We start from the raw sequence: 53,099 nt of genomic DNA, 5'->3' as shown, positions 1-53,099 counted from the left end.
GTCAAGCTCAGCCGGCGGGCAGCTTGCGCCGGATCGCGCCGACCAGGCTGTAGGCGTAGGCCGCCGCCACGCCGCAGAAGTCGGCGACGAGGTCGCCCCACGACATGTCGCGGCCGGTGAAGTGCTGCACGATCTCGATCAGCCCGCCGAAGGCCACCAGCACGAGGCCGATCCGCCACAGCCGGCTCTTGGGCAGGGCCAGGCAGCCCAGCACCGCCAGCACGTAGAAGACGATGAAGTGCTTGGCCTTGTCCCACGGGATCAGGCCGACAGTGTCGTCGCCCGGCGTGATCGCCTTCCAGAACGCATAAGCCGCGGCCGCGGCGAACACGGCGAAGGCCAGCCAGTTGATCTTGCGCTTGAAGCTGCGGGACATCTGGGCTCCTGGACGAGGCGAGCCCCTGCCCTAGCCGCTCACCTGGGGCGTGAAAATGGCCCCGCGGTCATTCGGGGCCATTCTTGTTCCGCTCTGCACCGGAACTGCAACCGCATGACGCCCATGCGGCGGAAACCTCGCCCTTCGACAGGCTCAGGGTGAGGTTTCTCTATCGCGGAGGCCAGGCATGATCCTCATCCTGAGCTTGTCGAAGGACGAGGATCACGCAGGGCCGCTCAGCCTTAGAAGGTCAGCGCGCGAGCTTCCTTCACGTGCGGCAGGGCCTGGATCTTGGCCAGCAGCTCTTCGCTCGGGGCCTGGTCGACGCCGACCAGGGCGATGGCGTCTTCGTCAGCCGAGACGCGGCCCAGGTTGAAGGTGGCGATGTTGACGCCCGCCTCGCCCAGCAGCATGCCCAGGGCGCCGATGAAGCCCGGCTTGTCGAGGTTGTTGATGTAGAGCATGGCCGGCGAGAAGCCCGCGTCCAGCTCCATGCCCTTGACCTCGATGACGCGCGGGGCGCCGGCGATCACCGTGCCGGCGAAGGCGCGCTTGCCCTTCTCGGTGGTGATGGTCACGCGCAGCAGCGAGTCGTAGGTCGGGCTCTTTTCCTGGCGGCTTTCCGAGACGGTCACGCCGCGCTCCTTGGCCACGGCCGGAGCCGAAACCATGTTGATCTCGGCCAGCATCGGCTTGAGCACGCCGGCCAGAGCGGCCGAGGTCAGCGGCTTGACGTTCAGGGCGGCGACTTCACCTTCGAAGGCGATGTCGATGGCCTTGATGCCGAAGTCGACCATCTGGCCGGCCAGGGCGCCGATCTTCTCGGCCAGGGCCACGAACGGCTTCAGCTTGGGGGCCTCTTCGGCGCTGACCGAGGGGCTGTTGAGCGCGTTGGTCACGGCGCCGGTCAGCAGGTAGTCGCTGACCTGCTCGGCGACCTGCAGGGCCACGTTCTCCTGGGCTTCCGAGGTCGAGGCGCCCAGGTGCGGGGTGGCCACCACCTTGTCCGAACCGAACAGCGGGTTTTCCTTGGCCGGTTCGGTGACGAACACGTCGAAGCCGGCGCCGGCCACGTGGCCTTCGTCCAGCAGCTTGCGCAGGGCGACTTCATCGACCAGGCCGCCGCGGGCGCAGTTGACGATCAGCACGCCCTTCTTGGTCTTGGCCAGGTTCTCGGCCGACAGGATGTTGCGGGTCTTGTCGGTCAGCGGGGTGTGCAGGGTGATGACGTCGGCGCGGGCCAGCAGCTCTTCCAGCTCGACCTTCTCGACGCCCATCTCGATGGCGCGCTCGGGGCTCAGGAAGGGGTCGTAGGCCACGACCTTCATCTTCAGGCCCAGGGCGCGGTCGGCGACGATGCCGCCGATGTTGCCGGCGCCGATCAGGCCCAGGGTCTTGGCGTAGAGCTCCACGCCCATGAAGCGGTTCTTTTCCCACTTGCCGGCTTGCGTCGAGGCGTCGGCCGCCGGGATCTGGCGAGCCAGGGCGAACATCATGGCGATGGCGTGCTCGGCCGTGGTGATCGAGTTGCCGAACGGGGTGTTCATCACCACCACGCCCTTGGCCGTGGCGGCCGGGATGTCGACGTTGTCGACGCCGATCGCGGCTCGAGCGCAAGGCCGTAGAACTGAAGCAGCGGCACGCCGATGGCGCCCCCGGAGGTGAAGGTCTCGACCAGCCACCCGGCGTCGCCCTTGTAGCCTTCCGGATGGAAGACCACGCCGGGGTCGAGCTCCAGGTGGGTCAGGGCGGCCCACGACCAGGCCAGGGTGGCCATCTCCTCGCCGTCGGTGGGTTCGAGCCGTTCGGCCTTGCGGCCTTCGGGCTCGGTGACGGCGATKTGGCCGGCCTCGTGCAGGATGTCGCCGGGATGGGCGAGGCGCTGCTCGTCGATCACCAGCCCCCCGAAGCGGATGTCCACTCCGGGCAGGAAGGTGTCGTCGGGCAGCTCGCCCGCCGTGACGTCGATGCCGAGGCCGATGACGAAGTCGGCCAGGCGCTGCGTCAGGGGATCGGCGAACACCGGCTTCAGGCCGCCTGGAGCGTGGCCGCCTTGGTCTCGGCGAAGGCCCAGTCGAGCCACGGCGTCAGGGCCTCCAGGTCCGAGGCCTCCACCGTCGCGCCGCACCAGATGCGCAGGCCGGCCGGAGCGTCGCGATAGCCGCCGATGTCGAGGGCCGCGCCCTCCTTCTCGAGCAGGCTGGCCAGCTTCTTGGCGAAGTCGGCCTGGGCGTCGGCCGGCAGGGCGGCGATCTGGGCGTCCACCACCTTCAGGCACACCGAGGTGTTGGAGCGGATTTCCGGCGAGGCGGCCAGGAAGTCGACCCAGTCGGTCTTCTCGACCCAGTCGGCCAGCACTTTCAGGTTCTGGTCGGCGCGGCCCTGCATGGCTTCCAGGCCGCCGATCGAGGCGCCCCATTGCAGGGCGTCCAGCGCGTCTTCCACGCACAGCATCGACGGGGTGTTGATCGTCGCGCCCTCGAACAGGTCGAGCGTGACCTTGCCGTTCTTGGTCATGCGGAACAGCTTCGGCATCGGCCAGGCCGGGACGTAGCTTTCCAGGCGGGCCACGGCGCGCGGCGACAGGATCAGGATCCCGTGCGCGCCCTCGCCGCCCAGCGCCTTCTGCCAGGAGAAGGTCACGACATCGAGCTTGGTCCAGTCCAGGTCCTGGGCGAAGGCGGCGCTGGTGGCGTCGCAGATGGTGATGCCTTCACGGTCGGCCGAGATGAAGTCGGCGTTGGGCACGCGCACGCCCGAGGTCGTGCCGTTCCAGGTGAAGACCAGATCCTTGGCCGGGTCGACCTTGGCGGTGTCGGGCAGCTCGCCGTACGGGGCGCTCAGCACCTCGACGTCCGGCAGCTTCAGTTGCTTGGTGACGTCCGTGACCCAGTCCTTGCCGAAGGACTCGAAGGCCATCAGTTGCACGGGGCGGGCGCCCAGCATCGACCACATCGCCATTTCGACGGCGCCGGTGTCCGAACCGGGGACGATGCCGATCAGGAACTCGGCGGGCACTTCGAGCACTTCGCGCGTCTGGTCGATAGCGGCCTTCAGGCGCGCCTTGCCCAGCTTGGAGCGGTGCGAACGGCCAAGGACCGCGTTCCTCAGATTTTCGGGGGACCAGCCGGGGCGCTTGGCGCAGGGGCCGGAAGAGAACTCGGGACGAGCCGGACGGATTGCCGGCTTGGCGAGGGTAGTCATAGCGATGTCTCCCATCCTTACAGATGGACTGCGCCCCGTTGGGGGGGCGTGGCCCGCCGGCGAGAAACCGCGTTTCCGCCGCGAAGGCAAGACCGAAATTTTGAAAATTTATTCCAACAGCCGCGACCGATCGTCCGGCGGCGGCAATTATTTTGCGGCGCGGGCGTTGCGACGCCAGGCCAGCAGCGTGCCGACCAGCACCGCCAGCAGGACGCCGATGGTGTTGATGTTGTTGACGCTTCTGTAGAGGTAGTCGTGCGGCTTCTCGACCACCAGATAGTAGGCGTGCAGGCTGAACTGGACGGCCTGCAGAAGCATCGCCACGCCCAGCCACTGGCTGACGAAACGCATCGCCAGCATCAGGAAGGCCACGGCCAGCGCCGCGTCGATGACCAGCAGCACGACGGCCTGCGCGCCTTCCGGCATCAGCTTGTGGGTGAGCATCACGGCCAGCGCGCCGAGCAGGACGGCCAGCGAGCCCATGCGCTCGGGACGGCTTCCCTTCAGCCATGCGAACGCCACCAGCGAGACGATCGCAATCCAGATCGCGGCGGAGATGGCGCTAGCAAGCATGCGAAAGGCCCCTAACGCAAATTAGGGGCCCTGCTAAGTTAAAGTCTTGCAACTTTGCCGTCAGGCGACGGTGCGAAGACCTTCGGCGTGACCGGTCGGGGTGCCAAGATCACCCGACTTGTCTTCCACACCCGCCAGCTTCGTGCGGATGCCCATGCGCAGCTTCACTTCGTTCAGCTGGCCATGCATGTCGACCATGGCGCTGCGGGCTTCTCCCAGCGCGGCCAGGGCCTCGACCAGCTTCGCGCTGGCCTTGTCGCCGACGACCGCCRACAGGCCGAGGTCCTTACGGGCCTTCAGCATGTCCGCCATCAGTTCGGCGGCTTCCATCATCGCCGTATCCACGGCGTTCTCGGTCGCGAACAGCTTATTGGCGACCCGTTGAGCTACGAAAACTTTTTCCACACCCGACTCCTCCAGAGAACCGAGTGAATAGGTAAACGAATCATTAACGCCGTCGCAATCGAAAATGCGCCCTAGCGTTGTTTTGTCGCGACTGCACCTGGGGGCGGAAGCGAGTCGTTAGGAACCTTGCGGCAAAATGGCCATGTTTGACCTGCGGAAGGGCCATGGACGACACGCGCCGCAATTCGGAAGCCGCCGCTCACGCGCCCTTGCAGGCGCGAATCGCCGGCGTGGCGCTGGGCACCACGGTCGCCGCGCTCACCGCCGCATGCCTGTGCTTCATGCTCCAGCAATGGAGCGTGGCGCGGCAGGAAGCCCGCGAGAACCACCGCGTCCTGGCCGAGATGGTGGCCGCCGGCGCCGCCCCGGCCCTGGCCGACCACAACGCCGTCGGCGCCAGCCGGGCGCTGGACGCCGTCATCCGCGCGCCGCACGTGGCCGGCGCCCGCCTCGTCGACCTGTCGGGCCAGACCGTCGCCCGCATCGGCGTCGAGAACGAGGCCAATGTCGAAACCCTGACCCGTCCGGTCGTGCTGCAGGGCCGCAAGGTCGGCGAACTGGCCCTGGTGGCCCGCCAGCCCAGCCTGGTCGAGATCCTGGCCCGCGACCTGGCCCTGACCGGCGCGCTGTTCTTCGGCGCCGCGGGCCTGGCGATCCTGCTGGCCAACAGCCTGGCCCGGCGGATGACCAAGCCGATGCAGCGGCTGTCCGACGCCATGCACGACATGGCCCAGGGCGGCCGCTACAGCCCCGTGCAGCAGGCCAGCGACGACGACGTCTTCCACAGCCTGACCGACAGCTTCAACCATCTGGTCTCGCGCCTCGAGGCCAACGACCACGACCTGCGCTCGGCCATGGGCGAGCTGGTCAAGGCCCGCGACGACGCCAACGCCGCCAACGTCCTGAAGTCGCACTTCCTGGCCAATATGAGCCACGAGATCCGCACGCCCCTGAACGGCGTGCTGGCCATGACCGAGGTGATGGCCATGGACGAGCTTTCGGCCCGCCAGCGCGAGCGCCTGTCGGTGATCCGCGAATCCGGCGGCCTGCTGCTGGCCGTGCTGAACGACGTGCTCGACCTGTCGAAGATCGAGGCCGGCCGCCTGGAGCTGGTCGAGCGCGACTTCGACCTGTCCTCCCTGGCCGCCTCGCTGCGCGAGACCTTCGTCGACCAGGCCCGCGACAAGGGCCTGGAATTCGGCGTCATGGTCGCCCCCGAGGCCCTGGGCGGCTGGCATGGCGACGCCGATCGCCTGCGCCAGATCCTCAACAACCTGGTGTCCAACGCCCTGAAGTTCACGCTGGAAGGCGCGGTCTCGGTGCGCTTCGCCTCGGCCGAGGACGGCTCGGGCCTGCGCATCGACGTCACCGACACCGGCATCGGCATCGCCGCCGACACCGTGCCGCGCCTGTTCGACAAGTTCGTCCAGGCCGACAGCTCGACCACGCGCCGCTTCGGCGGCTCGGGCCTTGGCCTGTCGATCTGCCGCGAACTGGCCGCCGTCATGGGCGGGGGCATCCACGTCCAGAGCCGCGAGGGCCAGGGCTCGACCTTCACCGTCGTCGTGGCCATGCCGCGTGGTCGCGGCGAAATCGCCGCCGCCCCGCCCGTCGCGGCCGAACCGGTCGACGAGGCCGCCTCGCGTCGCCTGCGCGTGCTGGCCGCCGACGACAACCTGACCAACCAGAAGGTCATCGCCGCCGTGCTCGCCCCCCTGGGGGCCGAGGTGGCGCTGGTCGCCGACGGCGCGGCCTGCGTCGAGGCCTGGCGCGCCGGCGGCTACGACGTGATCCTGATGGACATCCACATGCCGGTGATGGACGGCGTCGAGGCCGCCCGCACCATCCGCTCGCTGGAAAAGGCCGAAGGCCGCCCGCGCACCCCGATCGTGGCGGTCACCGCCAACGCCCTGGTCCACCAGGTCGAGGGCTATCTGGCCGCCGGCATGGACGGCCACGTGGCCAAGCCGATCGAGGTCACCAAGCTCTACACCGCCATCGAGGACGCCGTGGCCGCCGCCGCGCGCCTGGCCGCGGCCGAGGCGGCCGCCGCCTGATCTCAATTGTTCCGCCCACGACCGGGCGTTTTCAGACGCCAATGACCCTGTCATCCCGGCCGTAGCGCAGCGGAACGCCGGGATGACAAGTATCCTGAAGCTTTCAATTGAGTACGCCCCAGGACCTGACCCGCGACGCTCGCTCCGCGCTCATGACAACGACTTCAGGTAGATGAACCCAACATAACGACGGGCTCAGAACCGCTTCAGGCGGCACGTGGTTTCTTGTCTTCAACGTCGTCGCGACCGGCGACGGACCAGTTGAAAGGAACCGAACCGATGAAGAAGATCATTCTGCCGATCGTTGCGGTCTCGGCCCTGGCGGCCGCCACCGTCCCCGCCGCGGCCATGGCCCAGCCCATCAACCAGCGCCAGGCGCAGCTCGAACAGCGGATCGACCGCGGCGTGCGCACCGGCGACCTGACCCGCCACGAGGCCCGCCGCCTGCAGGGCGAGCTGCGCGAAGTCTCGCGCCTCGAGTACCGCTACCGCGCCGGCGGCCTGAACGGCTGGGAACGCGCCGACCTCGACCGTCGCCTGGACCGCATCAGCGCCCAGATCCGCTACGAGCGTAACGACCGCGACTACGGCCACGGCTACGGCCGCGGCGCTCCCAACCGCTGGTAACGGCGACTAGTAGGCCGGCTCCACCCGGAGCCGGCTGTCCACCACAGTGAGGCCGCGGCCGCGCAGGATCACGCGCGCGCCGCGGCTTTCGCATGACAGGTCCCCGCCCCGGCCGGGATAGGCCTGGTGGAACTCCAGCGCCGTCCTGCCCAGCTTGTCGCCATAGAGCGGCATCAGGATGCAGTGGGCCGACCCGGTGGTCGGATCCTCGGGGATCCCGGCCGCCGGCGCGAAGAACCGGCTGACCACCGCATAGGATCGCCCCGCATCCGCCATCGCCACCGCGATCACCTGGCCCTTGCCGTCGGTCGCGTCGCTGTCGACGCGGTTCAGCGCGGCCAGATCGGGCGCAAGCGCCCGCACCGCGGCCTCGTCCTCCAGCACCGCCACCAGATAGGCCCCGGCCCAGGCCTCGACCACCTTGGCGCCCAGGGCCTCGGCGAGCCCCTCGGGCGCCTCGACCCGGCGCGGCGGATTGGCCGGAAAGTCCATCTCCAGCCGCTCGCCATCGCGCCGCACCCGCAGCTCGCCCGACAGGGTGTCGAAGGCCAGCGTCTCGACCGCCACGTCCAGTTCGGCGAACAGGGCGTGCGCCGCCGCCAGGGTCGCGTGGCCGCACAGGGGCGCCTCCCGGGCCGGCGTGAACCAGCGCAGGCCGTAGCGGGCCGGGTCGGCGGTCTTCAGCAGGAAGGCCGTCTCGGCCTGGTTGTTCTCGGCCGCCAGGGCCTGCATCCAGGCGTCGGACGGCCAGCGGTCGAACGGCTCGACCACGCAGGCCGGGTTGCCCTTGAAGGGGGCGGACGCGAAGGCGTCGATGGTCCACTGGCGCATGAAAGGCTCCTCGAACTCAGGCGGCGGCGCTGGCGGCCGGTAGATGGGGCGTGATCGCGGCCAGGGCGCGGGCGACATACGTCTCCTTCTCCCCCACCGGCGCGACGTAGTGGATGGCGGCCTTGGCCTCTTCCAGGCCCGCCAGGCGCGCGATGGTCCAGGCGGCCAGGTACTGCGAGGCCAGACAGCCGCCGGCGGTGGCGACGTTGCCGTGGGCGACGAACGGGGCGTCCAGCACCTGCACCCCGGCCTCGACCACCCAGGGCTTCGTCGTCAGGTCGGTGCAGGCCGGCAGCTCGCCGATCAGGCCCAGCCTGGCCAGCAGCAGGGTTCCCGAGCATTGCGCGCCGATCAGCTGGCGCGACGGGTCCAGCGCGATGCGCGACAGCAATTCGGCGTCGGCCGCGATCTGGCGCGTCTTCGAACCGCTGCCGATCAGCACGGCGTCGGCCTGCGCGGCGAACTCCAGCGGCTGCTGGCGCTGCACGGTCACCCCGTTCAGCGAGGTCACCTGCGCCGTCGGGGCGGTGATGTAGGCCGCCCAGCCGTGGCCCTTCATGCGATTGAGGATCGCCGAGGCGATGAACGAGTCCAGCTCGTTGTAGCCGTCGAACGTCAGAACCGCGATCCGCACCGGAGCCTCCTCTTGCAGCGGGCTCCAGAGGTAGCGGGCAATGCCTCATGAGGCAAAAGGAGTATTGTCATGGTGACAATACTCCCGGAACGGCGCTTTCGGCAACCTTCGGCAAACCGGCGCGGTAGACGAAGTCGCGCAGCGTCGCCTGGCCGGTCCCGGCCGCATAGATCCCGATCTTCAGGCTGATGAAGCCGCCGAACACGTTGTGGTGCATGCCCGACACCTCCATGCGCGTGCCGTGGCGGGTCCAGGTCGCGCCGTCGTCGTACGAGTACCAGTAGGTCACCACGTGCTCGTCGTTGCGGATCTTCAGGCGAACCTTCCGGCGCTGGTGGGCGATTCGCGCCCAGGCCAGCTCCTCGGCGTACTGGAAGGTCTTCAGCGCGCTTGGCGTGACCCCCAGGCCCACGAAGGCCTTGTGATTGTAGAACAGCAGGATCCCCGCCTCGGCCTCGCCCGTCAGTTCCAGCGAGATCTCGGCCTCGTACGAGCGGTCGCCGACGATGCAGGTCAGCGGTGCGCTGTCGATCGGCGAGGCTCCCCTGCCCTTCAGCGTCAGCGCCCTGTCGCCATAGGTCGCGCGGGCGGCCTCGTCGGGTCCCGGCTCGTGGAAGGCCCACTGCACGCCCATGCGGTCGGCCGAGAAGTCGTCGCTCAGCGACAGCCCCGAAGGCCCGGCCTTGCCGCCGCGCGGCTTTCTGATGGGCTTGGAGAGATCCCCGCCCAGCGGCCGGAACCAGCCGTCGGCGGTCCATTCGATCGGCTCCAGCAGGGTCTGGCGGCCCAGCGTCCAGTAGCCGTTCTCGTAGCCGTGATAGACCATCCACCAGTCGCCGGCCGGCCCCTCGACGAGGCTGGCGTGGCCGCGCGACCACCACGGCTCGTCCTTGCTGCGCGTGCGCACCAGCGGATTGTGCGGGCAGTGCTCCCACGGGCCGTGCACCGAGCGCGAGCGGGCGGCGATGACCATGTGGCCGGTCACCGGCCCGGCCGTGCCGCCCACGGCCGTGATCAGGTAGAACCAGCCGCCGTGGCGCAGCAGCTTGGGGCCTTCGGGGGCGAAGTTCTCGACGATCCAGTCGTCGGGATAGCGCCAGGGGTCGTAGGCCTTCTCCAGCGGGCCGTCGGTCGCCAGGCCGTCGTCGGTCAGGCGGATCTTGCGCACGCCGTTGACGAAGAGATAGCGCCGCCCGTCCTCGCCGACGACGTGGCCAGGATCGATGCAGCCGCTGATCTTCAGATCGACCGGCTCGCTCCACGGCCCCTCGATGCTGTCGGCCCAGATGACGAAGATCGACCAGCCCTGTCCGGTCGGATCGGCCGGGATGTAGATGAAGTAGCGGCCCTCGTGCTTGACGAGGTCAACGGCCCAGATCGTGCCCAGCGGCGCCTTCAGCGCCGGACCGACCGGCGCCCAGTTCACCAGGTCGGTCGACTTCCAGATCACCAGTCCCGGATAGGCCAGGAACGATGAGAAGGTCATGTAGTAGACCTCGCCGTCCTTGAGGATCGTCGGGTCGGGATGGTCGCCGGCGATGATCGGGTTCAGGTAGGTCCCGTCGCCGCGGTCGGCGATGCGGCGGCCGTCGGGGCCCTTGCCCCAGGCCGGCGCGGCCTTGTCGATAGGCCCGGCCTGCGCCGCCAGGGCCGGCGCTGCGGCGGCGCCCGCCAGGAGGCCTTTGAACAGGGTGCGGCGCGGCAGGGCCATGGATCGCTCACGAAAATGATAGCGCTATCAAGTTTCGTAGAGCGGCCCGCCCGAAGCGTCCAGAGCGCTCAGCCCTCGACGCTGATCTCCGGCCAGCGGGCCTTGGCCGAGCCGGTGGTGCGCGCCCAGCCGCCCGCGCCCTTCACCCGCAGGGGATTGGGCCGCAGGCGCATGGCGAACAGGTCGTCCAGGCCGAACGGCGCCCAGACCCGCAGGGTCTCGTCCGCCTCCAGCCGCACGCCCACGCAGAACGCCGTGGCAACGAACCGCTCCAGGGCCTCGGCGCTGGAGCGCAGGGCCGGATAGGGCTCGTCGGCGCCGAACTTCTTCTCGAACCACAGGTGCACCCGGGCCTGGTTGCGCACCTCGACCAGTTCGCGCAGCGGCGGCTCGAAGGCGGCGGCGACGCGCTGGATCACGACGTCCTCGGCCTCGTAGGAGGTGTCGCGATCGTCGTGATAGGCGACGTCGTAGTCCTTGATGCCGTAGTCCAGCGGCCGGCCGGTCAGGCTGTTGAACACTGGCTGGTAGACCGCCCCGGAAAAGATCATCCAGTCGGGCAGGTCGAGATCACGGATGGTGCGCAGCACCTGCATGGTCGTCGGCGTGGCGCGGACGATCTCGATCAGGCGGGCTTCGAGGTCGCTCATCAGCGCACCGGCCAGGCGTGGTCCAGCGGGCCGTGGCCCTTGCCCAGCCCCGGGGCGCGCAGCATGGCTTCGTGCACGTAGTTCCAGGCCCGGGCGACGGCCTGGGTCAGCGGCAGGCCTTGCGACAGGCCAGCGGCGATCGCGCTGGCCAGGGTGCAGCCGGTGCCGTGGGTGTGGCGGGTGTCGATCCGCTCGCCCTCGAAGCTGGTCTCGCCCTGCGGGGTGATCAGGAGGTCGACGACCCGCTCGATTCCCTTTTCGCTCTTGTTGGCAACATGGCCGCCCTTCATCAGCACGGCCTTGGCGCCCAGGGCCAGCAGGGCCTCGCCGGCGCGGCGCTGGTCGTCGAGGGTCTCGACGGCCAGGCCCGTCAGGGCGCTGGCCTCGGGGGCGTTGGGGGTCAGCAGGGCAGCGCGGGGGATCATCAGCGCCTTGACCGCGTCGATCGCGCGCTCGGCCAGCAGCGGCGCACCGCCCTTGGCGATCATCACCGGATCGACGACGGCGGGAACTTCCGGCGCGCTCGCCAGCACGCGGGCCACGGTCTCGACCACGCCGACGTCGCCCAGCATGCCGGTCTTGAAGGCGTCGGCGCCGATGTCGTCGAGCACGGCGCGGGCCTGGGCCTCGATCACCTCGAGCGGGATCGGGTGCACGCCGGTGACGCCCAGGGTGTTCTGCACGGTGACGGCGGTGATCGCCGTGGCCGCATAGCCGCCGAGCGCGGTGATGGTCTTGATGTCGGCCTGGACGCCCGCGCCGCCGCCGGAATCCGATCCGGCCAGGACGAGCACGCGGCCCAGGAAGTGCGAGTCGGAGGATGGCGCTTGAGTCACGCGCCTCTCCTACCCCGCTTTTGAAGTCGGTTGAACCGGCGTCAGGCCGCGCCGAAGGCGGCGGTCAGGCGGTCGAACTGGGCCTGGACGGGGCGCGGGGCCTCGTCGACGGCGGCGGCCTCGACATACATGCGCTGGTCCAGGTGGCGGACGCGCTCGTACAGGCGCTCGGAGCGCTGCAGCAGGCTGACCAGGCCGAAGGGCAGGTCTTCGACGGCGGCCTGCTGCTCGCCGGCCTCCAGGGCCAGGCGATAGTTCTCGGCGCAGGCGGCCTCGGGGGCCATCTCGCCTTCCTTCACCGCGCGCTGCACCAGCAGCCACGAGGCCACCTGCATCAGGCGGGTGGTCAGGCGCATGCTTTCGCTCGCATAGGCCAGGGCGGCGTTGCGCGAGAGGATCTTGCTGTCGTGCCGGCCGGCGCCGTCGAGATAAGCCGCGGTCTCCTCGACCAGCAGCATGCCCTCGTCGAAGGTGCGGTCGAACAATTCCGAGCGGGCGAAGTCCTGGATGACTCCCGCCCGCCAGGGGGCCGTGGACGCGTTCGGATCGGTCATGTCTACTCAATGCCCCAAAGGCCGCGAGGACGTCTCGCTTGTCGGGGAGGACTGCAACCCCCGTGCCAAGTCTTAACGTCCCGTTTCGCGACCGCCCGACTCGGTGCGACCGACAGGCGCACGTCAGCGTCCACTGCTAGCGTAAACCCTTCGTTAGTCTAGGCGACCAAACAGCGCATCGGCCGCCGCGCGTCCCGCTTTCTTCTTGCTGAGTTGGGCCTTGGTGCGGGCGATCTCGGCTTCCAGCGCCTCGATCCGCTCTTCCAGTTCGCGCACGCCGTAGATCTCGAGATCCTCGTGCGTGGCCGTGTTCAGCGCGTCGCCGCGGAACGCGCGCGGCTCGACCGGCTCTTCGATCATGGATGACCTCCCTTTCCGACCGACCATGAGACGCCTACCTAGGGCGCAACGCAAGCGCGACGGAGCGACAGGCCGATGTCCCAGACCATGACCGCGATCGAGATCGAGGGCGGAAAAGGGGCGGCCGACGCCCTGCGTCCGGCAGAGGTGGAACGCCCGACGCCGGGCCCCGGCGAGATCCTGATCCGGGTCCGCGCGGCCGGCGTCAATCGCCCCGATCTGTTGCAACGCCTGGGTTTCTACCCCCCGCCGCCAGGCGCGCCGACCACCCTGGGCCTCGAAGTGGCCGGCGAGGTCGAGGTCGCCGCCGGACGCTGGAAGGTCGGCGACAAGGTCTGCGCCCTGCTGGGCGGCGGCGGCTATGCGCAATACGCCGTGGTCGACGCCCGCCAGGCCCTGCCCGTGCCCGAGGGCTTTGATTTCGTCCATGCCGCCGCCCTGCCCGAGACGGTCTTCACCGTCTTCGCCAACGTGTTCGAACATGGCGCGCTGAAGCCCGGCGAGACCATTTTGATTCATGGTGGCACGTCCGGTATCGGGACAACGGCGATCGCCATGGCCAAGGCGGCCGGCGCGACCGTCATCGCCACCGGCCGCGGGGCCGACAAGAAGGCCAAGGCGCTGGAACTGGGCGCCGATCTGGCCGTCGACGCCAAGACCGAGGACTTCGCGGAGATCGCCAAGGCGGCCGGCGGCGTCGACGTGGTGCTCGACATGGTCGGGGCGGCCTATTTCGRCAAGAACCTCGAGGCCCTGAAGACCGGCGGCCGCATCGTCTACATCGCCGCCCTGGCCGGCGGCGTGCTGGAAGTGCCGGTGATGAAGGTGATGCAGAAGCGCGCGGTGATCACCGGCTCGACCCTGCGCCCCCGCCCCGCCGACGAAAAGGCCCGCCTGGCCGCCGAGGTCGAGCGCGTCGTCTGGCCCTGGATCGCGGCCGGCAAGCTCAAGCCCATCGTCGACGCCGTCTTCCCCCTGGCCGACGCCGCCAAGGCCCACGCTCACCTGGAAGCCGGCGAGCACGTGGGCAAGGTGGCCCTGACCACCTGAGGGTCCTTTCCCGCCGCCCCGCCTTCGCGGGGGAGTTCGGCGGGAAGCGGCCGGGCCGGCTGAATGTCGGCCCGACCTAGTCCACCTGGATCGCGCACAGGCCAAAGCCCAGCGCGCGATCATCGTCGGAAAGCCCGTCGTCGCGCGGCGACACGCAGCGCTCAGTCTCGAACGTCAGCCAGTGCAGGCCCGGATCGAGGCCGGGCGGCAGGTCGGCCGCGACGGTGATCGGCTCCCCGGCCTCCAGCCGCACGCTCATCCAGGCCTCGCCGTTCAGGCGCACGGCCAGGTCGTAGCTCTGGCGGCTGGGCGAGGCGAAGGCCGCCACCGTCAGGCTCAGCCGCCGCCCCTCGTCGCCCGGCGCCAGGCGCAGGCGGGCCTGGCATCGCGGACGGGCCGACCAGGCCCCCCAGGGCTCGACCGCATGAAAGCCGCTGAGCGAAAGCCGATTGCTCGCGCCGGGCCCGCTGGGCTGGCCGGGCGTCAGCGGATCCAGGCCGCGCTCCAGGGCGGCGATCTGCTCAAGCAGGCGCGCCCGCTCGCCGGTCCAGCCGCCGTAATCGCCGCCGGGATCCCAGGCCTGCAGGTGGCGAGCCACGGCGCGCGCCGCCGCTTCGCCTGAGACGGCGGGCTCGTCCGCCCAGGACGCGATCACACGGTCGTAGAGCGCCACGTAGCGCGCGGCCCAGTCGTCCACGCCCGCCTCGGCCCGCACCCGCGCGCCCACGCCGGCGGCGTCCTCGGCGTCATAGGCGTCCAGCGCGGCGGCGACGTTCTCGACGCTGACCGGCCGCGACAGCAGGCGCAGGCCGAAGTTCTCCTGCCGCCAGTCGTCATAGACGCGGCTGTCGACCATGCCGGCGAACCCGCGTCCGTCGCAGACGATCACGGCGCGCCCGCAGGCCATGGCCTCGATCGCGCTCATGGCGCTGGTGAACACCACGTCGTACTGCGGGATCAGCGCCTCGGGCCGGGCCACCAGCCCCCCGCCGAAGCTTCCGACCGTGTCGAGCTCCACGCCCCGGGCCTGGCAGGCGGCCCTGATCGCCTCCAGGTGTCCGAAGTTCTTGGCGAAGGCCAGGGCGCGGCGCGGAGCCGCCGGCAGGGGCGGCCCCGGCTGGAAGCGTCGCAGGTCGACGGCGTTGAGGATCACCTCCACCCGCTCGGGCGCGATCCCGTCCTGAACGGTCAGGCGGTCGCGAAACGCCCGGCTGATCGCCACGTAGGTCACGATGTTCGGCAGCTTGGGCGCGGCGTCGTGCCAGGCGACAAAGTCATGGCAGACGAAGATGGCCGGCGTCCGCGGAAAGCGCGCCGCCGCCGCCGCGGTCTGGGTCAGGTGATGGCCGTGGATCACGTCCGGCGGCTCGGCGATCAGGTCGATGTCGTCGACCACCGGGATCGAGGCGCTTCGCAGTTCCTCGACGATCGGTCCCAGCCGCGGGGAATAGACCATGGGTCGATGCCCGGCCCGCATCAGCGCCAGCGCCAGCTCCCGCGTCAGCACCTCGGTGCCCGAACGGCTGGCCAGGGTCAGATTGGTCAGCAGGACCCTCAGGCCCTCTCTCCTCAGCATGCGTACACCGCCGGCGCGGCGCCCATCCGGTCGGCCAGTGCGGCGACCACCGGCCGCATGTGCGCCCAGGTCAGGGCCTGGTCATAGACGCCGGCTGCGACGCGGGAACGCCCGTGGCTCTCGTACCAGGGCGCGCCGGACGGGATCAGGGCCTCCAGGGGCGGCGGCTGATGCAGGGTTTCGACCTCGATCGCAACGGCGCCGACCGCCTCGACCAGCGCGGCGACGTCGTCGGAAATGTCGGGAAAGCGCGCGATCAGCCCCCGCTTCCAGGCGGCCTCCCGCGCCGCCAGGGCGATGCGCCTGACCTCGGGCCCGGGTTCTGCGTGAGCGTTCGCGCCCAGGACGACCGGATAGTCGAGACAGGCGAGCGGCCGGCCCAGGCGAGCCTCGGCGATCGCCGCGGCCGTTCGCGCCATCAGGTGGGTCAGATCATGCACCGGATTGTAGTTCTGCCAGCCGTCGGTCACCACCAGCCCCACGCCGCGCGCCACGAAGGCCTTGGCGAGGGTCTCGGCCAGGGTCAGGAACGGCTCGACCTGGCCGGCCATGATCCACTGGTACAGCGTCACGTCATGGAAGGCGCCGAACGGCTCGCGCGGCTGGGCCCCGGTCTCGGCGGCCAGCGCGCGGCTAGCGGCCATGCGCCCTTCGTCCAGCCGGCTGCGCGCGCCTTTGGCGACGACGATCAGATCGGGCCGCTCGCGTCTGGACCAGGCGCTCAAGCGAAGCTCGTGCCCGGGGTGCGCAATCACCAATGCCGACCGCAATGGAACTCCTATGTTCGACCTTGGCCCAACGTCGGCGCGCCGCTCGCACGATTCTGGACGAGGGCGGTAATCGTCGCGAGCATAGCAGGAACCAAGCGAGCGAGCGTCGATCCCCGTTCCCTTTCGCTGAGAACCGCATTATAGCTCGGTGTTGAACAACCCCGCCCGGCCGAAAGGTCGGGCGCCGTCATTTCTGGAGGACCGCATGTCCGAGATCCTGATGCCCAAGGCGACCGCCGTCTGGCTCGTGGACAACACCTCGCTGAGCTTCGAGCAGATCGCCGACTTCTGCGGCCTGCACCCGCTGGAAGTCCGCGGCATCGCCGACGGCGAAGTGGCGCGCGACATCCGCGGCGCCGATCCCATCGGCAACGGCCAGCTGACCCGCGAAGAGCTGGACAAGGCCCAGGGCAACCCGAACTACCGCATGAAGGCCCAGGTCAGCCGTCACGCCGAGCTGCTGAAGCCGGCCAAGAAGGCTCCGCGCTACACCCCGGTGTCGCGCCGCCAGGACCGTCCGGACGCCATCGCCTGGTTCATCCGCCACCACCCGGAAGTGACCGACGCCCAGATCTCCAAGATCCTCGGCACGACCAAGGCCACCATCGAGCAGGTGCGCAACCGCACCCACTGGAACGCGGCCAACATCAAGCCGGTCGACCCGGTGACGCTTGGCCTCGTCGGCCAGCTGGAACTCGACGCCCTCGTCAAGAAGGCCGCCGAGAAGAAGGCCAAGGAAGACGCCAAGCGCGGCATCGTCGCCGAAGACCCCACCCTGCGCCCGGCGGCCGAAACCGCCTATCTCACCGAGGAAGAGCAGGAAGAGCGCGACATCCGCGCCTCGCGCGCCGAGCCCAAGGCCGAAGACGTGTTCGGCTCGTTCTCGGGCAATGTCGACGACGAGGACGACGAGGACTGATCCTCGTCTGGTCTCAGACAGCAAAAAGGCCCATCCGACGCTCGGATGGGCCTTTTCTATGCCTTTCGGCCGGAGCGTGGCTCGGCACGCTCCAAATATTCTGTGGGCGAGCCTGCTAATCTGTTTCCCGTGGAAACAGGCAGGCTCTAGTGGAGCCGGGCTCGAAGTCCCTCTATCTCCTCCTTGAGCCTGAGCTTCTGCCGCTTGAGCTCTCGGAGCCTGGTGGCGTCGCTACCCGGACGGTTGGTCTCCTCCTGGATCGTGCGGTCGAGGTTCTCGTGACGGGACCCCAGCTCGCGGATACGGGATTCGATGGCCATCGGTTCGGCCTCCTTTTGGGCTGTTGACCGAAGGAGTGAACACCCGCTGGCCCGGACTGTCAGATCACATATGATTGCAACCAGCAGCGCTTGACGTGGCGTCGCTTAATCCCGTGACGGACGAAAATTCACCATGACGGACGCCGCAACGCCTGCCACCAAGCCTCGCCTGGTCGTCGGAATTTCCGGCGCCTCGGGGGCGCTGTACGGCCTGCGGACCCTGGCCGCCTGCCGCGACCTGGGGGTCGAAAGCCACCTCGTCATGAGCAAGTCGGCGGCACTGACCCTGACCCAGGAGACCGGCCTTGCGGTCGGCGACGTGGCGGCCATGGCCGACGTCGCGCACCGGGTCGGCGACGTCGGCGCCTCGATCGCCTCGGGCTCGTTCCGCACGCTGGGCATGATCGTCGCCCCCTGTTCGGTGCGGACCATGAGCGAGATCGCCACCGGCGTGACCTCGTCCCTGCTGACCCGCGCCGCCGACGTGGCGCTGAAGGAGCGCCGGCCGCTGGTGCTGATGGTGCGCGAAAGCCCGCTGCACCTGGGCCACCTGCGCACCCTGACGCGCCTTGCCGAGATGGGCGCGGTGATCGCCCCGCCGGTTCCGGCCTTCTATGCCAAGCCCGCCTCCATCGAGGAGATGGTCGACCAGTCGGTGGGCCGCGCGCTGGATCTCTTCGGCCTGACCTGGGGCCCGGTGAAGCGCTGGGGCGAGGACCTGCCAACCGTCAATCAAGCGGACGAAAATTAACGGCCATGCGGTTCTGGGACTGGGCGCTCGGCGTCTATGCGCGACAGCCTGTCGCAGCCGCGTGCCTGCACCTACAGGACGCCCACGGCCAGAACGCGCCGTTCCTGCTGTGGGCCGCCTGGGCCGCGCTGGAGGGACGTCCCGTCGACCTGCCGCGCGCCGCCGGCCTGATCCGCGCCTGGGAGGCCGAGGTGGGCGCGCCGCTGCGCGGCGTGCGCCGGGCGCTCAAGCCCTCGCGCCCCGACGTCGAGGACGCCGCCCGCGAGACCTTCCGCGAGCAGGTCAAGGCGGCCGAGCTGGCCGGCGAGAAGCTCTTGATGGAAAGCCTGGAGGCGACCTGCGGCCCCGTCGCCGCCACCCGCGACGTCTATGGCGCCCTGCTGGCGGCCGCCCGGGCCACCGGCGATCCGCCGCCCGAGGCGGCGCTGGCCAGACTTGCCGACGCCCTGGCCTGAACGGCCGTGAGAGCCCTTTACCGCCCGTCAGGCTTTGCTATCTATCACCGCCTTCGGACAGGGGCCCACGGGAGGAACGTCCATGAATGACGACGATCCTTCGGAAGACACCATCATCGCGGTGGAGCGTCGCCTGGCGACGCTGCGCGAGGAGCACCAGGACCTGTCGGACGCCGTCTCGGCCCTGGAGGAACGCCCCCAGCCCGACATGCTGCAGATCGCCCGCCTCAAGCGCCGCAAGCTGGCTTTGAAGGACGAGATCGTGCGCCTGGAAGACCAGGTGACCCCGGACATCATTGCTTAGGCCGTAGGGCCCCCTCCGGCCCTCCGGGCCACCTCCCCCAGAGGGGGAGGATCTAGAGCGCCCAGATGCTCCCCCTTTGGGGGAGCTGTCGGCGAAGCCGACTGAGGGGGCCTGCCCCCTACTCCAGGTCCCCCGGCCCGAACGCTTCGGGCAGCAGGCTCCAGAACGGCGTGCGCACCGTGGTCGCGCCGCCCTGCACCGAGACGATCTCGCAGGTCTTGCTGGCGAACTCGCCGATGCGCTGACGGCACGCGCCGCAGGGCTGGACCACGGCGTCGGAGCCGGCGGCGATGTAGACGCGCTCGATCCGGCGCCCGCCGGCGGTGATCATCGCGCCGATCGCCGCCTGCTCGGCGCAGGTGCCCGACGGATAGGCCGCGTTCTCGACATTGACGCCGAAATGCACGCCGCCCTGGTCGTCGACTACGGCGCTGGCGACGGTGAAGTTCGAATAGCGGGCGTAGGACCGCGCCAGATAGTCCGGCAGCCGCGCGGCGACGGCGGCTTCGTCGGAGCCTGAGATATCGGAAAAAGAACGTGCGGCGCTCATGCCATCCCTCGGATCCCGGCAGGATCGCGCCGGGAACCGAGGCAATCAGTCGCGGGGCGGTTATGCAAGCGCAAACCGCACCTTCCAGTTCAGCTTTCGCCGGGCGCCAGGGCCACGATCGACAGGGCGTGCACGGGGCCGGCCATCTCCTCGCGCAGGGCCTGGAAGATCAGCCGCTGGCGGGCCACGCGCGGCTTGCCCGCAAAGGCCTGGGCCTCGATGGTCAGGTTGAAGTGGCTCTCGCCGCCCTCGCGGTGGCCCGAGTGGCCGCTGTGGCGATCGCTGTCGTCGACCAGTTCCAGCCTGGTGGGCGAAAAAGCGGCGGTGAGCTTGGCTTCGATGGCGTCTGCGACGGCGCCCATGGTGATCTCCGGCATGTCAATCCTTGAACGGAAATAGCCTGCGCTTACTCTAAGCGCCATGAGCCGCGCGTTCGAGTATCGCCCCAAGTTCTTCGACATCCGGGTCCGCCCGCCCAAGCCGGGCGAGGAGGAGGGTCCGCGCGCGGACGACGTCTACAAGCTAAAGCCCGGCCAGAAGCGCTGCGACCACGCCGACTGCCTGCGTCCGGCCGACGCCAAGGCGCCCAAGAGCCGCGACCTGCCCGGCCAGTACTACAACTTCTGCCAGCAGCACGCGGCCGAGTACAACAAGAACTGGAACTTCTACGCCGGCATGAACGAGGGTCAGATTCGCGCCGAGCAGGAACGCGAGAAGATGACCGGCGGCCGCCCCACCTGGAGCATGAAGGCCGACGCCGGCTCGCGCGAGGCCGCCGCCGCCGCCGCCCGCGACGCCCGCAACATGGCCGACCCGTTCGGCCTGTTCCGCGCCCAGCAGCGCCGCGCGGAGTCCGCCGGCACGGGCCGCGCCGTCGGCAAGCTGGAGCGCCAGGCCCTGGCCGACATGGATCTGGACGTCGACGCCGACGCCGCGGCCATCCGCGCCCGCTACAAGGAACTGCTCAAGCGCTGCCACCCCGACATGAACGGCGGCGACCGCAGCGCCGAGCACAAGCTCCAGCGCGTGATCAAGGCCTACAAGACCCTGCAAAAGTCGGGCCTGGCCAAGTAGGCGCCCCCTCCCCGTCCCGCCAAACAGAAAACGGCCCCGCCCGAGGGGGCGAGGCCGCTTGAAACACATCAGTCGAGGCCGAAAAGGCCTCAGTCGTCGCGATGAACGCGTTCACGGCGCTCGTGACGCTCCTGGGCCTCGAGGCTCAGGGTGGCGGTCGGACGGGCGTCGAGACGGGCCAGGCCGATAGGCTCGCCGGTCTCTTCGCAGTAGCCGTAGCTGCCGTCTTCGACGCGGCGCAACGCCTGGTCGATCTTGGAGATCAGTTTCCGTTGCCGATCGCGGGTCCGCAGTTCCAGCGCTCGGTCGGTTTCCGACGACGCCCGGTCAGCGAGGTCGGCATGGTTTTCAGTTTCAGTCTGAAGATGGGACACCGTCTCGCGAGATTCGCGGAGGATCTCTTCTTTCCAGCCGAGCAGCTTCTGCTTGAAATATTCAAGCTGACGCTCGTTCATGAAAGGCTCGTCGTCCGAAGGACGATAGGTGTCCGGTTCTTTAAGAACAGTGGCCGTCTGCATCAACGCCTCACGCCCCGATGAACTCCGCCCTCAGCGGGCGGTGTGCTTATACCAAAACGATAGCCCCGTTCAATGAACGTCGCATGAGCGGCGCATTCAGACGCGCGAGCGCCTGCGAACCGCCCCTGCGGGCGACGGCGACTCACGCATACGGCGAGCTTCGCCGCACCGACCGGGGCTGTAAAATCGCGGGAAAGGGCCAGAGGTTCCATCCCGCTGCTCCTCACGCGCCGCGCATGACGGCCAACTTGGCCTCTTCGACGGCGGCGCGGGTCTCGATCTCGTTGAGCAGGCTCTGCAATTTCGGATCGTCGACGGCTTCGCGATGCTCGCGAACGGCCCGCTTGAGCTTGTCGATGGTGCTGGGCGAGACCTCCCCGTCCAGCACGGCGATCTTCAGGCCGTCGAGGATGTCGAGGATGTCGTCGGCCCGGCGGATCGCCCGGCGCTTGCGCTCGGTCGGATCCATGTTGGCCTGCAGGGCCAGCAGGGCGTCCAGCGAGCCCACGCCCGCCAGGCCGCCGGCCGCCGCGGTTCCGGCCACGCCGCCGGCCGCGCCGACGCTGGGCAGCGAGAAGCTGGACCCGCCGCCTGTCGGCCGCGCGCGTGATGCGCCAGCCGCGCCTACGCCTCCCGTGCTCGAAACCTTCATGACGACCGTCGCTCCACCGCTGGTCTTGTACGCTTACATATAGGGAGTCGCGCCCCCCGATGAGAACTCATATTCGAGAAGCGCGCTTGAGGTATGGTTAATGCCGGGCAGAATCTGCCGGACAGGAATGTCGCAGGCGTTTTTGCCCGCCTTGATCATTGATTTTCCTCACCTTTTCCGCTGGCCCAATTCTGGCATGGGCCGCGACGGAATTGCGTCCTCGGTGTGGAAGTCCATGCGTCGTTCACTTTTCAGCTCCGTTCTCGCCGGCCTGGCCCTCGCGGCCATGACCGTCGTCGCCGCCCCGGCCGTCGCCAAGTCGCGGATCAAGGACATCGTCGCCGTCGAAGGCGTGCGCGATAACCACCTGATCGGCTACGGCATCGTCACCGGCCTGAATGGCACGGGCGACAGCCTGCGCAACGCGCCGATGACCAAGCAGAGCATGGAAGCCCTGCTGGAGCGCCAGGGCGTCAACGTCCGCGACGCCAACCTCAACGCCAAGAACTCGGCGGCCGTCATGGTCACGGCCAAGCTGCCGCCGTTCGCCGCCACCGGCTCGAAGATCGATGTCTCGGTCTCGGCCATGGGCGACGCCAAGAGCCTGCAGGGCGGCACCCTGCTGGTCACCGCGCTGCAGGGCGCCGACGGCCAGACCTACGCCGTCGCCCAAGGCCAGGTGCAGACCGGCGCGGTGTCGGCCGGCGGCGCCTCGGGCAGCTCGATCAGCCGCGGCGTACCGACCGCCGGCCGCATCGCCGCCGGCGCCGACGTCGAGCGCGAGACCGGCTTCCAGATGGTGGCCATGAGCGAGCTGCGCCTGTCGCTGCGCAACCCCGACTTCACCACCTCGCGCCGCATCGCCGACGCCATCAATTCCAAGTACCCGGGCTGCGCCCAGGCCCAGAACCCGACCATCGTCGCCATCCGCTCGCCGGCCGGCATGGACATGATCAGCTTCGTGACCGCCATCGAGAACCTGGAAGTCGAGCCCGACGGCCCGGCGAAGGTGATCATCGACGAGGTCAACGGCGTGGTGGTGATGGGCGACGACGTCCGCATCAGCCAGGTGGCGATCGCCCAGGGCAACCTGACCATCTCGGTCCAGGAGACCCCGGCCGTCAGCCAGCCCGCCCCGTTCAGCCAGGGCCGCACCGCGGTCGTCCCGCAGTCGGCGATCAGCATCGACGAGGAAAAGGGCAAGAAGCTGATCACCCTGGGCGGCGGCGCGTCGCTCAAGAGCCTGGTCGGCGGCCTCAACGCCCTGGGCGTCACCCCGCGCGACATGATCACCATCCTGCAGGCGGTGAAGGCCGCCGGCGCCCTGCAAGCCGACATCGAGGTGATGTGATGAGCGCCTTCGCGATCGCCTCGCCGCCGATCACCGGCCTGACCGCCGGCTCTGCGCCCACCGCCAACTCGGCCGCCGAGCTGCTCAAGCGCGGCAAGATCAAGGAAACGGCGCAGAAGTTCGAGGCCTCGTTCCTGTCGGTGATGATGCAGTCGATGTTCGAGGGCGTGAAGACGCCCGAGCCCTTCGGCGGCGGCCAGGGCGAGGAGATGTTCAAGTCGCTGCTCACCGACGCCATGGCCAAGGAAGTGACCAAGGCCGGCGGCATCGGCGTGGCCTCCACGGTCCAGCGCGAGATGCTGAAGATGCAGGGCCTGCAGGAGGTCGCCCAATGATGAGCTCCGCCCCCCTCTCTCCCTCAGACGAGCGCGTCGAACAGCTGATCGTCCTGACCGAGCGCCTGACCGACCTGATCGCCAAGCAGGCCACCGCCTTCGAGGCCCGCCGCCCGCACGAGGCCGCCCGCCACGTCGAGGAGACGGCCAAGCTGGCCAACGTCTATCGCCACGAGTCGGCGCGGGTGCGCGGCAACGTCGCCCTCGTGCAGGCCGCCCAGCCCGACCGTCGCCGCCGCCTGGTGCGCGCCACCGAGGCCTTCGACGCCGTGCTGGCCCGCCAGTCGCGCGCCATCGCCGCGGCCAAGACCGTCACCGAGGGCCTCGTCCGCGCCGTCGCCAACGAGATCGCCGCCCAACGCCCGCAGGCCGCCGGCTACGGCCCCAGCGCCCACGGCGCCGGCTACGCCAACAACGCCACCGCGATCACCCTGAACCGGAAGGCCTAGGGCCTCCCTCTTGGGACCTCCCCGACAACGAAGAACGCCGCGACAGCCGATCGGCCGTCGCGGCGTTTTTCGTTCGCGCCCCAGGAACCTCCCCCTCTGGGGGAGGCCAAGAAGCCGTGCGTCCTTCGAGGCTCGGCTTCGCCTCGCACCTCAGGATGAGGACTTCAGTGCAAAGGAGAACCTCATCCTGAGGCGCCCGCGCAGCGGGCCTCGAAGGACGCAAGGCGCCAACCGCAGATCCTCCCCCTCTGAGGGAGGCGGCCTCCCCCTACTCCACGCCCGCCACGGCCAGGAGCGCGGCCAGGCCCACCTGCATGCCCTTGATCGTCTCGCCCTTCTCGACGTCGATCCATTCGTCCAGGGCGTGGGCCCGGCCGCCCTTGCCGCCGGCGCCGATGGTGATGGCCGGGACGCCCAGGCTCATGGGCAGGTTGGCGTCGGTCGACGAGGCCTCGTGCTCGGGCTTGAAGCCCAGGGCCGAGATCGCCGCCGCCGTCGCCGTGACGATGGTCGCCTGCGGGTCGGTGCCGCCGGCCGGGCGCTCGCCGATCACCTTGGCGTCGTAGGAAATCACGCCTGGCTTGGTCGAGCGGGCGGCGTTCTCGCCGGCCACGGCCTTGTCGAGGATGCCGATGAAGGTCTGGTCCAGCTTGGCCAGTTCGGCGGCGCTTTCCGAGCGCATGTCGAACTCCAGGAAGATCTGGTTGGGGATCGAGTTCACCGAGGTGCCCCCGCCCACGACGCTGGCCGAATAGGTGGTCTTGGGATCGGCCGGCGGCTTGACCGCATAGAGGTCGACCACCGACTGGGCCATGGCCGCCATCGGGTTGACCACGCCGAACGCGCCGTAGCTGTGGCCGCCCGGGCCCTTGAAGGTGACGCGGTAGCGCTTGGAGCCGACGCCCCGGTCGACGATGCGCGAGGGGTCCGAGCCGTCCATCGAGAAGAAGGCGCTGATCCGGCCCTTGTACTTGCCCCGATTGAAGAGGTGCTTGACCCCGCGCAGGTCGCCCGGCCCCTCCTCGCCCACATTGCCGACGAACAGGATGTCGGCCTTGGTCTTGATCTTGGCCGCGTCCATCGCCCGCACATAGGCCAGCAGCACGGCCAGCGAGCGGGTGTCGTCGCCAATGCCGGGCGCCGACAGCTTGGTGCCCTCGCGCTTGACCTTCACGTCGGTGCCTTCGGGGAAGACGGTGTCGAGGTGGGCGGCGATGACCACGAACGGGCCCTTGCCCTTGGTCGCCGTCCCGGCCCGCACGCCCATGACGTTGCCCTCGGCGTCCATCTCGACGTCGGTCAGGCCCACGGCCTTGAGCATCTCCAGATAGGCCTTGGCGCGCTTTTCTTCCTTGAACGGCGGCGCGGGGATCTCGGTCAGGGTGACGATGTCGGCGACGGTGCGATCGTAGTCGGCGTCCAGCTGCTTCACGGCGGCCTTGAAGCCCGGGCCGCCGACGATCTTCTGCACGGCCTTGACCGAGGTGTCGGTCTTCTCGGCGGCGTCGGCCTCGGGACCATAGAGGGCGCCGGCCGCGAACAGGGAGGCGGCGAACAGCATCGAACGCGACAGGCGGCGCATGGGCGAAGGCTCCGATTCCAGGTGCGCCGACCAGAGCGGGGCGACGGCCGCCTTGGCAATCCCCAAATGTTCGGGACGGCTCCTCTGGACGAACGCCGCTCGCCACCCGACATTGACCCTTCGTAAGCCACCGCCMGGAAGACACGCCATGGCCCACCTGAAAGCCGCCGCCGCGCTCGCGGGCCTTGGCCTGCTGCTGTCCGCCGCCCCCGCCCTGGCTCAGGCTCCCGCCTCGGCCAGCGGCCCGCTGGGCGTGGCCGGCAAATGGACGCTGGATCTGTCGCGCTCGCGCTTCAACGAGCCCCTGACCGGCGCTGCGCCGATCAGCGGCGAGCTCGACATCACCAAGGACGACGGCAAGGCGATCGCCTGGACCCTGGTCGAGGAGGACGACGAGGGCGTGGCCGCCATCCAGTTCGCCGACGCGCCCCTGGACGGCTCGCCCACCCGCGCCGTGGTCAACTTCAACTTCGTGACCTTGAGCGTCGAGCGCACCGGCCAGTCCAGCGTCGCGGTCATGACCCACGGCCAGACCGGCCGCCGCCAGAGCATGCGCGTGGGCGTCACCGCGCCCGACACCATCCTGGTCGAGCAGGACATCGACGGCAAACCCGGCCCGCCGGACCAGAGCCTGGTCTTCGTGCGGAAGAAGTAGGTCCTGCGTCCTTCGAGGCTCGGCTGCGCCTCGCACCTCAGGATGAGGACGTTATCGCACTGACTTCCTCATCCTGAGGCGCCCGCGGAGCGGGCCTCGAAGGACGCACCTCTCAATCCGCGTGCACCCGGTCCACGCGCGGCGCGAACATGTAGCCCGCGTGGCGCACGGTGCGCACCATCTGCGCCCCGCCTTCCGAGCGGCGCAGCTTGCTGCGCAGGCGGCTGATCGTGACGTTGATCTGCTGGGGCGGCGCCTTGCTGCGGGCCTCCGGCGGGCCCTGCTGCAGCTGGTCGCGGGTCAGGATCTGCTGGGGCTTGGCCACCAGGGTCCACAGCACCAGGAACTCGGCCGACGACAGGTTCACCGACTCGCCGCGCGGATCGAACAGCTCGTGGGTGGCCACGTTCAGGCGCCAGCCGCTGAACTGGTAGACCGGCGGGGCGGCCACCGGTTCGGGCGCGCGCCAGGCCTGGCGGCGGCGCACCGCGGCGCGGATGCGGGCGGCGGTCTCGCGCGGGCGGAACGGCTTGGCGATGTAGTCGTCGACGCCCATCTCCAGGCCCACGACCACGTCGCTCTCGTCATCGACGGCGCTGACCACCACCACGCCGGGCGCGGGGTTGAGGCGGCGCAGGCGCGCGCAGACCGACAGGCCGGCCTCGTCGGGCAGCAGGATGTCCATGACGACCAGTTCGATCTGGGTGCGGCCCAGGATCTGGTCCATCTCGCGGGCCGAGGCGGCCTCGAGCACTTCCAGGTCGAACCGGCCCAGCAGCGAGCTGATGGCGGCGCGGGAGTCGACGTCGGGGTCGACGATGAGCAGGCGGGGTCTCACGGGCGTTCTCAGAACATCGCCCGGCCGACGAGCCGGGCCGAATAACGGGTCTGGCGACGCGAGGCCTCGGCCCCGCCCTCCAGGGCGAAATAGGAAAGGTCGGAACCGGCGCGCAGGGCCAGGTTCAGCGTCACCGCGTCGGTGCGCGAGGTGTTGCCCAGGATCGTGAACGGCGTGCCGCCCGAGTACCAGGCCGTGGTGTCGGCGTACTTGCCGGCCAGGGTCCTGCGATAGCCGACGCGGACCTCGGGACGGACCCAGACCTCCTTGCCGAACTCGCGGCCGAAGGCCACGCCGATGTCGCCCGACAGGTTGTCGTACTTGCGCGAGGCCACCGTCTGGTCGAAGCCCTCGCCGCCGCCGTGCTCCTTGCGCTCGCCTTCCCACAGATAGACGTAGTCGAGGCGCGCCTCGGGGCGGATATAGTTGCGGCCGAACCTGTGCTCGTAGCCGATCCCGGCGAAAGCGTTGGCGGTGAAGCCGTTCCAGGCCGCGGTGTTGGTCACCGCCGCGTCGGCCTCGCCGTCGTCGTCGACGTCGGCGCTGATGAAGCTGCGGTCGCCGTTGAAGCGGATGTAGCCGAGGCCGCCGCCGAGGTTGAAGCGCCAGCCGCCGACCGACCGGCGCCAGTAGGTTCCGGCCTGGAACAGCGAGGCCGTGGTCTCCTCGCCGACCTTGGCGGCCGTGTCCTTCTCTTCCAGGCTGACGAAGGCCAGCGTGACGCCCAGCGCGCCGCCGGCGTCGCCCATGGCCTCGTAGCCGGCCACCAGGCCCGTGGCCTTGGTGTCCGAGCCGAGGTTCTCGCCGTCCTCGATCCGCACCAGGCTGTTGACCTCCTGCACCCAGACGCTGTCGGGGCCGTAGCGGTCCTGGCCGTCGGGACGGATGGCGGTCGAGGCCGAGATCTGCTGCTGCACGGCCTGCAGGGTGGTGAACATCCCCTCGCCCGTGCTGGGCAGCATCTGGTTGTAGAGGTTGTAGAAGCCGTCGCTGGTCGACTGGCTGAGGAAGGCGGCGGCGATGTCGTCGTTGGCGCTGAGCGCGGCGAACGTGGCGTCGTAGGCGGAGGCCTGTCCGCTGGTCATGCCGGCCTCGGCGGCCGTGCGCCGGCGCACGTCGATCAGCACGTCGTTGTCCTGGACGTGGGCGCTGGCGACATAGAGGTAGGGCGCGTCGCCCAGCAGGTCCTGGTCGATCTCGCCGGCGGTCAGCGTCCCGGCCGAGATCACCTTGAAGGTGCTGGCGCTGGTCAGCAGGTTGTTGAACACCAGGCCCAGATTGGCGCCGCTGGCGATGGTGGCGGTGTCGACCACCAGCTGGGTCGAGGTCCCGGCGTTGGGGTCGACCGTGAACACCAGCGTGCTGTCCGAGCCCAGGTTCAGGCTGGTGGCCTTGATGGTGTCGGTGTTGGTGATCAGCAGGCCGCCGTTGCCGATGTTGATCGAGAGCTTGCCGTCGCTGTCGTAGAGGCCGCCGATGGCGTAGGCCGTGCCGTCGATGTTCAGCGTGTCGGCGCCGTCGCCGAACGACATGTCGCCGTACAGCGTGCCGTTCAGCAGGTTCAGGGTGTCGTCGCCCGAGCCCAGCAGCACCTGGCCGATGATCGCCGGCTCGTCGGCGTCGTCCACGCCGTCGCCGTCGGTATCGGTGTCGGCCACCCCGTCGTCGCCGTCGTCACCGTCGTCGACCCCGGTCTGGGTGATGGTGACGCCGGTGGTGTTGGCCTTCAGGTTGATGGCGATGGCCTTGCCGGTCACCGTCTCGTCCGAGGCGTCGGTGTTGCTGTCGTCGGTGTCGTAGGCATCGTCGGTGGCCGCCACGTAGGCGGCGATCGTGCCGGTGTTGGTGATGCTGGTCAGCGTGCCGGAATTGTCGACGATGGCGTTGGCGTTCCCGGTCTCGCCCGACAGGGTGGCGATGATGCTGCCGCTGTTGACGACCGAGTTCATGGTCGCCCCGGCGTCGATCAGCAGGGCGTAGGCGTTCGAGCTTCCCTCGGCCTCGACCGAGCCGCTGAGCGCGCCGCTGTTGTTGAGGATCGAGGCGATGGCGCCGGAGGTCAGGTGCAGGCCCATGGCGTCGGCCTCGTAGGCGCTGGCCGAGATCGAGCCTTCCAGGTTGATCCCGTTGGTGACCAGGGTCTCGTATCCAGCCGAGCCGCCGATCTGCACGCCGGTGGCCGTGACGCCGGCATGCACGCCGTAGGCGCCGACCGACCCGCGGATCACCAGGCCGTAGTCGTAGATCCCCTCGCCGGCCGAGCCGAGGGTGACGGCCTGGCTGTCGGAGCCGATCTGGATCGCCGGCGCGCCGCCATAGACATAGACGGCCGCGGTGCCTTCTTCGTCGTCGGCGACACCGTCGCCGTCCTCGTCGTCGGTGGTGTCGTCGTTGGTGTCGGTGGGCGGGGCGTCCAGCACCAGGCCCTTGGACACGTTGCTCGTGATCTTGATCGCCGAGCCGCCCTGCAGCAGGTCGTCGGCGTCCAGCAGCGCCTCGTCGTCCGGGTCGGTGTAGCGGCTGGTGTAGCGATAGCCGGTGGCGGTGATCGTGCCCTGGACGATGACCGAGCCGTCGACCTCGCCATCGACCGCCAGGCCGACGCTGTTTGCGCCCAGCACGCTGATCGAGCCGTCGCTGACGATGTTGCCTGTCACCTTGGCGGTGTTGCGGATCCCGTAGCCGTCGTCGCCGGTGATCGCGATCGAGCCGGAGTTGAGGATGTCGCCGATCACCGACGACTCCAGCATGATCCCGACCGAGCTGTTGCCCTCGATCGTGATGGCCCCGGTGTTCTCGATCGTGCCGGTGTAGTCGCTCGATCCGGTCAGGCGGATGCCGTAGCGGTTGGTCCCCAGCGCGAACTGGCCGTCATAGTCGCCGTCGCTGTCGCTATCGACGTAGTCATAGTCCTCGGTCAGGCTGATCGTGCCGCCGTTGGTCACCGTCGAGGTGAGCCCGCTGTTGATCAGGATGCCCGTCGAGTTGGAGACGTCGGTGCTGGTCAGCGTGCCGTTGTTGGTCAGGGTGTTGTTGCTGTCGACCGTGGCGATCGCACCCTCGGCGCTGAGGGTGATCACGCCGTCGGTGGTGACCTTGACGTCGTCGGCCGCGCCGCTGGCCGCCGTCGAGGTGGCGATCGGCGTCGTGCGGCTGCTGCTGGTGACTTCCGTCTCGGCGGCCGCTTGGGCGGCGTGCAGCAGCATCGGCAGGGCGGCGGCCGAGAGGATCAGAAGCTTACGCGACATGGAGGACCCGCTTGAAGGAACCTCCGAGGCTTAGGGGGCCTGCATGGCCCAGGCGTGTCTCGCAAATTTCCGCGCGGCTACGGCGAGCGCCTCGCCGATACACTTCCGTTTCAAAGCGGCCGGAAGGTTGTCGCCAGCGTTCAGGCTCGCCCGCCAAGTGTTGCGCCCGATGGGCGAAACCGACGATTTAGACGTCGTCGCAAGAATGTTCACGGCGGAGCGGCCGCGTCCAAGCGCCCGATTCCGCGATCGGCGATGATGGCTCCATCGACCAAGGAGCCCCCGCCATGGGCAAGGTGCTGATCCCCGCCTCGTGTCTCGCCTTCAGCGTCTGGCTGCTGGCCGAGCGGCTGCTCTGACAAAGAAAAAGCGCGCGAGGTTTCCCCCGCGCGCTCTTGGTTGATCCCGAAGGATCGGCCTTTCTTACAGCACGCCGTCGACAGCGCGCTTGACGCCCCACGGATTGGCTTCCTTCAGCGCCGCCGGCAGCAGCACGTCGGGCAGGTCCTGGTAGCAGACCGGACGCAGGAAGCGCTCGACGGCGCGGGTGCCGACCGAGGTCGAGCGGCCGTCCGAAGTGGCCGGGAACGGGCCGCCGTGAACCATGGCCGGAGCCACTTCCACGCCGGTCGGCCAGCCGTTGGCCAGGATGCGACCGGCCTTGCGCTCGAGGATCGGCAGCAGGCCGCGGGCCTGCTCGGCGTCTTCCGCGTCGAGGTGCAGGGTGGCGGTCAGCTGGCCTTCCAAGCCTTCCAGCAGGCCGGCCAGGGTGGCGATGTCCGGGCAGCGGACGATCACCGACGACGAGCCGAACACTTCATGGCTGAGGGCCGGGTCGGCGGCGAAGGTTTCGGCCTCGACCACGAACAGGGCGCCCTGGCCCTGGTTGCAGCCTTCGCCGACCAGGCCGCGGGCGGCCACGGTGACGCCGGGGCGCGAGCCCAGCTTCTCGACGCCCTGCTCATAGGCGCCGAAGATGCCCGGGGTCAGCATGACCTGCGGATGGGCGCCGGCCAGGGCCGCCGAGGCCGAGGCCACGAACGTATCGAAGTCCGGACCGGCCAGGGCGAAGATCAGGCCCGGATTGGTGCAGAACTGGCCCGAACCCATCGTCAGCGAGCCGACGAAGGCGGCGCCGAGGGCCTCGGCGCGGGCGGCCAGGGCGTGCGGGAACAGGATCACCGGGTTGACGCTGCTCATCTCGGCATAGACCGGGATCGGCTCGGGGCGTTCGTTCGCGATCTTCATCAGCGCCACGCCGCCGGCGCGCGAGCCGGTGAAGCCCACGGCCTTGATGCGGCTGTCACGGACCAGAGCGCCGCCCAGTTCGTGGGTCTGGCCGGTCAGCAGCGAGAACACGCCGGCCGGCAGGCCCGCCTTCTCGACGGCCTTGCTGATGGCCGCGCCGACCAGGGCGGCGGTGCCGGGGTGGGCCGGGTGGCCCTTGAACACGACCGGGCAACCGGCGGCCAGGGCCGCGGCGGTGTCGCCGCCGGCGGTCGAGAAGGCCAGCGGGAAGTTGCTGGCGCCGAACACGGCGACCGGGCCAAGACCAATGAAGCGCTGGCGCAGGTCGGCGCGCGGCAGCGGCTTGCGCTCGGGCTGGGCCGGGTCGATGCGCGCGCCCAGGAAGTCGCCCTGGCGGACGGTCTTGGCGAACAGGCGCAGCTGGCCGGTCGTGCGGCCGCGCTCGCCTTCCAGGCGCGGACGCGGCAGGCCGGTCTCGGCCATGGCGCGCACGATCAGGTCGTCGCCGATGGCTTCGATCTCGGCGGCGACGCCTTCGAGGAAGGCAGCGCGGGTTTCGAGATCGGTCTCGCGATAGACGTCGAAGGCGGCGTTCGCGGCGGCCAGGGCCGCCTCGATCTGCTCCGCGGTCGGTTCGGGGAAGACCTCGCCGAAGTGCTCGCCGGTGGCGGGATTCAGGCTGCGGAGTTCAGTCATGACGGACGCTCGCGTTCTGGCGGACGGGAATGGCCCCGCATATAGGCCGTTCCGCGTCCGGTTGTCAGTCCAATGTTAGCGCAACCAATGCTTATTTTGCATGGGTATAGGCTATTCGATGAAGGCCGGCGCCGTGACCCGTTCGCCCAGTAGGAAAGCGTCGGCCACGTGGCGCAGCGGGCTGACGTCGACGTCCGAGCCGCCGGCCGCGATCAGGCGGGCGAAGGCGTCGTAGAGGCCCGGATATTCCTCGTCCGGACCTTCGTGCGTCAGCTCACCGTCGACCCACAGGCGCGAACCGCCGTGCGACAGCTTCAGTTCGCCGCCGTCGGTGTCGATGATGATGTCCCAGCTCTGCTCGCCGGTCTGCAGGAAGTCGAAGTCGGCCTGGACCGGCGCGCCGGTCACGGTGCGGAAGGTCAGCTGCGCCTCGACCGGCGACTGGCAGTTCTCCGGCACGTGCAGCGTCGCCTTCTCCAGGAAGAAAGCCGGAAGCACGACGGTGGCGATCGACAGGGCGTTGATGCCCGGATCGAAGACGCCCAGGCCGCCGGCCTGCCAGATCCAGGTCTGGCCCGGATGCCAGACGCGCACGTCTTCCTTCCAGTTGATCTGCACCGACTTGATGGTCTTGCCCGAAAGCCAGGTCTGGGCCGGCGCGACGGCGGTGGCGTAGCGCGAGTGCCAGGTGGTCTGCAGGGTGACGCCCTTGGCCTGGGCGGCGGCCTTGAGGTCCTCGACCTCGCTCAGCGTCGCGCCCGGCGGCTTTTCAAGCATCACGTGCTTGCCCGCGTCGATGGCCTGGCGGGCGATCGTGTGGCGCACCTGCGGCGGGGTGCACAGGGCGACGGCGTCGAACTGCACGTCCGAGGCCAGCAGTTCGGCAAGGTCGGTGAAGTGCGGGACGCCGTCGACGCCGGCGCTGCGGCTGGCCACGGCCGCCAGTTCAAAGCGCCCGTCCTTCTCGATGGCCGGCAGGTGCTGGTCGCGGGCGATCTTGCCCAGGCCGACGATGGCGATGCGGATGGTCATCTGGACGGACACCTGACGATGGTTCGGGCCGCGCCTCGCGGCCTCTGTAAGATTAGTCCGACAAATAGCGCCCTCCCCGGCGCTGTCAAACAGGACCGAGAAATCGGGCCGATAACGCCGCCCGCAAAGCCCGACGACGGCCCGGCCCGACCGGAAAGCCGCTTCCATGCTCGACCTCGACGCGCAATGGTCCTACATATTCCGCGTTGGTCGAACGATGTCGTGGATAGCGCGACAGGACGACCGACGCTAGAATGTGAGCGCTATCATCGGCGTTCGATCGCCTTTTTCACTCTTGCGATCGGGTCGCAAGACCTTGAAGGCATGTGACGTTTCCCCGCCATGGCGGTCGTTGACGCTCCGCCCTCGCCGGTATAGTCAGACAAATAGTATAAACCTCGCCCGGCGAGGCGATCCGGTTGGATCGATCGAGGAAAAACAGGACCGACATGACCACCAAGTCCGCGCCCAGCACCCTTCGTTCGCGGGCCTGGTTCGACAATCCCGACAACGTGGACATGACGGCGCTCTATCTCGAGCGCTATCTGAACTACGGCCTGACGCTGGAAGAGCTGCAGTCGGGCAAGCCGATCATCGGCATCGCCCAGACCGGTTCGGACCTGTCGCCCTGCAACCGTCACCACCTGGTGCTGGCCGAACGCGTGCGTGAAGGCATCCGCACCGCCGGCGGCATCGCCATCGAATTCCCGGTCCACCCGATCCAGGAAACCGGCAAGCGCCCGACCGCGGGCCTCGACCGCAACCTGTCGTACCTGGGCCTGGTCGAGACCCTGTACGGCTACCCGATCGACGGCGTCGTGCTGACCATCGGCTGCGACAAGACCACCCCGGCCTGCCTGATGGCCGCCGCCACGGTCAACATCCCGGCCATCGCCCTGTCGGTCGGCCCGATGCTGAACGGCTGGTACAAGGGTGAGCGCACCGGCTCGGGCACCATCGTCTGGAAGGCCCGCGAGATGCTGGCCGCCGGCGAGATCGACAACGCCGGCTTCATCAAGCTGGTGGCCTCCTCGGCCCCGTCGACCGGCTTCTGCAACACCATGGGCACGGCCACGACGATGAACTCGCTGACCGAGGCGCTGGGCATGTCGCTCACCGGCTCGGCCGCCATCCCGGCCCCCTACCGCGACCGCCAGGAAAACGCCTACCTGACCGGCCTGCGCATCGTCGACATGGTCAAGGAAGACCTCAAGCCGTCGGACATCCTGACCCGCGAGGCGTTCCTCAACGCCATCGTCGTCAACTCGGCCATCGGCGGCTCGACCAACGCTCCAATCCACCTGAACGCCCTGGCCCGCCACATCGGCGTCGAACTGACCGTCGACGACTGGCAGGAGAAGGGCGAGGACGTGCCGCTGCTGGTCAACCTGCAGCCGGCCGGCAAGTATCTGGGCGAGGACTACTACCACGCCGGCGGCGTTCCGGCGGTCACCGCCCAGCTGATCAAGCAGGGCCTGATCCACGAAGACGCCATGACCGTCTCGGGCCAGACCATGGGCGACGCCTGCCGCGACGCGACCATCGAGGACGCCGACGTCATCCGCACCTTCGACAACCCGCTGGTCGAGCGCGCCGGCTTCGTCGTGATGCGCGGCAACCTGTTCAACTCGGCGATCATGAAGACCAGCGTGATCTCGGGCGAGTTCCGCGACCGCTACCTGTCGAACCCCGAAGATCCGGACGCCTTCGTCGGCGACGCCGTGGTGTTCGATGGTCCCGAAGACTATCACCACCGCATCGACGACCCGTCGGTCGGCATCACCGAGAACTCGATCATGTTCATGCGGGGCGCCGGCCCCGTCGGCTACCCCGGCTCGGCCGAGGTGGTGAACATGCGGGCCCCCGACTACCTGATCAAGCGCGGCATCAAGCAGCTGCCCTGCATCGGCGACGGCCGCCAGTCGGGCACCTCGGGCTCGCCGTCGATCCTCAACGCCTCGCCGGAAGCCGCCGTCGGCGGCGGCCTGGCTTTGCTGAAGACCGGGGACCGCGTGCGCTTCGACCTGCGCAAGTCGCGCGTCGACGTGCTGATCAGCCCCGAGGAAGTGGCCGAGCGCCGCAAGGCCCTCGAAGCCGCCGGCGGCTACAAGTATCCGGAAAGCCAGACCCCGTGGCAGGAGATCCAGCGCGCCATCGTCGGCCAGATGGAGACCGGCGCGGTGCTGGAACCGGCCGTGAAGTACCAGCGCATCGCCCAGACCAAGGGCCTGCCGCGCGACAGCCACTAAGGCTTTCGCCAGCACTGAATAAGAAGCCGCCCGGGGAAACCTGGGCGGCTTTTTTCATGCGAGCCTGCTATCAGGGCGGAATGATGGAAGCGCAAGCCAAGGTCGGCAGCGGTGATCGGCTCCTGTCCAAGCTGCTCATCTTCGTGACCCTGGCGGTCGTCGGGGCGGGCGGACTGTGGCTGCTTGAGGTCGTTCCCGCCCAGCGGTTCCTGCAAGACGCCGTCCGCGTCGAGGGGCGCGTGACCGCCACGACCTGCGATAATCGCGGCGCCGTCGACTATGCCTACGAGCTGGAGGGGCGAACCTACTCGGGCACGGACCAGCCCGCCGGCGTCTGCGAGGCCATGAAGGTCGGAGATCCCCTCCCCGTCTGGCGTCTGCCGGACGCGCCCGAACGCAGCGACCTGTCGCCGGGCGAAAACCTGGACGACGCCATCTCCCTGGCCATCGGCGGTCCGATCTTCTTCTCGGCCGTCGCGGTGCTGTTGCTGGCCTGGGACGAGCGTCGCCGCAGGCGAGCCGCTCCGAAGGCCTAGGCCGAAGCGCGGCCGTCCGCCTTCCGCGCCATCCCTTCGGCCGCCAGCATCGCCGCCAGCATGGCCACCGCCAGCACGGCGATGACGACGCCCAGGGCCTCCCAGCCGAACCGGCCGACGACCAGGCCGCCCAGAGGCGGGCCGATCAGCGCGCCGCCGGCTCCGAACTGGGTCAGCAGGCCGTTGGCGGCGGCGATGCGCGGGCCGTCGGTTCCGCCGGCCAGGGCCGGCAGGCGGGCGAAGACCAGAGGCGAGGCGACGCCGCTCAGCAGCACCACCAGGAAGGCGACGGCGGCCACCAGAAGGGCCTTGGCCGACAGGAAGACGAAGGGCGCGACCGCGGCCGTGGCCAGCAGGGCGGGAACCACCACCAGGGTCAGGCGGCGGCGGTCCAACGCGCCGGCGTGCAGGATGCGGATGGCGATCGCCGAGCCCGGCAGGGCGGCCAGCGAGACCAGGCCCGTGGCGATGCTGGCCCCGGCCACGCCCGCGCCGGCCTTCTCGATCAGGAAGCTGGGCAGCAGCATGGTCAGGGCGCAGATGAAGACGGTGTAGAGCCCGAAGCCGAAGGTCAGCACCCAGGCGGCCGGCGGCGGCAGGGCGATGCGGGCGCCGTCCGACAGGCCCTTGGGCTGGCGCAGAGCGACCAGCAGGCCCAGCGCGCACAGCACCGCCCACAGCAGCATGGCGCCGCGCGGACCGCTGACCGCCATGGCGAAACCGGTGACGCCGCTGCCGACGGCGACGCCTACGGCCACGAAGGTGCTCCACAGCGCCAGGGCCGGCCCCCGCGCCTTGTCCGAGGCGATGGCGGCGATCATGGTCGGGGCGGCGATGACCACCAGCAGATAGGCCACGCCCTCCAGCGCCCGGGCGGCGAACAGCACGGCGACATTGGGCGCGAAGGCCTCGACCAGGCTGGCCGCCAGCAGGCCGACGAGGCCCATGGCCATGAAGCGGCGGCCGCCGAACCGGCCGAGAGCCAGGCCCGCGGCGATGCCCAGGGTGGCTCCGCCGATCTCCAGCAGCGACACCAGCAGGCCCGCCTGGGCCAGCGACAGGTCCAGCTGCTGGCGCAGCACCGGAACCAGCACGGCGATCTTGGGAAGCTGGGCGGCGGCCAGCACGCCGATGAGCCACAGGGCGATGATGTTGGACCAGGAACGCAGCATGGCGCCGCCCCTAGACCGATGCGTCCTCGCGCGACACGAAAAACTTATGCGTGGGGGCCACGCGCACGAAGAGCGTCAGTCGATGGTGGTGGTCAGGCGGCCAACGCGGCCGTCGGCGAGCGGGATGGTCTCCCATTGCAGAAGACCCGGCACGACCGGGATCTCGGGGCTGTGGTTGCCGCCGGTCTGGAACCGCACCTGCTGGTAGGGCCGCTCGAACCAGCCCGATCGCGCCAGCCCCGCCTCGGCCGAGGCGATCTCGGGACTGGCGAAGCGCCACAGCGAGTCTCCCAGATAGTCGCTGGCGTCCACCCGCCACGAGGCCAGCCGCGAGGGCGAGGCGGCCAGCAGGCGATGGGTGGCGTCGCAGACCAGGTGCACGGCCTGGGACGAGGTCTCGACCAGCCGCCGGATCGCCGCGTCGCTGTCCTCGCCGGCCTTCGCCGCGATCAGGGCCGCGATCCGCTCGCGATGGGCCTGGTCGGGCTCGTGCTCGCCGCTCTCCCAGCGCGACACCGTACCCTGCGAAACGGCCAGCAGGTCGGCCACGGCGCCCTGCTTGACGGCGTTCAGCCGCCGGAAGCGGCGCAGCGCCAGGCCGATGGGCAGGTCGTGGATCATGAACCCCAGTCTAGCCCAGCCCCAGGGCGTCGGCCATCCGCACCAGATCGGCGAAGGTGCGGGCCGCCATCTTCCGCATCACCGAGCCGCGATGGATCTTCACCGTCACCTCGCTCAGCGACAGGTCGTGGGCGATCTGCTTGTTCATGCGGCCGGTCGTGGCCAGGGCCATGATCTGGCGCTCGCGCGGGCTGAGGCTGGCATAGGCCGCGCGCAGGGCCACCACGTCGGCGTCCCCGGCGCGGCGGGCGGCGTCGCGTTCGAGGGCGGTGTTGACCGCGTCCAGCATGTCCTGCTCGCGGAACGGCTTGGCCAGGAAGTCGACGGCCCCGGCCTTCATGGCCTGCACGCTCATCGGGATGTCGCCGTGGCCGGTCATCAGCACCACCGGCAGGCGCACGCCCAGGGCTTCCAGGCGGGCCTGGAAGTCGAGCCCGCTGAGGCCCGGCAGCCGCACGTCCAGCACCAGGCAGCCCGGCGTGTCGCCGACATCGGCCTCGATGAACTGCTGGGCCGATCCGTAGCCGCGCGCGTCCAGCCCCACCGAGCGGAACAGGCTCTCCAGCCCGCCGCGCAGCGAGGCGTCGTCGTCGATGACGTGGACGGCGGGCAGTCGGCTCATGCGGCCTCCCCGCCCTCGGCCGCCAGGTCCAGCCGGGCGCGGACAGCGGCGTGGACCTCGGCGGTCAGGCCATGGCCGCGCACGACGAAGGCGGCGATCAGCCCCACGACCAGCGGCGCCCAGATGGCCAGGGCTGCGATGGCGGCCAGGGCGGCCGGCGGCTGCACGGCGGCCTTGGCCTGGAAGCCGGCCGCGCCGAGCACGGCGAAGGCCGCCGCCGGCCCGATCACCGCGCCCAGCTTGTTGGAGTTGGCGAACAGGGCCGACAGCAGGCCGGTGTGGTCGACGCCGGTCCGCAGTCGTTCCTCGTCGCCGACATCGGCCAGCATCGAGCGCACCAGCACCGGCCCGGCCGACAGGGTGGCCCCGAACAGCAGCATCAGCGCCGCGCCCGCCGGCAGCGGGCCGAAGGGCGCCAGATGGACCACCGCCAGCAGGGCCGCATAGGCCAGGAAGGCGATCATGGCGGCCTTGTGCTTGCCCAGCGCCCCGCCCAGCCGGCTCCACAGCCACACGCCCGCCAGCGATCCGGCGTTGGTGGCGAACAGCAGCACCGCCGCCTGCGCGGTCGACAGGCCCCGTCCGGCCCCGAAATAGAAGAAGAACATCGCCCCGTTGGTGGCGACCGCCATGCCGATCAGCAGGTCAACGGCCAGCAGCCGCGCGACGCTTGGACGAACCAGCAGCTTCAGATAGGCGGCCAGGGCGACCTTGGGGCGCGGCCCCGACGGCGGCTCGGGCGCCAGCATCAGGGCCAGGATCACGCCCAGGGGTGCGGCGACCAGGATGAACTTGCCCATGGCTGGCACGATGGCGGCCGCATCGCCACGCAGGCCCGGCAGCATCGGCAGGGCCGAGATCACCAGGCTGCCGACCAGATAGGCCGCCTGCCACCAACCGAAGACGCTGTTGCGCTCGGCATAGTCGCCGCTCAGCGCCACGCCCCACCCCAGCTGGGCCACGAAGCAGATCGACCATGCCGCATAAACTCCGACCAGGCTGACGACCAGCCAGGCCATGCCCGCCCCGGCAGGCGGCATGAACAGGCTCCAGACGCTGACCAGCAGCAGCGGCGTTCCCAGCGCCATCCACAGCTTGAAGCGGCCGAAGCGCGAGCGCGTGCGGTCCATGGCCGCGCCGATCAGCGGGTCGAAGCCGATGTCGAGCAGGCGGACGATGGCGAAGGCGGCGCCGACCGCGGCCACCGGCAATCCGCGCTCGCCCACATAGAAGGCCGGCAGGAAGATCAGCAGCGGCAGGCTGATCCCGGCGAAGCCGACGCTGGGCGCGGCATAGGCGGCCTTGGTCAAGATGCGCATGGATCCCCCGCGAGCCGGTCGTCGCCCCCGACGTCTCCGGCGGGGACGGTGAAGCCGACGATCGCCCCGCCGTCTTGTACGTTCCGGGCCTCGATGGACCCGCCGTGCGCCTCGACGATCGAGCGGCAGATCGACAGCCCCATGCCCATGCCCGTGGCCCTGGTGGTGAAGAAGCTGTCGAACAGATGCGGTAGGGCGGCGGCCGGGATCCCCGGTCCGGTGTCCTCGACGTCGACCCGCACCAGCTCCTCGCCCAGCGCGGCGGCGCGCAAGGTCACCTGACGCCGGACGCTGTCGGCGGCGGCCATGGCCTGCAGGGCGTTCATCGCCAGATTGACCACCACCTGCTGCAGCTGGGTGCGGTCGCCGGTCACCACGGGCAGGCCCGGCGGCAGGTCGAGCACCAGGCTAGCACCCCGCCCCTGGATCTCGTGGCCCAGGAACTGGGCGGCTTCCGCGACCAGTTCCGGGATCACGATCGGCTCGCGGCGCGGCTCGCCGCGCTGGGCCATCTGGCGGATGCGGGCGATGATGTCGGCGGCCCGGCGGGCGTCGGCGACCATCCGCGTATTGAGCACCCTGGCCTCGCCGACATCGGGCTCGGCGCGGCCCAGCCAGCGCAGCCCCGCCTCGCCGTTGGTGACGATCGCCGCCAGCGGCTGGTTGACCTCGTGGGCGATCGAGGCGGTCAGCTCGCCCAGCATCGCCACCCGCGCGGCATGAGCCAGGTCCGCCTGGGCCTTCTCCAGCGCGCGGCGGGCGGCGGCCTGCTCGGAAATGTCGATGACCCCGACCAGCACCGTGCCCCGGCCCTTGTTCTGGGTGGGCCAGGCCACGGTCAGCAGAGCCTCCAGCGGGGCCCCGTCGGCGCGCGACAGCACCGTCTCGGCGACGAAGTTGGGGCGATTGGCGATCGCCGCCATCAGGCTGGCGGCGAACACCCCGTGGCTGGCTTCGGGCCAAAACGGTCCGATCGACGCGCCGACCAGGTCCTCGCGCGCCACCCCGAACATCTCCAGGGTCTTGTCGTTGACGTCGACGACGCGGGTGCAGTCGATGGCCGCCCGGAGGAAGTCCGGGTTGGCGGCGAAATAGGCGCGCGGATCGACAGGGCCGGCGTTGAACAGGTCCTCCAGCATCCGCCGCACGCCGCTGAAGTCGAGATCCCAGAACGAGGCGGCCGTGGCGTGGAAGAGGTTGCGATAGCGGTGCTCGGTCTCCTGGGCCTCGCGAACCTCGCGCTCCAGGCCGCCCAGGTCGCGGCCGATCTCGACCACGTCGCGCACGGCCCCGTCGGCGGCGCGCCTCACCCGCCAGCGCACCTGCACCCGCAGCGCCCGGCCGTCGGCGGCGAGGCGGGCGACCTCGCCCTCCCACGCCCCATCGGCCAGCAGCCGCCGCTCGATCTCGGCGACGGTCAGCGGATGGCGGGTGCCGAGCAGGTCATGGATCGAGCGGCCGAGGGCCTCGTCGCGCGCAAAGCCGTACAGGGCCCGCGCCCCGGCGTTCCAGCCGACCACCTGTCCCCGCGCATCGCGCACGACGACGCCGTCTTCGACCATGTCGAGGATCGACGCATCGTCCCTGTCCATCCCGGTCCGCCTCCCCGCGTCCCTCGCCTCACGCCTCACGCCTCACGCCTCACGCCTCACGCCTTACTGACCGGCCCGCCGCGCGCCGGAAACCCCCGTTCGGGTGTCAACGCCCCGCCAGCGCCCTTTCCAGGCAGTCGAGCAGATCGTCGGCCGCGAACGGCTTGCGCAGCACGCACAGCGCCCCGCTCTGCGCCGCCTTGGCCAGCAGCGCCGTCTCGGTGCGCGCGGTGATGATCACGACCGGCGGCCCCATCGCCGCCGCCCGCAGCTGAAGAGCCAGGTCCACGCCGCTGAGGCCGGGCAGGCGGATGTCGGTGATCAGGCAGTCGGCCGCCTGCGCCTCGCCGGACTCCAGAAAGGCCTCTGCCGATCCGTGCCCCGTGCCGACATGGCCGATCGACCGCACCAGCGCGATCAGGGCCTCGCGCAGCGAGGTGTCGTCATCGATGATCGCGATCCGCGCGGGGCTGGCCAAGGCCTGGTCCTTCTTAGGCCCGCGACGCCCGCCGGCCCTCGCCCCTTGTTTCCACGCCCAGGCCCGGCGCGAAATCATACGGAAGTGTTAGGCCCGCGCTAAAGCGGCAGTTGCACCGTGCTCTTGACCTCTTCCAGCACCGCATAGGTGCGGGTCTCGCGCACGCCCGGCATCTTGACCAGGATGTCGCCGAGGAAGCTGCGATAGGCGTCCATGTCGCGCACCCGCGCCTTGATCAGATAGTCGAAGCCGCCGGCCACCATGTGGCACTCCAGCACCTCGGGCGCGCGGCGGATGGCGGCGGCGAAGTCCTCGAACACCTCGCCGGTCGTGCGGTCCAGCACCACCTCGACGAAGATCAGCAGCGCCCGGTCGACCTTGGCCGGATCCAGCAAGGCCGCATAGCCGGTGATGAAGCCGCGCTCGCGCAGGCGCCGCACCCGATCGAAGGTCGCCGCTGGCGACAGATTGCAGCGCTTGGCCAGCTCGGCGTTGGTGATCCGGCCGTCGGCTTGCAGCACGCGCAGGAGCCGGCGATCGGTGTCATCTAGAGCGGACATGGATTTTCGTCACTTTCAGCGAAGATAATTTTGAAAATAGCGATAACAAACAAAGCACCTTCGGAACGAAGAGGCCTACACCCTCAATCGTCCTAGCGAAGCTTCCCCCACGCCGTTCCCCCCAGTCGGCGCGCTTCGCCAAGGACCTCCCGCTCGGCGGGAAAGCTCGCCACGCATCCCCCAGCGTCGGCGACGAGCGGAAGGGACGCGCGAGTCCCCCCGAGACGCGTCCCTTCCAGTGCTCCCCTTCCCTCAGCCCGCCGGCTCCTCGTAACCTGCCGTTCGCCGACCCGCGTCCATGCGCGCCGCGACGCCCTGTCGCGGGGCTTTTCGCGCGTCTGGAGCAGACGACGTTTTTCGACGTTTACGCCGAACAGGATACGGAAGCCAGAGCCAACAAACGAAGCACCTTCGATCATAGCCGGGCTACAGCGACGATAAATCATTAGCGAGGCGCATCATGGCCGATTGGGATTCCCTGGACGACGGCAAGTACCGTGACGAGAAGGCGGTGATCGCCGACCTGCTGGCCGCGGCCCCCTTGTCCAGCGAGGATCGCGCCGCCGTCCGCGCCGAGGCCGAGGCCCTGGTGCGCGGCGCCCGCCGCTCGGTCCGCAAGCAGGGCGTGGTCGAAAGCTTCCTGCAGGAGTTCAGCCTGGGCACCCGCGAGGGCCTGGCCCTGATGTGCCTGGCCGAGGCCCTGCTGCGCACCCCCGACGACGACACCCGCGACCGCCTGATCGCCGAGAAGATCGGCTCGGCCGACTGGGCCAGCCATCTGGGCGGCTCCGACAGCCTGTTCGTCAACGCCTCGACCTGGGGCCTGATGCTGACCGGCAAGATCGTCGAGCCCGACGATGAAGCGCAGAAGGACCTGCCGGCGTTTATCAAGAAGATCGCCGGCCGCCTGGGCGAGCCGGTCATCCGCGCCGCCGTGGGCCAGGCCATCCGGATCATGGGCGAGCAGTTCGTCCTCGGCCGCACCATCGAGGCGGCCATCAAGCGCGCGGCGAACGAAGACACCATGTGCTCGTTCGACATGCTGGGCGAAGGCGCCCGCACCGCCGCCGACGCGGCCCGCTACGAGCGGTCCTACGCCGACGCCATCGAGACGGTCGGCAAGCTGTCGAACAAGGCCGGCCCCGAAGCCGGTCACGGCGTGTCGGTGAAGCTGTCGGCCCTGTGCCCGCGCTACGAGGCCACCCACGAGGATCGCGTGTGGGAGGAGCTCTATCCCCGCACCCTGCGCCTGGCCCTGATCGCCGCCAAGTACGACATCAACTTCACCATCGACGCTGAAGAGGCCGATCGCCTGGCCCTGTCGCTGAAGCTGCTCGACAAGCTGTGCCGCGAACCAGCCCTGGCTGAGTGGAAGGGCCTCGGCCTGGCCGTGCAGGCCTACCAGAAGCGCTGCGGCGAGGTGATCGCCCGGCTGAAGGCGCTGTCAGAAGAGACCGGCCGTCGCCTGATGGTGCGCCTGGTCAAGGGCGCCTATTGGGACAGCGAGATCAAGCGCGCCCAGGTCGCCGGCCGCCCGGACTATCCGGTCTACACGACCAAGCCCGCCACCGACCTGTCGTACCTGGTCAACGCCAAGGCCCTGATCGGGGCCGCGCCGCACCTCTACGCCCAGTTCGCCACCCACAACGCCCACACCCTGGCGGCCGTGGTGCGCATGGCCAAGAACGCCGGCGTCAGGATCGAGCACCAGCGCCTGCACGGCATGGGCGAGGCGCTCTACAAGGCCGCCGACGACCTCTATGACGGCATCACCCTGCGCGCCTACGCCCCCGTCGGCGGGCACGAGGACCTGCTGCCCTACCTGGTTCGCCGCCTGCTGGAGAACGGCGCCAACACCAGCTTCGTCCACGCCCTGCTCGACGAGCGCGTACCGGTCGAGAAGGTGGTCACCGACCCGATCGACGTGGTCGAGGCTCACCCCGACCGCCACGCCAAGATCCCCACCCCGATCGACGTCTATGGCGAAGACCGCAAGAACAGCGCCGGCCTGGACCTGTCGACCCGCGCCGACCGCTATCGCCTGTCGGCGGCCGTGACGGTGCTCGACGCCGCCCCGCTGCAGTCGGGCCCGCTGGTCGGCGGCAAGATGGAAGCCGGCGGCCCGCCGCTGCCGGTGGTCTCGCCGGTCGACGCCGGCCGGGTGGTCGGCGCGGTGTCGGAAGCCCAGCTGCCGCAGATCGACAAGGCCTTCAAGCTGGCCCGCGCCGCCCAACCGGCCTGGGACCAGGCCGGCGGCCCCGCCCGCGCCAAGGTGCTGCGCGCCATGGGCGACGCGCTGGAAGCCAATATCGAGCGCCTGATCGCCATCCTGTCGCGCGAAGCCGGCAAGACGCTGTCGGACGGCATCGCCGAGGTGCGCGAGGCGGTCGACTTCTGCCGCTACTACGCGGTGCTGGCCGAAAAGCAGTTCGGCGAGCCCGAGGTGCTGAAGGGTCCGGTCGGCGAGACCAACACCCTTGGCCTGGCCGGTCGCGGCGTCTTCGTCTGCATCAGCCCGTGGAACTTCCCGCTGGCCATCTTCACCGGCCAGATCGCCGCGGCCCTGGCCGCCGGCAACGCCGTGGTCGCCAAGCCGGCCGAGCAGACGCCGATCATCGCCTACGAGGCCGTGAAGCTGTATCACGCCACGGGCCTGGACCCGCGCCTGCTGGCCCTGCTGCCCGGCCGCGGCGAGACCGTCGGCGCGGCCCTGACCGCGCACGAGGGCCTGGACGGCGTGGCCTTCACCGGCGGCACCGACACGGCCTGGCGGATCAACCAGACGCTCGCGCAGCGGCAAGGCCCGATCGTGCCGTTCATCGCCGAGACCGGCGGCCTGAACGGCATGTTCGTCGACACGACGGCGCAGCGCGAACAGGTGATCGACGACGTGATCGTCTCGGCCTTCGGTTCGGCCGGCCAGCGCTGCTCGGCCCTACGCCTGCTGTTCCTGCCGCACGACACCGCCGACCACATCATCGAGGGCCTGAAGGGCGCCATGGACGCCCTGGTGGTGGCCGACCCGGCCGACGCCTCGACGGACGTCGGCCCGGTGATCGACGCCGACGCCAAGGACGCGCTGGAAAAGCACCTGGCCCGCCTCAAGCACGAGGCCAAGGTGCTGCACGCCCTGGAGACCCCGGCCGGCGGAACGTTCTTCGGTCCGGTGCTGGCCGAGATCCCGGCCGCCGACTTCCTCGAGCGCGAGGTGTTCGGCCCGATCCTGCACGTGGTCCGCTACAAGCCCGAGGACCTGGAGCAGGTGGCCGGCGCCCTGGCGGCCCGCCGCTACGGCCTGACGCTCGGCGTGCACTCGCGCATCCAGGCCTTCGCCGACGAGGTGGTGCGCCTGGTTCCGGCCGGCAACGCCTATGTCAACCGCACCATGACCGGCGCGGTGGTGGGCGTGCAGCCGTTTGGCGGCGAGGGCCTGTCGGGCACCGGCCCCAAGGCCGGCGGCCCCCACGCCCTGCTGCGCTTCGCCGTCGAGCGCGCGCTCAGCGTCAACATCACCGCCCAGGGCGGCGACCCGGCGCTGCTGAACCTCTGACTTGACGTCCCCGGCCATGGGCGAGACTCTTCGCCCATGGCCGACGGCTTCGACATCCATATCGACGAAGAGCAAGCCGCCCGGCTGACGGCTATCGCCGAGCTGCTGGGCGTCTCGCCCTCCGAGTATGCGCGATCCCTGATCGAGGCCGGTCTGGCCGACCTGCCGCCAAGGACGATCGATCCTGACCCCGCGATCGACGAGGCGATCGCCGACGCTGTGGAGGCCGGCGAGGAAGAGACGATCTCTCTAGGGGAATTCCGCGCTCATCTTCTCAGCTTCGGCCGCCGTTGACCTACAAGGTCGCGGTCACCCGTAGAGCAAGCCAGGACGCCGCCCGCCTGGACACGAGGCTCCGGTATCAGGACCCTCGCGCCGCCAACAAGCTGAGCGCCCTGATCAGCAAGGCGGCGACCAGCCTGGAAGAACACCCTCTTCGCGGCCGGACCGTCGGTCCCACCACACATGAAATCAACATCCCCTTCGGCCAAAGCGCCTACATCATGCGCTATCGGGTCAAAGGCCAGAACGTGACCATCACCCGGATCTGGCACGGCCTGGAGCAGCGGTAGACGACCGCTCGCCGGCATGCACAATCTCCGGTGCAGTTTCTCGGGGAGCCTTCGCCATGCGTTTCCTGCCGCCAGCCCTGATCGCCGCCGCGCTGCTGGCGCCCGCCGTCGCCCTCGCCCAGGTCGGGCCGATCGCCGGCGACTGGTACGGCGACCTGCAGGCCGGCCCCAACAAGCTGCCGCTGGTGTTCCACGTCCAGGCCGACGGCGCCGCCAGCGTCGACAGTCCCGCGCAGGGCGCCCTCGGGCTGAAGGCCAAGGCCGCCTTCGCCGACGGCAAGGCGATCCTGACCCTGATCCTGCCGCCCGCCACCTTCGAGGGCCAGCTTTCGGCCGACGGCAAGACGCTGGCCGGCAACTGGCTGCAGAACGGCGCCAGCCTGCCGCTGGCCATGAGCCGCACGCCGCCGGCGGTGGTTCCCGCCAACCGCCCGCAGACGCCCAAGCCGCCCTTCCCCTACCGCGCCGAGGAGGTGTCGTACGCCAATCCGGCCTCGGGCCTGAAGCTGGCCGGGACCCTGACCCTGCCGCCGGGCCAGGGCCCCTTCCCCGTCGCCGTGCTGATCACCGGCTCGGGCTCGCAGGACCGCGACGAGACCCTGTTCGAGCACAAGCCGTTCCTGGTGCTGGCCGACGCCCTGACCCGCAGGGGCGTGGCCGTCCTGCGCGTCGATGATCGCGGCGTGGGCGGCTCGGAGCGCGGCGAGCTCAAGACCGCCACCAGCCTGGACTTCGCCACCGACGTGGCGGCCGGCGTGGCCTTCCTGCGCGGCCGCAAGGACATCGACGCCGACCGCGTCGGCCTGATCGGCCATAGCGAGGGCGGACTGATCGCGCCCATCGTGGCCGCCAAGGATCCGAGGATCGCCTTCGTCGTGCTGCTGGCCGGAACGGGCGTGCCGGGAAGCGAGGTGATGAAGACCCAGTCGCGCGACATCGCCCTGGCCGGCGGCGCGCTCCCCGCCCAGGCCGAAGAGCAGGCCCGGCTGATCGGCGAGGCCAATACCGCGGCGCTGAGCGAACCGGATCTCGGCAAGGTCGGGCCGCGCGTCGTGGCCCTGCTCACGGAGAAGGGCGCGCCGCCCGCCACGGCCGAGGTCCAGGGACGGCTTCTGAGCCTGCCCTGGTACCGCGCCTTCCTGACGCTGGCGCCCGCCGACTACCTGCGTCAGGTCCGGGCCCCGGTGCTGGCCGTCAACGGCGAGAAGGACACCCAGGTCTCGGCCAGCCAGAACCTGCCGGCGATCAAGGCCGCCCTGGCAAGCAACAAGGACGTGACGATCCTGCCGCTGCCGGGCCTGAACCACCTGTTCCAGACCGCCAGGACCGGCGCGCCGAGCGAGTACATGCAGATCGAGGAGACGATCGCGCCGTCGGCCCTGGCCGCCATCGTCGACTGGACCGTGGCCCGCGCCGGCAAGCCGCCCCATCGCCACGCCGATTAACTTCATCAATTTTATTTAATCGCTGGACCGCGCCCGTCCCGCTCCGCTAACGTCCTCGCAAATCACAAGTGGGGAGACACCGGGAATGCTTTCGCGACGCGCGATCCTGGCCGCCGGCGCGGCCGGCCTGACGGCGGGTTCCGCCGCCCTTCCGACCCTGGCCGCGGCGCGCAAGGGCTTCGTGAAGGTCGAGCAAGGCCGCCTCAGCCTGGACGGCAAGCCGTATCGCTTCGTCGGCGCCAACCTCTGGTACGGCGCCTGGCTGGGCGCCCCGGCCGCCTTCGGCGACCATGCCCGCCTGACCCGTGAGCTCGACAAGTTGCAGTCGCTGGGCGTGACCAACCTGCGCGTCCTGGGCGCGGGCGAGCGTTCGCCGGCCAAGGTGGCCATGGACCCCACCTTCCGCGGCCCGGGCGAGGACTACGACCAGACCCTGCTGACGGGCCTGGACGTGCTGCTGGCCGAGATGGCCAAGCGCGGCATGAAGGCCGTCATCTACGTCAACAACTTCTGGGACTGGTCGGGCGGCATGCCGGCCTATCTGAACTGGACCGGCAATGGGACCTGGTTCCAGCAAGGCGACCCGGCCCATCCCTGGCCCGCCTTCGCCGACTATTCGGCCCGCTTCTACGCCGACGAGAAGGCCAACGCGCTCTTCCGCCATTATGTGAAGACCCTGGTCGGGCGCACCAGCACCGTCACCGGCAAGCCCTATCGCGACGATCCCACGATCATGGCCTGGCAGCTGGCCAACGAGCCCCGCCCGGCCGGCAGCGAGGAATTCGGCAAGGCCAACCGCCCCGCCTACGACGCCTGGATCGACGGCACCGCCCGCTTCATCAAGTCGATCGACGCCAACCACCTGGTTTCCAGCGGCAGCGAGGGCGACATGGGCTGCCTGGGCAGCGAGGCCTGCGTGGTCGAAAGCCACAAGACCCCGGCCATCGACTACCTGACCCTGCACGTCTGGCCCAACAACTGGAGCTGGATCTCGATGACCGACCAGCCCGCCACCTACGAGGCGGGCGCGGCCCGCTCGCGCGACTACATCCGCCGCCACATCGCCCTGGCCAAGTCGATGGGCAAGCCGCTGACCATCGAGGAGTTCGGCCTGATCCGCGACGGCCGCGCCTTCGCGCCGGGCTCGCCGGTGACCTTCCGCGACCGGTTCTACAGGATGGTGTTCGACGAGGTGGAGGCCGACATGAAGGCCGGCGGGCCGACGGCGGGCGTCAACTTCTGGGCCTGGAACGGCGAGGGCCGCGCCCAGCACGCCGACGCCTGGTTCAAGAAGGGCGACCGCTCCTATGTCGGCGATCCCCCGCAGGAGGAGCAGGGCCTGTTCGGCGTCTTCGACGCCGACGCCTCGACGCTGGCCATCATCCGCGACCATGCCAAGGCGGTGAAGGCGATCTAGCGTCCCAGCGCCCGCCGCAGCCAGGTCCAGGCGCCGCCCTTTCGGTGGTCCCTGGCGACGCTGGCCTCGAAGTCGTGGCGGGCGTCGATCGCCCGGCGCAGCACCTCGCGGTGGGCGTCGAGCATGCGGTCATAGGCCTTGAGCGTCTGCGCGGCGTCGGCCACGCGGGCCATGTCGAGGTCCAGGCCCTCCAGATAGGGCTGCGGCAGCCTGCGGATGTCGAAGTCGCGCCCGCCGCCCTCGGCCTCGTGGTCAGGCTCCAGCGCGTACCACCAGGTCAGCGCCCGGGCGCCCTTCCAGCTGTGATAGATCTTCACGCCGTCGTGGCTGAGCATCAGCTTGCGCCTGTTCACGCCCATGGAGTCTCCCGCTCTGGTCGGCCGATCAGAGCGCGGGATTCACGACGGTCTCAACCATGCCCGTAAACGAAACCACCGCCCTCGCGAAAGCGAGGACGGCGGCTTTGACGGTCAGGCGCGAAGGATCAGGGCTGGGAAGCGCCCGTGTCCCCCTCGTCGGTCAGGTTGAACTCGTACCAGACGCCGTTGAGGACGCCGAAGGCGAGGGCCAGGCCGAGGCCGAGAACCCAGGTGAAGTACCACATGATCTAGGCTCCTCTTTCTTCAGTACAGGGCCGGGTCGGTCTTCAGGGCGGCGCTGCTCGTGCGGCCCCACAGCACCCGGTAGACGAAGGCGGTGTAGGCCAGCACCACCGGCATCAGCACCACCACCACGACCAGCATGATGAACAGGGTCGTGTGGCTGGACGAGGCGTTCCAGACCAGGAAGCTGGAATGGGCGTCGACAGTGCTGGGCAGGATGAACGGGAACATCGACAGGCCGCTGGTGGCGATGATGCCCGCGGCCGAGGCCGAGGAGCCGCCGAAGGCCAGGCCTTCCTGCCGCTTCCAAAGGCCGAAGGTCGCGAAGGCCGCGCCGACGAAGCCCAGGACCGGGGCGATGGTCATCCACGGATAGCGGCCGAAGTTGTCGAACCAGGCGCCCGGCGCGGCGACGGCCGTGGCCCGCAGCGGATTGGACGGACCGGCCGGATCGACCACGCCCTCGAGCCGGAAGCCCAGGCGCATGGCCAGGAGGCCGCCCAGCGCGAACAGCACGATGCTGGCGATCCCGGCGACCAGGCCGAACTTGCGGGCGCGGTCGACGATGGGGCCCTTCTCGGCCTTCACCGCCAGCCAGGCCGAGCCGTGCAGCACCAGCATGCTGGTCGACAGCAGGCCGCAGACCAGGGTGAAGGGCGTGAACAGCTCGAAGAAGTGGCCGTGGTAGGTGCTGCGCAGATCGCTGTCGAGGTGGACCGGCACGCCCTGCAACACGTTGCCGACGGCGACGCCGAACACCAGGGCCGGCACGAAGCTGCCGACGAACAGCGACCAGTCCCAGAACGAGCGCCACTTGGCGTCCGGCCGCTTGGACCGGTACTTGAAGCCCACGGGCCGCATGATCATCGCCGACAACACCAGGAACATGGCCAGGTAGAAGCCCGAGAAGCTGGCGCCGTAGACCATCGGCCAGGCCGCGAAGATCGCCGCCCCGCCGGTGATGAACCACACCTGGTTGCCTTCCCAGGTCGAGCCGATGGTGTTGATCACCGTGCGCCGCTCGTCGTCGTTGCGGCCGATGAAGGGCAGGAGGGCGCCGACGCCCATGTCGAAGCCGTCGGTCAGGGCGAAGCCGATCAGCAGCACGCCCAGGAGGCCCCACCAGATCAGGCGAAGGGTCGGGTAGTCGAGGGGGAGTTCCATCTAGCGGTCTCCTTTAGGCGACGGCTTCGGCGACGACGGGCGCGCCGGATTCCGGGGGGAAGGCGTCCTGTTCGGCGAACGGACCCTTCTTGATGGTCTTCAGGATCAGCCCGACCTCGACCACCGCCAGGGCGCCGTAGAGCAGGGTGAAGCCGACGATGCTGGCGATCAGCTGGGGAACGCTGAGGCTGGAGGGCGCCAGGAAGGTGGGCAGAACCCCTTCCACGGCCCAGGGCTGACGCCCGACCTCGGCCAGCACCCAGCCCAGTTCGGTGGCGATCCAGGGCAGCGGGATGGCCAGCACCGCCAGGCGCAGGAACCACTTGGTCTCGTGCTTGCGCAGGGTGACCAGCACGAAGGCGGTGGCGAAGAGGGCGATCATCAAGAGGCCCGTGCCGGCCATGATGCGGAAGGCCCAGAACATCACCGGCACGTTGGGCACGGTGTCCCAGGCGGTCTTGGCGATCAGCGCCTTCGAAGCCGTGCGCGGGTCCTCGACGTGGCGCTTGAGCAGCAGGGCGTAGCCCAGGTCGCGGCGGTTGGCCTCGAAGACGCCCCGGGCGGCCAGGTCCTGCGGATCGGCTTTCAGCTTCTCCAGCGCGTCGTAGGCGACGACGCCGCGTTCGATGCGATCCTCGGCCGTGGCCACCAGTTCGAAGATGCCCTCGACCGGCTTGTCGACGCTGCGCGTGGCGATCAGGCCCAGCACGTAGGGGATCTTGATCTCGGCGTGGGTCTTGCGATCGGCCAGGCTGGGGATGCCGATGGCGGTCAGGCCGGCCGGCGCGGGCTCGGTCTCCCACATGGCCTCCAGCGCCGCCAGCTTCATCTTCTGGTTGTCGGTAAGGGCGTAGCCGCTCTCGTCGCCCAGAACGACGACCGACAGGGCCGACGCCAGGCCGAAGGCGGCTGCGACGGTCATCGAGCGCTTGGCCACGCCCGTCCACCGACCCTTGAGCAGGTAGAAGGCCGAGACGCCCAGCACGAAGACGGCGGCGATGGTGTAGCCGGCGCTGACGGTGTGCACGAACTTGGCCTGGGCCACCGGGTTGAAGATCACCGCCTTGAAGTCGGTCACCTCCATCCGCATCGTGTCGGGGTTGAAGGCCGCGCCGACCGGGTTCTGCATCCAGCCGTTGGCGACCAGGATCCAGAGCGCCGACAGGTTGGTGCCCAGGGCCACCAGGAAGGTGACCAGCAGGTGGGTCACCGGCTTCAGCTTGTCCCAGCCGAAGAACATCAGGCCCACGAAGGTGGCTTCCAGGAAGAAGGCCATCAGGCCCTCGATGGCCAGCGGGGCGCCGAAGATGTCGCCCACATAGTGCGAGTAGTACGACCAGTTCATGCCGAACTGGAATTCCATGGTCAGGCCGGTGGCCACGCCCAGGACGAAGTTGATGCCGAACAGCGCGCCCCAGAACTTGGTGACCGTGCGCCAGATCGGGCGCTTGGTCATGACGTAGACCGCCTCCATGATGAACAGCATGAAGGACAGCCCCAGCGTCAGGGGCACGAAAAGGAAGTGGTACAGGGCCGTGAGGGCGAACTGCAGGCGGGATAAATCGACGACGGCGGGATCCATGCGTAGCTCCGGTGTCGGACGGCGATCGGTCGCGCCGCACGAGCATCTCGCCTTAGGCGTGTTTCCGATAGGGGTCTTTGATGCGGATCAAGGCCTTCCCACAATGAGACGCTAAAGCCTGGCCATGCCCGTTCGGACCCCCGTCGAGACCGAGATCCTCACGCTCGCGCGCCCGTGGCTGCGAAGCTTGAACAGGACAACCTCCGCGTTCAGCCGCGCCGCCTCGGCGTGGCGTCTGGCCGACGTCGTCGGGGCCGCCGGTTTCGCCGCCGGCCTGGCCTTCGGGGTCGACGCCCTGACCCGCAGCCTGACCGAGGCCCTGCCCTTCCTGGCCCTGGCGCTGGTCTCGGCCCTGGCCCGCGGCGCCCTGGCGGCCAAGGCCACTCGCGCCGGAGCGCAAGCGGCCGCCCGAGCCAAGGCCCACGCC

General features: G+C 69.6%; 54 protein-coding genes and 4 pseudogenes. 22 read left to right on the top strand and 36 right to left on the bottom strand.

Features of this window, described 5'->3' with window-relative positions:
• Nucleotides 1–7 precede the first annotated feature (7 nt).
• The 6 genes and pseudogenes from AC1DCG_RS16225 to AC1DCG_RS16200 form a co-directional block, all read right to left on the bottom strand.
• Nucleotides 8–376, bottom strand: coding sequence for a VanZ family protein (locus AC1DCG_RS16225; protein ID WP_477030351.1), 369 nt, complete (start codon nt 374–376; stop codon nt 8–10).
• A gap of 242 nt (nt 377–618) precedes the next feature.
• Nucleotides 619–2,016, bottom strand: a pseudogene (gene serA / locus AC1DCG_RS16220) (phosphoglycerate dehydrogenase); the annotation flags it as partial.
• Nucleotides 1,923–2,399: a hypothetical protein gene (locus AC1DCG_RS16215; protein WP_477041556.1), complete on the bottom strand. Its 477-nt coding sequence runs from the start codon at nt 2,397–2,399 to the stop codon at nt 1,923–1,925. The pseudogene serA and the gene AC1DCG_RS16215, both read right to left, overlap by 94 nt.
• A 5-nt stretch (nt 2,400–2,404) precedes the next feature.
• The gene (locus AC1DCG_RS16210) at nt 2,405–3,580 is read right to left on the bottom strand and encodes a phosphoserine transaminase (RefSeq protein WP_477030350.1); all 1,176 of its coding nucleotides are present in this window, start codon (nt 3,578–3,580) and stop codon (nt 2,405–2,407) included.
• A gap of 147 nt (nt 3,581–3,727) precedes the next feature.
• Nucleotides 3,728–4,153, bottom strand: a complete 426-nt coding sequence (locus AC1DCG_RS16205) for a hypothetical protein (protein WP_165257943.1) — start codon at nt 4,151–4,153, stop codon at nt 3,728–3,730.
• A 60-nt stretch (nt 4,154–4,213) separates the two neighbouring features.
• A complete protein-coding gene (locus AC1DCG_RS16200) occupies nt 4,214–4,558 on the bottom strand; it encodes a hypothetical protein (protein WP_477041555.1) in 345 nt (114 codons plus the stop codon).
• Nucleotides 4,559–4,722: 164 nt separating this feature from the next.
• Here AC1DCG_RS16200 and AC1DCG_RS16195 point away from each other — a divergent pair, with 164 nt between their 5' ends.
• Together AC1DCG_RS16195 and AC1DCG_RS16190 are read left to right on the top strand one after the other, a co-directional pair.
• Nucleotides 4,723–6,615, top strand: a complete 1,893-nt coding sequence (locus tag AC1DCG_RS16195) for an ATP-binding protein (protein WP_165257946.1) — start codon at nt 4,723–4,725, stop codon at nt 6,613–6,615.
• Between the two features lie 279 nt (nt 6,616–6,894).
• On the top strand, nt 6,895–7,242 hold the full coding sequence (locus AC1DCG_RS16190; protein ID WP_477030349.1) for a hypothetical protein: 348 nt from the start codon (nt 6,895–6,897) through the stop codon (nt 7,240–7,242).
• A 6-nt stretch (nt 7,243–7,248) separates the two neighbouring features.
• Here AC1DCG_RS16190 and AC1DCG_RS16185 read toward each other — a convergent pair whose 3' ends face one another.
• The 7 genes from AC1DCG_RS16185 to AC1DCG_RS16155 form a co-directional block, all read right to left on the bottom strand.
• Nucleotides 7,249–8,073: a PhzF family phenazine biosynthesis protein gene (locus tag AC1DCG_RS16185; RefSeq protein ID WP_477030348.1), complete on the bottom strand. Its 825-nt coding sequence runs from the start codon at nt 8,071–8,073 to the stop codon at nt 7,249–7,251.
• Nucleotides 8,074–8,089: 16 nt separating this feature from the next.
• A complete protein-coding gene (locus AC1DCG_RS16180; protein WP_477030347.1) occupies nt 8,090–8,707 on the bottom strand; it encodes a DJ-1/PfpI family protein in 618 nt (205 codons plus the stop codon).
• A 67-nt stretch (nt 8,708–8,774) separates the two neighbouring features.
• A complete protein-coding gene (locus tag AC1DCG_RS16175; protein ID WP_477030346.1) occupies nt 8,775–10,418 on the bottom strand; it encodes a family 43 glycosylhydrolase in 1,644 nt (547 codons plus the stop codon).
• A gap of 68 nt (nt 10,419–10,486) precedes the next feature.
• Nucleotides 10,487–11,071 carry a nucleotidyltransferase family protein gene (locus tag AC1DCG_RS16170; protein ID WP_477030405.1) on the bottom strand — a complete coding sequence of 195 codons (585 nt, stop codon included), beginning with the start codon at nt 11,069–11,071 and terminating at the stop codon, nt 10,487–10,489.
• A complete protein-coding gene (gene thiD, locus AC1DCG_RS16165; RefSeq protein WP_477030404.1) occupies nt 11,068–11,871 on the bottom strand; it encodes a bifunctional hydroxymethylpyrimidine kinase/phosphomethylpyrimidine kinase in 804 nt (267 codons plus the stop codon). Before thiD ends, AC1DCG_RS16170 begins: the two co-directional genes overlap by 4 nt.
• Before the next feature lie 74 nt (nt 11,872–11,945).
• Nucleotides 11,946–12,458: a protease adaptor protein RcdA gene (rcdA, locus tag AC1DCG_RS16160; protein ID WP_058350123.1), complete on the bottom strand. Its 513-nt coding sequence runs from the start codon at nt 12,456–12,458 to the stop codon at nt 11,946–11,948.
• A gap of 153 nt (nt 12,459–12,611) precedes the next feature.
• Nucleotides 12,612–12,818 carry a DUF1192 domain-containing protein gene (locus AC1DCG_RS16155; protein ID WP_101712357.1) on the bottom strand — a complete coding sequence of 69 codons (207 nt, stop codon included), beginning with the start codon at nt 12,816–12,818 and terminating at the stop codon, nt 12,612–12,614.
• A 75-nt stretch (nt 12,819–12,893) separates the two neighbouring features.
• Here AC1DCG_RS16155 and AC1DCG_RS16150 point away from each other — a divergent pair, with 75 nt between their 5' ends.
• Nucleotides 12,894–13,868 carry an NAD(P)H-quinone oxidoreductase gene (locus AC1DCG_RS16150; protein ID WP_477041554.1) on the top strand — a complete coding sequence of 325 codons (975 nt, stop codon included), beginning with the start codon at nt 12,894–12,896 and terminating at the stop codon, nt 13,866–13,868.
• Nucleotides 13,869–13,944: 76 nt separating this feature from the next.
• Here AC1DCG_RS16150 and AC1DCG_RS16145 read toward each other — a convergent pair whose 3' ends face one another.
• Nucleotides 13,945–15,444 carry a glycosyltransferase family 4 protein gene (locus tag AC1DCG_RS16145; protein WP_477030344.1) on the bottom strand — a complete coding sequence of 500 codons (1,500 nt, stop codon included), beginning with the start codon at nt 15,442–15,444 and terminating at the stop codon, nt 13,945–13,947.
• Entirely contained in the window at nt 15,438–16,088 is a 651-nt protein-coding gene (locus AC1DCG_RS16140; protein ID WP_477030343.1) for a hypothetical protein, read from the bottom strand. Before AC1DCG_RS16140 ends, AC1DCG_RS16145 begins: the two co-directional genes overlap by 7 nt.
• Before the next feature lie 331 nt (nt 16,089–16,419).
• Between AC1DCG_RS16140 and AC1DCG_RS16135 the strand changes: the two genes are divergently transcribed.
• On the top strand, nt 16,420–17,133 hold the full coding sequence (locus AC1DCG_RS16135; protein WP_477030342.1) for a DUF1013 domain-containing protein: 714 nt from the start codon (nt 16,420–16,422) through the stop codon (nt 17,131–17,133).
• Nucleotides 17,134–17,279: 146 nt separating this feature from the next.
• Here the strand turns inward: AC1DCG_RS16135 and AC1DCG_RS16130 are convergent, their stop codons facing one another.
• The gene (locus AC1DCG_RS16130) at nt 17,280–17,453 is read right to left on the bottom strand and encodes a YdcH family protein (protein WP_058346543.1); all 174 of its coding nucleotides are present in this window, start codon (nt 17,451–17,453) and stop codon (nt 17,280–17,282) included.
• Nucleotides 17,454–17,586: 133 nt separating this feature from the next.
• Between AC1DCG_RS16130 and AC1DCG_RS16125 the strand changes: the two genes are divergently transcribed.
• The 3 genes from AC1DCG_RS16125 to AC1DCG_RS16115 all read left to right on the top strand — a co-directional run bounded on the left by AC1DCG_RS16125 (nt 17,587) and on the right by AC1DCG_RS16115 (nt 18,963).
• Nucleotides 17,587–18,204, top strand: a complete 618-nt coding sequence (locus tag AC1DCG_RS16125; RefSeq protein WP_477030341.1) for a UbiX family flavin prenyltransferase — start codon at nt 17,587–17,589, stop codon at nt 18,202–18,204.
• A gap of 5 nt (nt 18,205–18,209) precedes the next feature.
• On the top strand, nt 18,210–18,659 hold the full coding sequence (locus AC1DCG_RS16120; RefSeq protein ID WP_477030340.1) for a TIGR02444 family protein: 450 nt from the start codon (nt 18,210–18,212) through the stop codon (nt 18,657–18,659).
• An 82-nt stretch (nt 18,660–18,741) separates the two neighbouring features.
• Entirely contained in the window at nt 18,742–18,963 is a 222-nt protein-coding gene (locus AC1DCG_RS16115; protein WP_116568103.1) for a YdcH family protein, read from the top strand.
• A gap of 118 nt (nt 18,964–19,081) precedes the next feature.
• Here the strand turns inward: AC1DCG_RS16115 and cdd are convergent, their stop codons facing one another.
• A complete protein-coding gene (gene cdd / locus AC1DCG_RS16110) occupies nt 19,082–19,513 on the bottom strand; it encodes a cytidine deaminase (RefSeq protein WP_477028905.1) in 432 nt (143 codons plus the stop codon).
• A gap of 89 nt (nt 19,514–19,602) precedes the next feature.
• Entirely contained in the window at nt 19,603–19,875 is a 273-nt protein-coding gene (locus AC1DCG_RS16105) for a BolA family protein (protein ID WP_165257973.1), read from the bottom strand.
• Between the two features lie 58 nt (nt 19,876–19,933).
• Here AC1DCG_RS16105 and AC1DCG_RS16100 point away from each other — a divergent pair, with 58 nt between their 5' ends.
• Nucleotides 19,934–20,587 (top strand): J domain-containing protein, encoded by a 654-nt coding sequence (locus AC1DCG_RS16100; RefSeq protein WP_165257975.1) that lies wholly within the window; start codon nt 19,934–19,936, stop codon nt 20,585–20,587.
• Between the two features lie 89 nt (nt 20,588–20,676).
• Here AC1DCG_RS16100 and dksA read toward each other — a convergent pair whose 3' ends face one another.
• Nucleotides 20,677–21,105 (bottom strand): RNA polymerase-binding protein DksA, encoded by a 429-nt coding sequence (dksA, locus tag AC1DCG_RS16095; protein ID WP_058346549.1) that lies wholly within the window; start codon nt 21,103–21,105, stop codon nt 20,677–20,679.
• Between the two features lie 223 nt (nt 21,106–21,328).
• On the bottom strand, nt 21,329–21,757 hold the full coding sequence (gene fliX / locus AC1DCG_RS16090) for a flagellar assembly regulator FliX (RefSeq protein WP_165257977.1): 429 nt from the start codon (nt 21,755–21,757) through the stop codon (nt 21,329–21,331).
• 235 nt (nt 21,758–21,992) lie between these two features.
• Here fliX and AC1DCG_RS16085 point away from each other — a divergent pair, with 235 nt between their 5' ends.
• From AC1DCG_RS16085 to AC1DCG_RS16070, 4 genes and pseudogenes are all read left to right on the top strand, one after another.
• A complete protein-coding gene (locus AC1DCG_RS16085) occupies nt 21,993–23,108 on the top strand; it encodes a flagellar basal body P-ring protein FlgI (RefSeq protein WP_477028904.1) in 1,116 nt (371 codons plus the stop codon).
• Nucleotides 23,108–23,443 carry a rod-binding protein gene (locus AC1DCG_RS16080; RefSeq protein ID WP_477028903.1) on the top strand — a complete coding sequence of 112 codons (336 nt, stop codon included), beginning with the start codon at nt 23,108–23,110 and terminating at the stop codon, nt 23,441–23,443. The genes AC1DCG_RS16085 and AC1DCG_RS16080 overlap by 1 nt, the downstream gene beginning before the upstream one ends.
• The gene (locus tag AC1DCG_RS16075; protein WP_165257983.1) at nt 23,443–23,892 is read left to right on the top strand and encodes a flagellar basal body protein; all 450 of its coding nucleotides are present in this window, start codon (nt 23,443–23,445) and stop codon (nt 23,890–23,892) included. Before AC1DCG_RS16080 ends, AC1DCG_RS16075 begins: the two co-directional genes overlap by 1 nt.
• Before the next feature lie 118 nt (nt 23,893–24,010).
• Nucleotides 24,011–24,144, top strand: a pseudogene (locus tag AC1DCG_RS16070) (hypothetical protein); the annotation flags it as partial.
• Nucleotides 24,145–24,160: 16 nt separating this feature from the next.
• Here the strand turns inward: AC1DCG_RS16070 and AC1DCG_RS16065 are convergent.
• A complete protein-coding gene (locus tag AC1DCG_RS16065; RefSeq protein WP_477028902.1) occupies nt 24,161–25,474 on the bottom strand; it encodes a M20/M25/M40 family metallo-hydrolase in 1,314 nt (437 codons plus the stop codon).
• A 148-nt stretch (nt 25,475–25,622) separates the two neighbouring features.
• Between AC1DCG_RS16065 and AC1DCG_RS16060 the strand changes: the two genes are divergently transcribed.
• Both AC1DCG_RS16060 and AC1DCG_RS16055 read left to right on the top strand, forming a co-directional pair.
• Nucleotides 25,623–26,129, top strand: a complete 507-nt coding sequence (locus AC1DCG_RS16060; RefSeq protein WP_477028901.1) for a hypothetical protein — start codon at nt 25,623–25,625, stop codon at nt 26,127–26,129.
• Nucleotides 26,130–26,152: 23 nt separating this feature from the next.
• A pseudogene (locus AC1DCG_RS16055) lies at nt 26,153–26,237 on the top strand (hypothetical protein); the annotation flags it as partial.
• Nucleotides 26,238–26,241: 4 nt separating this feature from the next.
• Here the strand turns inward: AC1DCG_RS16055 and AC1DCG_RS16050 are convergent.
• The 4 genes from AC1DCG_RS16050 to AC1DCG_RS16035 form a co-directional block, all read right to left on the bottom strand.
• Complete coding sequence (locus AC1DCG_RS16050) at nt 26,242–26,967, bottom strand: response regulator (protein ID WP_165257989.1); 726 nt, start codon at nt 26,965–26,967, stop codon at nt 26,242–26,244.
• Between the two features lie 8 nt (nt 26,968–26,975).
• A complete protein-coding gene (locus AC1DCG_RS16045) occupies nt 26,976–30,215 on the bottom strand; it encodes an autotransporter outer membrane beta-barrel domain-containing protein (RefSeq protein WP_477036957.1) in 3,240 nt (1,079 codons plus the stop codon).
• Nucleotides 30,216–30,638: 423 nt separating this feature from the next.
• Nucleotides 30,639–32,159, bottom strand: a complete 1,521-nt coding sequence (locus AC1DCG_RS16040) for an aldehyde dehydrogenase (NADP(+)) (protein WP_477028899.1) — start codon at nt 32,157–32,159, stop codon at nt 30,639–30,641.
• Nucleotides 32,160–32,270: 111 nt separating this feature from the next.
• Nucleotides 32,271–33,191, bottom strand: coding sequence for a Gfo/Idh/MocA family protein (locus AC1DCG_RS16035; protein WP_477028898.1), 921 nt, complete (start codon nt 33,189–33,191; stop codon nt 32,271–32,273).
• Between the two features lie 449 nt (nt 33,192–33,640).
• Between AC1DCG_RS16035 and AC1DCG_RS16030 the strand changes: the two genes are divergently transcribed.
• Both AC1DCG_RS16030 and AC1DCG_RS16025 read left to right on the top strand, forming a co-directional pair.
• Nucleotides 33,641–35,440, top strand: a complete 1,800-nt coding sequence (locus AC1DCG_RS16030; protein WP_477028897.1) for an IlvD/Edd family dehydratase — start codon at nt 33,641–33,643, stop codon at nt 35,438–35,440.
• An 83-nt stretch (nt 35,441–35,523) separates the two neighbouring features.
• Nucleotides 35,524–35,976: a DUF3592 domain-containing protein gene (locus tag AC1DCG_RS16025; RefSeq protein WP_477028896.1), complete on the top strand. Its 453-nt coding sequence runs from the start codon at nt 35,524–35,526 to the stop codon at nt 35,974–35,976.
• Here the strand turns inward: AC1DCG_RS16025 and AC1DCG_RS16020 are convergent.
• The 7 genes from AC1DCG_RS16020 to AC1DCG_RS15990 all read right to left on the bottom strand — a co-directional run bounded on the left by AC1DCG_RS16020 (nt 35,973) and on the right by AC1DCG_RS15990 (nt 42,340).
• A complete protein-coding gene (locus AC1DCG_RS16020) occupies nt 35,973–37,148 on the bottom strand; it encodes an MFS transporter (protein ID WP_477028895.1) in 1,176 nt (391 codons plus the stop codon). The two genes, AC1DCG_RS16025 and AC1DCG_RS16020, sit on opposite strands and share 4 nt — an antisense overlap.
• A gap of 75 nt (nt 37,149–37,223) precedes the next feature.
• Nucleotides 37,224–37,769: a helix-turn-helix domain-containing protein gene (locus tag AC1DCG_RS16015; RefSeq protein WP_477028894.1), complete on the bottom strand. Its 546-nt coding sequence runs from the start codon at nt 37,767–37,769 to the stop codon at nt 37,224–37,226.
• Nucleotides 37,770–37,779: 10 nt separating this feature from the next.
• On the bottom strand, nt 37,780–38,391 hold the full coding sequence (locus AC1DCG_RS16010) for a response regulator transcription factor (RefSeq protein WP_477028893.1): 612 nt from the start codon (nt 38,389–38,391) through the stop codon (nt 37,780–37,782).
• Nucleotides 38,388–39,710 (bottom strand): MFS transporter, encoded by a 1,323-nt coding sequence (locus AC1DCG_RS16005; RefSeq protein ID WP_477028892.1) that lies wholly within the window; start codon nt 39,708–39,710, stop codon nt 38,388–38,390. Before AC1DCG_RS16005 ends, AC1DCG_RS16010 begins: the two co-directional genes overlap by 4 nt.
• Nucleotides 39,698–41,302 (bottom strand): PAS domain-containing sensor histidine kinase, encoded by a 1,605-nt coding sequence (locus tag AC1DCG_RS16000; protein WP_477028891.1) that lies wholly within the window; start codon nt 41,300–41,302, stop codon nt 39,698–39,700. Before AC1DCG_RS16000 ends, AC1DCG_RS16005 begins: the two co-directional genes overlap by 13 nt.
• Before the next feature lie 106 nt (nt 41,303–41,408).
• Complete coding sequence (locus AC1DCG_RS15995; protein WP_165258011.1) at nt 41,409–41,780, bottom strand: response regulator transcription factor; 372 nt, start codon at nt 41,778–41,780, stop codon at nt 41,409–41,411.
• Between the two features lie 98 nt (nt 41,781–41,878).
• Nucleotides 41,879–42,340: an Lrp/AsnC ligand binding domain-containing protein gene (locus tag AC1DCG_RS15990; protein WP_058348359.1), complete on the bottom strand. Its 462-nt coding sequence runs from the start codon at nt 42,338–42,340 to the stop codon at nt 41,879–41,881.
• Between the two features lie 460 nt (nt 42,341–42,800).
• Between AC1DCG_RS15990 and putA the strand changes: the two genes are divergently transcribed.
• The 5 genes from putA to AC1DCG_RS15965 all read left to right on the top strand — a co-directional run bounded on the left by putA (nt 42,801) and on the right by AC1DCG_RS15965 (nt 49,324).
• Entirely contained in the window at nt 42,801–45,890 is a 3,090-nt protein-coding gene (gene putA, locus AC1DCG_RS15985) for a bifunctional proline dehydrogenase/L-glutamate gamma-semialdehyde dehydrogenase PutA (RefSeq protein ID WP_477028890.1), read from the top strand.
• 36 nt (nt 45,891–45,926) lie between these two features.
• Complete coding sequence (locus AC1DCG_RS15980) at nt 45,927–46,184, top strand: antitoxin (protein ID WP_477028889.1); 258 nt, start codon at nt 45,927–45,929, stop codon at nt 46,182–46,184.
• A complete protein-coding gene (locus AC1DCG_RS15975; protein WP_477028888.1) occupies nt 46,181–46,462 on the top strand; it encodes a type II toxin-antitoxin system RelE/ParE family toxin in 282 nt (93 codons plus the stop codon). Before AC1DCG_RS15980 ends, AC1DCG_RS15975 begins: the two co-directional genes overlap by 4 nt.
• A gap of 56 nt (nt 46,463–46,518) precedes the next feature.
• Nucleotides 46,519–47,907, top strand: coding sequence for an alpha/beta hydrolase family protein (locus AC1DCG_RS15970; protein WP_477028887.1), 1,389 nt, complete (start codon nt 46,519–46,521; stop codon nt 47,905–47,907).
• An 85-nt stretch (nt 47,908–47,992) separates the two neighbouring features.
• Nucleotides 47,993–49,324 (top strand): glycoside hydrolase 5 family protein, encoded by a 1,332-nt coding sequence (locus AC1DCG_RS15965; RefSeq protein WP_165258021.1) that lies wholly within the window; start codon nt 47,993–47,995, stop codon nt 49,322–49,324.
• On the opposite strand, the gene AC1DCG_RS15960 is transcribed toward AC1DCG_RS15965, so the two are convergent.
• From AC1DCG_RS15960 to AC1DCG_RS15945, 4 genes are all read right to left on the bottom strand, one after another.
• Nucleotides 49,321–49,683, bottom strand: a complete 363-nt coding sequence (locus AC1DCG_RS15960) for a hypothetical protein (protein WP_477028886.1) — start codon at nt 49,681–49,683, stop codon at nt 49,321–49,323. The genes AC1DCG_RS15965 and AC1DCG_RS15960 overlap by 4 nt on opposite strands.
• Nucleotides 49,684–49,808: 125 nt before the next feature.
• On the bottom strand, nt 49,809–49,928 hold the full coding sequence (gene cydX, locus AC1DCG_RS15955; RefSeq protein ID WP_109100022.1) for a cytochrome bd-I oxidase subunit CydX: 120 nt from the start codon (nt 49,926–49,928) through the stop codon (nt 49,809–49,811).
• Between the two features lie 19 nt (nt 49,929–49,947).
• On the bottom strand, nt 49,948–51,090 hold the full coding sequence (gene cydB / locus AC1DCG_RS15950) for a cytochrome d ubiquinol oxidase subunit II (protein WP_477036954.1): 1,143 nt from the start codon (nt 51,088–51,090) through the stop codon (nt 49,948–49,950).
• 13 nt (nt 51,091–51,103) lie between these two features.
• Complete coding sequence (locus tag AC1DCG_RS15945; protein WP_477028884.1) at nt 51,104–52,672, bottom strand: cytochrome ubiquinol oxidase subunit I; 1,569 nt, start codon at nt 52,670–52,672, stop codon at nt 51,104–51,106.
• A 124-nt stretch (nt 52,673–52,796) separates the two neighbouring features.
• On the opposite strand from AC1DCG_RS15945, the pseudogene AC1DCG_RS15940 reads away from it, so the two are divergent.
• Nucleotides 52,797–53,099 (top strand): annotated as a pseudogene (locus tag AC1DCG_RS15940) (thiol reductant ABC exporter subunit CydD); the annotation flags it as partial.

This window comes from Caulobacter sp. 10L414, assembly GCF_056395525.1.
This window is presented reverse-complemented; position numbering and strand designations above follow the sequence as displayed.

What these genes read in the sequence shown, in the direction of transcription:
- AC1DCG_RS16225 (WP_477030351.1), bottom strand. Translation starts at nt 376, where the DNA reads ATGTCCCGCAGCTTCAAGCGCAAGATCAACTGGCTGGCCTTCGCCGTG.
- AC1DCG_RS16210 (WP_477030350.1), bottom strand. Translation starts at nt 3,580, where the DNA reads ATGACTACCCTCGCCAAGCCGGCAATCCGTCCGGCTCGTCCCGAGTTC.
- AC1DCG_RS16205 (WP_165257943.1), bottom strand. Translation starts at nt 4,153, where the DNA reads ATGCTTGCTAGCGCCATCTCCGCCGCGATCTGGATTGCGATCGTCTCG.
- AC1DCG_RS16195 (WP_165257946.1), top strand. Translation starts at nt 4,723, where the DNA reads ATGGACGACACGCGCCGCAATTCGGAAGCCGCCGCTCACGCGCCCTTG.
- AC1DCG_RS16190 (WP_477030349.1), top strand. Translation starts at nt 6,895, where the DNA reads ATGAAGAAGATCATTCTGCCGATCGTTGCGGTCTCGGCCCTGGCGGCC.
- AC1DCG_RS16185 (WP_477030348.1), bottom strand. Translation starts at nt 8,073, where the DNA reads ATGCGCCAGTGGACCATCGACGCCTTCGCGTCCGCCCCCTTCAAGGGC.
- AC1DCG_RS16175 (WP_477030346.1), bottom strand. Translation starts at nt 10,418, where the DNA reads ATGGCCCTGCCGCGCCGCACCCTGTTCAAAGGCCTCCTGGCGGGCGCC.
- rcdA (WP_058350123.1), bottom strand. Translation starts at nt 12,458, where the DNA reads ATGACCGATCCGAACGCGTCCACGGCCCCCTGGCGGGCGGGAGTCATC.
- AC1DCG_RS16155 (WP_101712357.1), bottom strand. Translation starts at nt 12,818, where the DNA reads ATGATCGAAGAGCCGGTCGAGCCGCGCGCGTTCCGCGGCGACGCGCTG.
- AC1DCG_RS16145 (WP_477030344.1), bottom strand. Translation starts at nt 15,444, where the DNA reads ATGCTGAGGAGAGAGGGCCTGAGGGTCCTGCTGACCAATCTGACCCTG.
- AC1DCG_RS16140 (WP_477030343.1), bottom strand. Translation starts at nt 16,088, where the DNA reads ATGGCCGCTAGCCGCGCGCTGGCCGCCGAGACCGGGGCCCAGCCGCGC.
- AC1DCG_RS16135 (WP_477030342.1), top strand. Translation starts at nt 16,420, where the DNA reads ATGTCCGAGATCCTGATGCCCAAGGCGACCGCCGTCTGGCTCGTGGAC.
- AC1DCG_RS16130 (WP_058346543.1), bottom strand. Translation starts at nt 17,453, where the DNA reads ATGGCCATCGAATCCCGTATCCGCGAGCTGGGGTCCCGTCACGAGAAC.
- AC1DCG_RS16125 (WP_477030341.1), top strand. Translation starts at nt 17,587, where the DNA reads ATGACGGACGCCGCAACGCCTGCCACCAAGCCTCGCCTGGTCGTCGGA.
- AC1DCG_RS16120 (WP_477030340.1), top strand. Translation starts at nt 18,210, where the DNA reads ATGCGGTTCTGGGACTGGGCGCTCGGCGTCTATGCGCGACAGCCTGTC.
- AC1DCG_RS16115 (WP_116568103.1), top strand. Translation starts at nt 18,742, where the DNA reads ATGAATGACGACGATCCTTCGGAAGACACCATCATCGCGGTGGAGCGT.
- cdd (WP_477028905.1), bottom strand. Translation starts at nt 19,513, where the DNA reads ATGAGCGCCGCACGTTCTTTTTCCGATATCTCAGGCTCCGACGAAGCC.
- AC1DCG_RS16105 (WP_165257973.1), bottom strand. Translation starts at nt 19,875, where the DNA reads ATGGGCGCCGTCGCAGACGCCATCGAAGCCAAGCTCACCGCCGCTTTT.
- AC1DCG_RS16100 (WP_165257975.1), top strand. Translation starts at nt 19,934, where the DNA reads ATGAGCCGCGCGTTCGAGTATCGCCCCAAGTTCTTCGACATCCGGGTC.
- dksA (WP_058346549.1), bottom strand. Translation starts at nt 21,105, where the DNA reads ATGCAGACGGCCACTGTTCTTAAAGAACCGGACACCTATCGTCCTTCG.
- fliX (WP_165257977.1), bottom strand. Translation starts at nt 21,757, where the DNA reads ATGAAGGTTTCGAGCACGGGAGGCGTAGGCGCGGCTGGCGCATCACGC.
- AC1DCG_RS16085 (WP_477028904.1), top strand. Translation starts at nt 21,993, where the DNA reads ATGCGTCGTTCACTTTTCAGCTCCGTTCTCGCCGGCCTGGCCCTCGCG.
- AC1DCG_RS16080 (WP_477028903.1), top strand. Translation starts at nt 23,108, where the DNA reads ATGAGCGCCTTCGCGATCGCCTCGCCGCCGATCACCGGCCTGACCGCC.
- AC1DCG_RS16075 (WP_165257983.1), top strand. Translation starts at nt 23,443, where the DNA reads ATGAGCTCCGCCCCCCTCTCTCCCTCAGACGAGCGCGTCGAACAGCTG.
- AC1DCG_RS16065 (WP_477028902.1), bottom strand. Translation starts at nt 25,474, where the DNA reads ATGCGCCGCCTGTCGCGTTCGATGCTGTTCGCCGCCTCCCTGTTCGCG.
- AC1DCG_RS16060 (WP_477028901.1), top strand. Translation starts at nt 25,623, where the DNA reads ATGGCCCACCTGAAAGCCGCCGCCGCGCTCGCGGGCCTTGGCCTGCTG.
- AC1DCG_RS16045 (WP_477036957.1), bottom strand. Translation starts at nt 30,215, where the DNA reads ATGTCGCGTAAGCTTCTGATCCTCTCGGCCGCCGCCCTGCCGATGCTG.
- AC1DCG_RS16040 (WP_477028899.1), bottom strand. Translation starts at nt 32,159, where the DNA reads ATGACTGAACTCCGCAGCCTGAATCCCGCCACCGGCGAGCACTTCGGC.
- AC1DCG_RS16035 (WP_477028898.1), bottom strand. Translation starts at nt 33,191, where the DNA reads ATGACCATCCGCATCGCCATCGTCGGCCTGGGCAAGATCGCCCGCGAC.
- AC1DCG_RS16030 (WP_477028897.1), top strand. Translation starts at nt 33,641, where the DNA reads ATGACCACCAAGTCCGCGCCCAGCACCCTTCGTTCGCGGGCCTGGTTC.
- AC1DCG_RS16025 (WP_477028896.1), top strand. Translation starts at nt 35,524, where the DNA reads ATGGAAGCGCAAGCCAAGGTCGGCAGCGGTGATCGGCTCCTGTCCAAG.
- AC1DCG_RS16020 (WP_477028895.1), bottom strand. Translation starts at nt 37,148, where the DNA reads ATGCTGCGTTCCTGGTCCAACATCATCGCCCTGTGGCTCATCGGCGTG.
- AC1DCG_RS16015 (WP_477028894.1), bottom strand. Translation starts at nt 37,769, where the DNA reads ATGATCCACGACCTGCCCATCGGCCTGGCGCTGCGCCGCTTCCGGCGG.
- AC1DCG_RS16010 (WP_477028893.1), bottom strand. Translation starts at nt 38,391, where the DNA reads ATGAGCCGACTGCCCGCCGTCCACGTCATCGACGACGACGCCTCGCTG.
- AC1DCG_RS16005 (WP_477028892.1), bottom strand. Translation starts at nt 39,710, where the DNA reads ATGCGCATCTTGACCAAGGCCGCCTATGCCGCGCCCAGCGTCGGCTTC.
- AC1DCG_RS16000 (WP_477028891.1), bottom strand. Translation starts at nt 41,302, where the DNA reads ATGGACAGGGACGATGCGTCGATCCTCGACATGGTCGAAGACGGCGTC.
- AC1DCG_RS15990 (WP_058348359.1), bottom strand. Translation starts at nt 42,340, where the DNA reads ATGTCCGCTCTAGATGACACCGATCGCCGGCTCCTGCGCGTGCTGCAA.
- putA (WP_477028890.1), top strand. Translation starts at nt 42,801, where the DNA reads ATGGCCGATTGGGATTCCCTGGACGACGGCAAGTACCGTGACGAGAAG.
- AC1DCG_RS15980 (WP_477028889.1), top strand. Translation starts at nt 45,927, where the DNA reads ATGGCCGACGGCTTCGACATCCATATCGACGAAGAGCAAGCCGCCCGG.
- AC1DCG_RS15970 (WP_477028887.1), top strand. Translation starts at nt 46,519, where the DNA reads ATGCGTTTCCTGCCGCCAGCCCTGATCGCCGCCGCGCTGCTGGCGCCC.
- AC1DCG_RS15965 (WP_165258021.1), top strand. Translation starts at nt 47,993, where the DNA reads ATGCTTTCGCGACGCGCGATCCTGGCCGCCGGCGCGGCCGGCCTGACG.
- AC1DCG_RS15960 (WP_477028886.1), bottom strand. Translation starts at nt 49,683, where the DNA reads ATGGGCGTGAACAGGCGCAAGCTGATGCTCAGCCACGACGGCGTGAAG.
- cydX (WP_109100022.1), bottom strand. Translation starts at nt 49,928, where the DNA reads ATGTGGTACTTCACCTGGGTTCTCGGCCTCGGCCTGGCCCTCGCCTTC.
- cydB (WP_477036954.1), bottom strand. Translation starts at nt 51,090, where the DNA reads ATGGAACTCCCCCTCGACTACCCGACCCTTCGCCTGATCTGGTGGGGC.
- AC1DCG_RS15945 (WP_477028884.1), bottom strand. Translation starts at nt 52,672, where the DNA reads ATGGATCCCGCCGTCGTCGATTTATCCCGCCTGCAGTTCGCCCTCACG.